General features: G+C 60.1%; 53 protein-coding genes and 1 pseudogene. 28 read left to right on the plus strand and 26 right to left on the minus strand.

Translation table 11 applies throughout. The annotated features are described in order from the left end of the window. The 4 genes and pseudogenes from ABI_RS08470 to carA all read right to left on the minus strand — a co-directional run. Positions 1-505, minus strand: a pseudogene (locus ABI_RS08470) (carbamoyl phosphate synthase preATP-grasp domain-containing protein); the annotation flags it as partial. Positions 506-742: 237 nt separating this feature from the next. Then, positions 743-1,249, minus strand: a complete 507-nt coding sequence (locus tag ABI_RS08475) for a murein hydrolase activator EnvC family protein (RefSeq protein ID WP_006272501.1) — start codon at positions 1,247-1,249, stop codon at positions 743-745. A gap of 226 nt (positions 1,250-1,475) precedes the next feature. Continuing rightward, complete coding sequence (locus tag ABI_RS08480; RefSeq protein WP_006272502.1) at positions 1,476-2,246, minus strand: response regulator; 771 nt, start codon at positions 2,244-2,246, stop codon at positions 1,476-1,478. A gap of 51 nt (positions 2,247-2,297) precedes the next feature. After that, the gene (gene carA / locus ABI_RS08485; RefSeq protein WP_006272503.1) at positions 2,298-3,515 is read right to left on the minus strand and encodes a glutamine-hydrolyzing carbamoyl-phosphate synthase small subunit; all 1,218 of its coding nucleotides are present in this window, start codon (positions 3,513-3,515) and stop codon (positions 2,298-2,300) included. Positions 3,516-3,716: 201 nt separating this feature from the next. Here carA and ABI_RS08490 point away from each other — a divergent pair, with 201 nt between their 5' ends. Further along, positions 3,717-3,986, plus strand: coding sequence for a hypothetical protein (locus ABI_RS08490; RefSeq protein WP_006272505.1), 270 nt, complete (start codon positions 3,717-3,719; stop codon positions 3,984-3,986). Here ABI_RS08490 and ABI_RS08495 read toward each other — a convergent pair. From ABI_RS08495 to ABI_RS08505, 4 genes are all read right to left on the minus strand, one after another. After that, entirely contained in the window at positions 3,983-4,321 is a 339-nt protein-coding gene (locus tag ABI_RS08495; protein WP_006272506.1) for a heavy metal-binding domain-containing protein, read from the minus strand. The genes ABI_RS08490 and ABI_RS08495 overlap by 4 nt on opposite strands. Before the next feature lie 51 nt (positions 4,322-4,372). After that, positions 4,373-5,467: a Gfo/Idh/MocA family protein gene (locus ABI_RS08500; RefSeq protein ID WP_006272507.1), complete on the minus strand. Its 1,095-nt coding sequence runs from the start codon at positions 5,465-5,467 to the stop codon at positions 4,373-4,375. A 472-nt stretch (positions 5,468-5,939) separates the two neighbouring features. Further along, entirely contained in the window at positions 5,940-6,458 is a 519-nt protein-coding gene (locus ABI_RS24365) for a RidA family protein (RefSeq protein WP_083811432.1), read from the minus strand. Positions 6,459-6,703: 245 nt separating this feature from the next. Next, positions 6,704-6,949, minus strand: coding sequence for a hypothetical protein (locus tag ABI_RS08505; protein ID WP_040308723.1), 246 nt, complete (start codon positions 6,947-6,949; stop codon positions 6,704-6,706). 446 nt (positions 6,950-7,395) lie between these two features. Here ABI_RS08505 and dnaG point away from each other — a divergent pair, with 446 nt between their 5' ends. From dnaG to ABI_RS08540, 7 genes are all read left to right on the plus strand, one after another. Further along, positions 7,396-9,258: a DNA primase gene (gene dnaG, locus ABI_RS08510; protein ID WP_006272512.1), complete on the plus strand. Its 1,863-nt coding sequence runs from the start codon at positions 7,396-7,398 to the stop codon at positions 9,256-9,258. 121 nt (positions 9,259-9,379) lie between these two features. Further along, the gene (gene rpoD, locus ABI_RS08515; protein ID WP_006272513.1) at positions 9,380-11,479 is read left to right on the plus strand and encodes an RNA polymerase sigma factor RpoD; all 2,100 of its coding nucleotides are present in this window, start codon (positions 9,380-9,382) and stop codon (positions 11,477-11,479) included. 171 nt (positions 11,480-11,650) lie between these two features. Then, a complete protein-coding gene (locus ABI_RS08520) occupies positions 11,651-12,298 on the plus strand; it encodes a hypothetical protein (RefSeq protein WP_006272514.1) in 648 nt (215 codons plus the stop codon). An 86-nt stretch (positions 12,299-12,384) separates the two neighbouring features. Continuing rightward, complete coding sequence (locus ABI_RS08525) at positions 12,385-12,753, plus strand: GntR family transcriptional regulator (RefSeq protein WP_211211130.1); 369 nt, start codon at positions 12,385-12,387, stop codon at positions 12,751-12,753. Between the two features lie 12 nt (positions 12,754-12,765). Beyond that, on the plus strand, positions 12,766-13,677 hold the full coding sequence (locus ABI_RS08530; RefSeq protein WP_006272516.1) for an ABC transporter ATP-binding protein: 912 nt from the start codon (positions 12,766-12,768) through the stop codon (positions 13,675-13,677). Further along, the gene (locus ABI_RS08535) at positions 13,674-14,363 is read left to right on the plus strand and encodes a hypothetical protein (protein ID WP_006272517.1); all 690 of its coding nucleotides are present in this window, start codon (positions 13,674-13,676) and stop codon (positions 14,361-14,363) included. Before ABI_RS08530 ends, ABI_RS08535 begins: the two co-directional genes overlap by 4 nt. Continuing rightward, positions 14,363-15,397 carry a serine hydrolase domain-containing protein gene (locus ABI_RS08540; protein WP_040308724.1) on the plus strand — a complete coding sequence of 345 codons (1,035 nt, stop codon included), beginning with the start codon at positions 14,363-14,365 and terminating at the stop codon, positions 15,395-15,397. The genes ABI_RS08535 and ABI_RS08540 overlap by 1 nt, the downstream gene beginning before the upstream one ends. On the opposite strand, the gene ABI_RS08545 is transcribed toward ABI_RS08540, so the two are convergent. Continuing rightward, complete coding sequence (locus ABI_RS08545; protein WP_006272519.1) at positions 15,390-16,073, minus strand: hypothetical protein; 684 nt, start codon at positions 16,071-16,073, stop codon at positions 15,390-15,392. The genes ABI_RS08540 and ABI_RS08545 overlap by 8 nt on opposite strands. Before the next feature lie 102 nt (positions 16,074-16,175). Beyond that, positions 16,176-16,862, minus strand: a complete 687-nt coding sequence (locus tag ABI_RS08550; protein WP_006272520.1) for a hypothetical protein — start codon at positions 16,860-16,862, stop codon at positions 16,176-16,178. A 184-nt stretch (positions 16,863-17,046) separates the two neighbouring features. Here ABI_RS08550 and ABI_RS08555 point away from each other — a divergent pair, with 184 nt between their 5' ends. After that, entirely contained in the window at positions 17,047-18,564 is a 1,518-nt protein-coding gene (locus ABI_RS08555) for a hypothetical protein (protein ID WP_006272521.1), read from the plus strand. A 61-nt stretch (positions 18,565-18,625) separates the two neighbouring features. On the opposite strand, the gene ABI_RS08560 is transcribed toward ABI_RS08555, so the two are convergent. The 3 genes from ABI_RS08560 to ABI_RS08570 are packed head-to-tail and all read right to left on the minus strand — an operon-like array spanning position 18,626 to position 22,779. Next, positions 18,626-19,114 carry a hypothetical protein gene (locus tag ABI_RS08560; RefSeq protein ID WP_006272522.1) on the minus strand — a complete coding sequence of 163 codons (489 nt, stop codon included), beginning with the start codon at positions 19,112-19,114 and terminating at the stop codon, positions 18,626-18,628. A 54-nt stretch (positions 19,115-19,168) separates the two neighbouring features. Beyond that, positions 19,169-20,797 carry an alpha-L-fucosidase gene (locus tag ABI_RS08565; protein WP_006272523.1) on the minus strand — a complete coding sequence of 543 codons (1,629 nt, stop codon included), beginning with the start codon at positions 20,795-20,797 and terminating at the stop codon, positions 19,169-19,171. Beyond that, a complete protein-coding gene (locus tag ABI_RS08570; protein WP_006272524.1) occupies positions 20,794-22,779 on the minus strand; it encodes a sialate O-acetylesterase in 1,986 nt (661 codons plus the stop codon). The genes ABI_RS08565 and ABI_RS08570 overlap by 4 nt, the downstream gene beginning before the upstream one ends. 240 nt (positions 22,780-23,019) lie before the next feature. Here ABI_RS08570 and ABI_RS08575 point away from each other — a divergent pair, with 240 nt between their 5' ends. The 7 genes from ABI_RS08575 to ABI_RS08605 all read left to right on the plus strand — a co-directional run bounded on the left by ABI_RS08575 (position 23,020) and on the right by ABI_RS08605 (position 31,686). Next, on the plus strand, positions 23,020-24,072 hold the full coding sequence (locus ABI_RS08575; RefSeq protein WP_006272525.1) for a LacI family DNA-binding transcriptional regulator: 1,053 nt from the start codon (positions 23,020-23,022) through the stop codon (positions 24,070-24,072). A 205-nt stretch (positions 24,073-24,277) separates the two neighbouring features. After that, entirely contained in the window at positions 24,278-25,471 is a 1,194-nt protein-coding gene (locus ABI_RS08580; RefSeq protein ID WP_006272526.1) for a fumarylacetoacetate hydrolase family protein, read from the plus strand. Positions 25,472-25,512: 41 nt separating this feature from the next. After that, entirely contained in the window at positions 25,513-26,241 is a 729-nt protein-coding gene (gene xylB / locus ABI_RS08585; protein WP_006272527.1) for a D-xylose 1-dehydrogenase, read from the plus strand. 149 nt (positions 26,242-26,390) lie between these two features. Further along, on the plus strand, positions 26,391-27,287 hold the full coding sequence (locus ABI_RS08590; protein WP_006272528.1) for an SMP-30/gluconolactonase/LRE family protein: 897 nt from the start codon (positions 26,391-26,393) through the stop codon (positions 27,285-27,287). A 5-nt stretch (positions 27,288-27,292) separates the two neighbouring features. After that, positions 27,293-29,080 (plus strand): IlvD/Edd family dehydratase, encoded by a 1,788-nt coding sequence (locus tag ABI_RS08595; RefSeq protein WP_006272529.1) that lies wholly within the window; start codon positions 27,293-27,295, stop codon positions 29,078-29,080. Positions 29,081-29,331: 251 nt separating this feature from the next. Next, positions 29,332-30,768 (plus strand): D-xylose transporter XylE, encoded by a 1,437-nt coding sequence (gene xylE, locus ABI_RS08600; RefSeq protein ID WP_006272530.1) that lies wholly within the window; start codon positions 29,332-29,334, stop codon positions 30,766-30,768. 66 nt (positions 30,769-30,834) lie between these two features. Then, complete coding sequence (locus ABI_RS08605; RefSeq protein WP_006272531.1) at positions 30,835-31,686, plus strand: aldose 1-epimerase; 852 nt, start codon at positions 30,835-30,837, stop codon at positions 31,684-31,686. A gap of 128 nt (positions 31,687-31,814) precedes the next feature. On the opposite strand, the gene ABI_RS08610 is transcribed toward ABI_RS08605, so the two are convergent. From ABI_RS08610 to ABI_RS25605, 5 genes are all read right to left on the minus strand, one after another. Further along, positions 31,815-33,443, minus strand: coding sequence for an ABC-F family ATP-binding cassette domain-containing protein (locus tag ABI_RS08610; RefSeq protein WP_006272532.1), 1,629 nt, complete (start codon positions 33,441-33,443; stop codon positions 31,815-31,817). Positions 33,444-33,746: 303 nt separating this feature from the next. Beyond that, on the minus strand, positions 33,747-34,814 hold the full coding sequence (locus ABI_RS08615) for an SHOCT domain-containing protein (protein WP_040308725.1): 1,068 nt from the start codon (positions 34,812-34,814) through the stop codon (positions 33,747-33,749). Between the two features lie 332 nt (positions 34,815-35,146). Next, positions 35,147-36,775: an RNA-directed DNA polymerase gene (locus ABI_RS25080; protein ID WP_006272534.1), complete on the minus strand. Its 1,629-nt coding sequence runs from the start codon at positions 36,773-36,775 to the stop codon at positions 35,147-35,149. 185 nt (positions 36,776-36,960) lie between these two features. Further along, positions 36,961-37,911, minus strand: a complete 951-nt coding sequence (locus tag ABI_RS08625) for an alpha/beta hydrolase (protein WP_006272535.1) — start codon at positions 37,909-37,911, stop codon at positions 36,961-36,963. 5 nt (positions 37,912-37,916) lie between these two features. Continuing rightward, positions 37,917-38,060: a hypothetical protein gene (locus ABI_RS25605; protein ID WP_006272536.1), complete on the minus strand. Its 144-nt coding sequence runs from the start codon at positions 38,058-38,060 to the stop codon at positions 37,917-37,919. Positions 38,061-38,335: 275 nt separating this feature from the next. Here ABI_RS25605 and ABI_RS23560 point away from each other — a divergent pair, with 275 nt between their 5' ends. Continuing rightward, complete coding sequence (locus ABI_RS23560; protein WP_157138749.1) at positions 38,336-38,944, plus strand: DUF998 domain-containing protein; 609 nt, start codon at positions 38,336-38,338, stop codon at positions 38,942-38,944. 232 nt (positions 38,945-39,176) lie between these two features. Here the strand turns inward: ABI_RS23560 and ABI_RS08635 are convergent, their stop codons facing one another. The 7 genes from ABI_RS08635 to fucP form a co-directional block, all read right to left on the minus strand. After that, a complete protein-coding gene (locus ABI_RS08635) occupies positions 39,177-39,920 on the minus strand; it encodes an SDR family oxidoreductase (protein WP_006272538.1) in 744 nt (247 codons plus the stop codon). Positions 39,921-40,112: 192 nt separating this feature from the next. Next, complete coding sequence (locus tag ABI_RS08640) at positions 40,113-41,324, minus strand: UxaA family hydrolase (protein ID WP_006272539.1); 1,212 nt, start codon at positions 41,322-41,324, stop codon at positions 40,113-40,115. Continuing rightward, complete coding sequence (locus ABI_RS08645; protein ID WP_006272540.1) at positions 41,317-41,616, minus strand: UxaA family hydrolase; 300 nt, start codon at positions 41,614-41,616, stop codon at positions 41,317-41,319. Before ABI_RS08645 ends, ABI_RS08640 begins: the two co-directional genes overlap by 8 nt. After that, positions 41,613-42,644: an aldo/keto reductase gene (locus tag ABI_RS08650; RefSeq protein ID WP_006272541.1), complete on the minus strand. Its 1,032-nt coding sequence runs from the start codon at positions 42,642-42,644 to the stop codon at positions 41,613-41,615. The genes ABI_RS08645 and ABI_RS08650 overlap by 4 nt, the downstream gene beginning before the upstream one ends. Positions 42,645-42,743: 99 nt before the next feature. Next, positions 42,744-43,523 carry an IclR family transcriptional regulator gene (locus tag ABI_RS08655; protein ID WP_006272543.1) on the minus strand — a complete coding sequence of 260 codons (780 nt, stop codon included), beginning with the start codon at positions 43,521-43,523 and terminating at the stop codon, positions 42,744-42,746. Beyond that, positions 43,516-44,346 (minus strand): amidohydrolase family protein, encoded by an 831-nt coding sequence (locus ABI_RS08660; protein WP_006272544.1) that lies wholly within the window; start codon positions 44,344-44,346, stop codon positions 43,516-43,518. The genes ABI_RS08655 and ABI_RS08660 overlap by 8 nt, the downstream gene beginning before the upstream one ends. Beyond that, a complete protein-coding gene (gene fucP, locus ABI_RS08665) occupies positions 44,346-45,653 on the minus strand; it encodes an L-fucose:H+ symporter permease (RefSeq protein WP_006272545.1) in 1,308 nt (435 codons plus the stop codon). Before fucP ends, ABI_RS08660 begins: the two co-directional genes overlap by 1 nt. A gap of 130 nt (positions 45,654-45,783) precedes the next feature. On the opposite strand from fucP, the gene ABI_RS08670 reads away from it, so the two are divergent. From ABI_RS08670 to ABI_RS08685, 4 genes are all read left to right on the plus strand, one after another. Then, on the plus strand, positions 45,784-46,134 hold the full coding sequence (locus ABI_RS08670; protein ID WP_006272546.1) for an L-rhamnose mutarotase: 351 nt from the start codon (positions 45,784-45,786) through the stop codon (positions 46,132-46,134). Beyond that, positions 46,131-46,646 carry a hypothetical protein gene (locus ABI_RS08675; protein WP_006272547.1) on the plus strand — a complete coding sequence of 172 codons (516 nt, stop codon included), beginning with the start codon at positions 46,131-46,133 and terminating at the stop codon, positions 46,644-46,646. Before ABI_RS08670 ends, ABI_RS08675 begins: the two co-directional genes overlap by 4 nt. A 111-nt stretch (positions 46,647-46,757) precedes the next feature. After that, on the plus strand, positions 46,758-47,705 hold the full coding sequence (locus ABI_RS08680) for a Gfo/Idh/MocA family protein (protein WP_006272548.1): 948 nt from the start codon (positions 46,758-46,760) through the stop codon (positions 47,703-47,705). A gap of 264 nt (positions 47,706-47,969) precedes the next feature. Continuing rightward, positions 47,970-48,362: a cytidine deaminase gene (locus tag ABI_RS08685; RefSeq protein ID WP_006272550.1), complete on the plus strand. Its 393-nt coding sequence runs from the start codon at positions 47,970-47,972 to the stop codon at positions 48,360-48,362. A gap of 17 nt (positions 48,363-48,379) precedes the next feature. Here ABI_RS08685 and pyk read toward each other — a convergent pair whose 3' ends face one another. After that, complete coding sequence (gene pyk / locus ABI_RS08690) at positions 48,380-49,840, minus strand: pyruvate kinase (RefSeq protein ID WP_006272551.1); 1,461 nt, start codon at positions 49,838-49,840, stop codon at positions 48,380-48,382. 361 nt (positions 49,841-50,201) lie between these two features. Here pyk and ABI_RS08695 point away from each other — a divergent pair, with 361 nt between their 5' ends. The 7 genes from ABI_RS08695 to tolA all read left to right on the plus strand — a co-directional run bounded on the left by ABI_RS08695 (position 50,202) and on the right by tolA (position 57,372). Continuing rightward, positions 50,202-51,551, plus strand: a complete 1,350-nt coding sequence (locus ABI_RS08695; protein ID WP_006272552.1) for a sugar MFS transporter — start codon at positions 50,202-50,204, stop codon at positions 51,549-51,551. An 84-nt stretch (positions 51,552-51,635) separates the two neighbouring features. After that, positions 51,636-52,562: an ROK family protein gene (locus tag ABI_RS08700; RefSeq protein ID WP_006272553.1), complete on the plus strand. Its 927-nt coding sequence runs from the start codon at positions 51,636-51,638 to the stop codon at positions 52,560-52,562. Positions 52,563-52,639: 77 nt separating this feature from the next. Then, positions 52,640-54,364 carry a carboxylesterase/lipase family protein gene (locus tag ABI_RS08705; RefSeq protein WP_157138750.1) on the plus strand — a complete coding sequence of 575 codons (1,725 nt, stop codon included), beginning with the start codon at positions 52,640-52,642 and terminating at the stop codon, positions 54,362-54,364. Between the two features lie 350 nt (positions 54,365-54,714). Continuing rightward, positions 54,715-55,179: a YbgC/FadM family acyl-CoA thioesterase gene (locus tag ABI_RS08710; protein ID WP_006272555.1), complete on the plus strand. Its 465-nt coding sequence runs from the start codon at positions 54,715-54,717 to the stop codon at positions 55,177-55,179. 177 nt (positions 55,180-55,356) lie between these two features. Then, positions 55,357-56,061 (plus strand): protein TolQ, encoded by a 705-nt coding sequence (gene tolQ / locus ABI_RS08715; RefSeq protein WP_006272556.1) that lies wholly within the window; start codon positions 55,357-55,359, stop codon positions 56,059-56,061. Between the two features lie 4 nt (positions 56,062-56,065). Then, positions 56,066-56,563, plus strand: a complete 498-nt coding sequence (locus ABI_RS08720; RefSeq protein WP_006272557.1) for an ExbD/TolR family protein — start codon at positions 56,066-56,068, stop codon at positions 56,561-56,563. A gap of 5 nt (positions 56,564-56,568) precedes the next feature. Then, on the plus strand, positions 56,569-57,372 hold the full coding sequence (gene tolA, locus ABI_RS08725) for a cell envelope integrity protein TolA (protein ID WP_040308727.1): 804 nt from the start codon (positions 56,569-56,571) through the stop codon (positions 57,370-57,372). Positions 57,373-57,395 lie beyond the last annotated feature (23 nt).

Consider the following 57,395-nt stretch of genomic DNA (forward strand, 5'->3'; position numbering starts at 1 on the left):
TCACCGCCGGCAGGCCGCCGATATGTTCCAGGGCGGCATAGGCTTCTTCCATGGTATGGGCGACGGCCGACTTGGCCGATTCCAGGCCCAGCTTGTCCATGGCGTTGCGGAACTTCAGGCGGTCTTCGGCCTTATCGATGACCTCGGCCTTGGCGCCGATCATCTCGACATTGTATTTCGCTAGGACGCCGGAGTTTTCGAGCGCCAGGGCGGTGTTGAGCGCGGTCTGGCCGCCCATGGTCGGCAGCAGGGCGTCAGGGCGCTCGCGGGCGATGATCTTTTCGACGAATTCCGGTGTGATCGGCTCGATATAGGTGGCGTCGGCAACGTCCGGATCGGTCATGATGGTGGCCGGATTGGAGTTGACCAGGATGATACGGTAGCCTTCCTGGCGCAGTGCCTTGCAGGCTTGCACGCCGGAATAGTCGAACTCGCAGGCCTGACCGATAACAATAGGCCCCGCGCCGATGATCAGGATGGACTTGATATCTGTACGTTTGGGCATGCTTGGTCTTCCGTAACAAGTAATCGCGCGCGAGCCGCGGCCTGTGCGAGGATGCGCAGGTCGTGGCGTAAGGTGCCGGTTTTGGGCTAAGCGGGTGCTTTAGTGGCTATGAGTGTGCAGCGCAACCCGATTCTTAAATCTTTTAACGTGTTGCGGTGTCAGCGCGAAAAAAAAACGCCGCCTCGGGTGCGAGGCGGCGGGAGGGGTTTGATGTCTGGTGAGGGACTTTCAAACCGACTATTGCATCGCGACGGTCTTAACCGGCGTGGGGTTTACTGGCTCTTCGCCGCAACGCAATTCCATGTACACAAAGGCCGCTTCGCCGTGAGCCGGGGCGGTGGCGCCCAGGCGGCCGCCCTGGGCGATGCGGTCGCCGGTGCGCACGCGCAGGCCCGACAAACCGGTGAGGACGACCCGGCGGTCGCCGCCAATGTTCAGGATGACGACCTGGCCCAGGTTTTCGACGGGGCCGGCGTATTCGACCTGGCCGGCGATCGGGGCTGTGACGAGGGCGTTGGCGCTGGCGCGATAGACGATGCCGCGGCTGCCGACGGCGTCACTGCCGGTGAACAGCGGATTGGCCTCACCGTAGCCCTGCCAGACCTCTCCCTTGACCACCGGCGCCAGTTGGGCAACGCCGCAGACCTGGGCCTCAGCGCGGCCGCCAACCAGGAGAAGGCAAGCGGTGGCGATCAGCATCAGGCCGGTCAGTTGGGGCAGGGTATGCAGTTTGGAGGTCGTCATCTTAGCACCATCATATGTCGTTCGATGGGATGACTATGCCGTGTGAGGTTTAACACCGCGGGAAAACATTCTTACAGCGTTGTCGCAAGTTTTACCGCGGTGTCAGAATTTTGGGCGATAGTTCGGTTGGCACCGCGGCGATCGCACCGACCTGTACCCCTCCGCCGGCTTTGCCGACAGCTCTCCAACTTTGTAGGGAGGAGGAAGCCAGCGACATCTTCAGTGATTAACGCACGGGCCGGAACATGTAGCCGATGCCATAGACCGTCTGGATCAGATCTTCGTCGCCGTCGGCGCCAATGTATTTCAGTTTGCGGCGCAGGCGTGAGATCAGCGTATCCAGGGACCGGTCGGTGGAATCATCGTGCAGGTCCGACATCCGCTCCAGAACCTGTTCGCGGCGCAGGGGGCGGTCGCGCTGGGCCAGGAAGACGTGCAGCACGGCGAACTCGGCGGGCGACAGGATCAGCATCTTGTCGGCCGGAGAGGACAGGCGGCGGGTGCGGTTGTCCAGGCTCCAGCCGAAGAAGCGGACGACATCAACCTCATCGCGCACGGCGGCCGGCGTCCGACGCAGGACGATGCGGATGCGCAGGGCCAGTTCGTCGATATTGAATGGCTTGGCCATATAGTCTTCGGCGCCCAGATTCAGGCCACCGATACGGGCGACATCGTCGCCGCGGGCGCTAAGCATAATCACGGGCGGGCCATTGTTGGCGCGCAGGCGTTCGCATATGGCCAGGCCGTCTTCCCCCGGCATCATCGAGTCCAGGATAATCAGGTCGATCGGCGTATCGGCCAGCACAGCGTCCATTGCCTGGCCGCCGTCAGCCAGAAACACGCGGAAGTCCCGGCGGCTCAGGCCGGCCTTGATCAGCTCACGAATGGACTCGTCGTCGTCGACGGCGAGAATATTCGGCTTATCCGGCGCGGCGTCCGACATCATCCCTCGTCCAGCGAAAACATGGTTGCAGCGCAGATGCAGCGAGTCGCGCATGCGCGACAGCTATCATAGCGGGATTATACTGCTTTTTCGCGTGAAACGCAGTCAGGCGGGGACTTTTTTGTAAGCGCGCATGTTTTGGGCAAAGCGTTCGAACAGATAGAGGCTGTCGACCGGTCCGGGGGAGGCTTCCGGATGGTGCTGAACGCTGAACACAGGTTTGCCGGTCATGGCGATGCCGCAGTTACTGCCGTCGAACAAAGAGACATGGGTTTCGACCACGCCGGCGGGCAGGGTGGCCTGGTCGATGGCGAAGCCATGATTCATCGAGACGATCTCAACCTTGCCTGTGGTCTCGTCCTTGACCGGGTGGTTGGCGCCGTGGTGGCCCTGGGCCATTTTGATGGTGGTGGCGCCCAGCGCCAGGCCCAGCATCTGGTGGCCCAGGCAGATGCCGAAGACCGGTACGCCGGCATCGACAATCTTGCGGATCACGGGAACGGCATATTCGCCGGTGGCGGCCGGGTCGCCCGGACCGTTGGACAGGAGGACACCGTCCGGGGTGAGGGCGAGGATCTCCTCGGCCGAGGTCTTGGCGGGAACGATGCGGATATCGGCGCCGATATTGACCAGGGCGCGCAGAATGTTCTGCTTGACGCCATAGTCGATCACCACGACCTTGAATTCGTGTTTCGTGCCCTGGGTAAAGCGCTTTCCTTCAGTATATCCTTGGGGCCACTGCCAAAGGTCGGTGGTGAAGCCGGCCTGTTGCGCCACGGTGGCGTCAACCGCCAGATCGAGGCCGTCCAGGCCCTTCCAGGCGGCGGCCTTCTGGACCAGGGCCGGGATGTCGAAATGGCCGGCCGGATCGTGGGCGACGATACCGTGCGGCATGCCGTTCTCACGGATGCGACGGGTCAGGGCGCGGGTGTCGATGCCAGAGATGGCGACGATGCCGCGTGCGGTCAGCCAGTCATTGAAGCTGAGGGTCGAACGCCAGTTGGCCGGCGGGGTCGGAGCGTCGCGGAAGATGGCGCCCTTGGCGGCGCGCTTCGGGGCATTTTCAGTTTCTGGACCCAGTTGCTCGACGTCGTCGGCATTGACGCCGACATTGCCGATGTGGGGAAAGGTGAAGGCGATGATCTGTTCCATATAGGACGGATCGGTCAGGATTTCCTGATAGCCGGTCATGGCGGTGTTGAAGCAGACCTCGCCCAGGACTTCGCCGGCGGCGCCGCAACCGATGCCCTGATAGACCGTGCCGTCGGCCAGGACCAGGACTCCCGTGCAACCTTCAAGCAGATTGTTGGTCTCTGGGGTCATTCGGGGAATCTCCTGTTGGGGCCATGTCCAGGTACTGGGCGCGCAAACGGCCGGACACATAGGGACATGAATCCTTCAGGTCAATGCTTTATCTGGGCGTCATCCGGCGATTTCGCGAAATGGCCAGTGTCATAACGTTGTCATGTGAATGGTTAACAGTTGGGGGCTTGTGCTGAATATATAAGAACAGGGGCGTGCATTATGACCAACGAAACACCCGCCATTCTTCTCACCTCGGCGGATATCGACACGATTGAGCAGGAAAAGGCCGGACTGGAAGCCGAAATCTCGGCCATGGAGGTGCGCCGCGCCGAATTGGAGGTTCGCCGCAGCGAACTGAGCGACCGGCTGGCCAAGATCCGGGCGCTTCTGGACGCCTTGGGCCTCGGCGCGGTGAGCCAACTGGCCTCGAACTCGCTGTACGCGGCACGCAACGTCCGTTCCGTGTCGCGCAACGGCGTGATTTCTTAGCGGACCAGGCTGCCGGGCTGAATGGTTACGGCCGTGCCGGAGCAACTGACCATCAGCATGCTGCCACTCTGGCCGACGGTGGAGTAGTCGATATCGATGCCGACAATGGCGTTGGCGCCGCGCTTGGACGCTTCGGCCTCCATTTCGCGCAGAGCCGCGTCACGGCCTTCGCGCAGGACCTCTTCGTAGGCGTTCGACCGGCCGCCGACAATGTCGCGGATGCCGGCGAAAAAGTCGCGGAAGATGTTGGCGCCCAGGATGGCTTCGCCCGTGACGATGCCGTGATACTGGGAGATGTGCGAACCCTCGATCGTGTTGGTGGTGGTAACCTGCATGGCGAATCCTCCGGTTATGCCAGCGCAAGCTTGCCACAGCCGGTCCCAGGATCAAGGCCTGAGCGTCACGGTCTTGCCGGTGCGGGCGCTTTCGCGGGCGGCGTCCAAGATTTCCATCACAATCAGGTTGTTCTCCAGCGAACCCGGATCGTATGGGGCTGGCGTGACCTCGCCGGCGATCACCGCGCTGAACCAGGCAAACGGATCGTCAAACGGTGCGGTGCGGCCAGGCAGTTCGGATGTCTTCATGCTTTCCGGTGTTGCATCCCAGCGGCGCAGGGTGTCGCGGTCGTCGGCGATGATCTGACCGGTGGTGCCGTAGATCTCCATGTCCTTGCGCGACAACGGCCAGTTCCACGACGCTTGGATGATGCCTTGCGAGTCGGCATAGTCGACAATGATGGTCGCCTCGTCATCGACCTTCGGGTAGTTGCCGGGCTGGAAAGTACGCAAAGTCGCTGTCACGGCCACCGGTCGCAGGCCGCCGTTTATATATGTCATCAGGTTGGCGCCGTAGCAGCCAAAGTCGATGACTGCGCCGCCGCCGTTCTGGACCGGGTCGGTCAGCCACGACAGGAACTCCTTCGACACACCGATGGTTTTCGGTCCCTGATGGCCGTCGTGGATGACCATCTTGCGCACCGGGCCGAGAGCGCCGGCCGACACGATGGATTTGGCTTCGGCCACCGACGGATACCAGCTTGTTTCATAGTTGGTCAGGACCTGGACATTGTGCTTCTGCGCCAGACCGGCCATTTCGCGGCCTTCGGCGGCGTTCAGGGCCAGGGGCTTTTCGACCATGACATGGACGCCGCGCGGCGCGGCGGCGCGGACGATCTTGACATGGTCGGAGATGGGACCGAAGCCGGCGACCGCCTGGGGCTTGGCCGCATCCAGCATGGCGCCGATATCGTCATAGACCAGGTCCATGCTGAACCCGTACTGGTCGGCATAGCGCTGAGCCAGGGCGCGGTCTTTTTCGACAATGCCGACGATTTTGACATCGCCGCGCTTCAGGTTGCCGAACAGCCAATGGACATGGTCGTGCGACAGGCCGACCACGCCGATCGGCAGGGGCTCTTTCGCCTGGACCGGTATAGCGATGGCGAACAGCAGCGCGATCAGTAGGCAAAACCGGGTCAGCATGTCGTGTCACTCCCATATTTTCGGCATGTTTTGGGATGGACTATGCGGTGTTTGGCTCTGAATGCAAAGTGCAGGGCTTGGTGAGGGTGACGGTCGTGGCCCTCATGGTGGTCTGATTGTCGACCAGCGTGACGACGACCGGGCTGGCGTCAGGACAGGTTGGTATGAAGGCCGGGCCCTGGGGCATGGCGACCGGCTTGATCATTGCGATGAATAGTCCTACCCAACGCAAAGGACTTTTGTAAGCGGCGCGATTGTCGTTATTTGGGCCGTCCACGTGTCAATTGTCATTTGGATCGGACGAGGGCAAATAAAGAACACTGATGTTATTTTCAGCCTAATGATAAAACTTCAGAAGGTGACGACGCGAAAATTGAAGATCGCGTCGCCTGTTACTTGTATCATTGTTTGTTATTATTTGTTTCTGCCTTAAGCATGGAGAAATTTTCGCCCTCATCATGCCTTTGCGAAATTATTCCGTTCGGACGGCAATTGTATCTATTTCTGCGACCATTTCGGGAAGATATAGGCGATCAATTTGGATCCAGGTCGCTGCCGGGTATTTACCATTTCCATAGAATGATTTGCGCGCAGGAATTTGCTCCTTGAATGCATCTATGTCTTTTGTATATACGGTTTCTTTTACTATATTTTCTGGCTTTAGATTTAACTTATCCAATATTACTTTGAGTTGACTGTAGCAGTCAGGAATCGCCTTGGCATAAGTCTCGCCACTGCAGGCTACGCCAGAAAGATAGACTACGCCATTCACCTCTACCACTTGAGTATAGCCATTAACTTCCTCCCACGGTGGGTTCATTTCGTGGCGGGTAATCGATGCCTTTTCAGGAGGTTTGCAGGCGGTGAGGCCGGACAAGACTATGGTTGCCGCCAAGGTTCCAAAAAGGAATTTTGGATGGGAATTGTGGGATCGAGGGATGCGCATTGCAAACTCCAAGTTTAAAGGTGAAAAAGTATCAAATTCAACCAATGAATTCGCTTCAATGCGCGACTAGCACTCGATTAACAGTAAAATAGATCGGCTTTCCGTTAATGAGCAGACTCATAGTCCCCGCGACAAGCTCTTTTACACTGGAGTTAAACACCCGGCGGCCATTTTTAATGCGACGCGACAAAATGTCGCCTTCGCGGAACTTTGCAGACGCAGGTCTGCGTTCGTTTCTATTATCCGCCAGTTCCCATTTGAGTGTTCGATGACAGTCGGTTAACCGTAAGCTAGCCCGCTGTAGGTGCGTTGTGAAGCCCAACTGCGAGTGAATAGGCTTGTTTTCGGCGGACCAGGGCGCGGTCCTTTTCGACGATGCTCATGATCTTAACGTCACCGCGTTTGAGATTGCCGAACAGCCAGTGGAGATGGTCGTGCGACAGGCCGACCACGCCGATCGGCATCGGATCTTTCGCCTGGGCCGGGGCGGCGAAGGCGAACAGCATCGCGATGAAGAGGCGGAGCCTGGCCAGCATGTCGTTTTCTCTCCCAAGTGTTTTAGCGTATTTTGGTAGGACTATGCGCGCATCAGCAGCTATTACAAGCTCAGGGCTTGATGACCATAGCCAGTCCATCCCTAACGTTTGCAGCCTGTTAAGGGGACCACGGAACGCCGCTGAGCGGCTCCACGGAAACGGCCTGCGGCCGCAAACGGAATTCACGGAATTCGAGAACCGGAGGCTTGGGGGCGTAGCGCCCACGGGCTTTCGTCACAATGGCGCTTCGCGCAGCCGGTTGAATCGCTTGATGTTCCGAGATGCCTGTGACGCCGCGGCGCGGCGTTCCGTGGCCCCATAGCGAGGTTCAATCGGTCTCGATCGGTCACAATTTCTCTAACGCGACGTGAGCCCAAATCGGAGCTTTGTCGAATCGCCCGTATAAGGACCTTTTGGGACGGTGTGCGAAGGCGTATAGGCGTACAGTGCGATTTGACGATCACTTTCTGGATGAGCTGAAAACCCGCCTGCCGGCCTCCGAGGTCATCGGCAAGTCGGTTAAGCTGCGCCGTAATGGCCGAGAATGGGTCGGGCTGTCGCCGTTCAGCAAGGAAAAGACGCCGTCCTTCTACGTCAACGACCAGAAGCGCTTCTTCCACGACTTTTCGTCGGGCAAGAGCGGCGACATCATCACCTTCCTGCAGGAAACCGAACGGCTGTCGTTCAACGAGGCCGTTGAGAAACTGGCCGCCGAAGCCGGCATGGCGCTGCCCGCCGTCACCCCAGAGACCCGCGCCTTCGAACAGAAGCGCCAGTCGCTCAATGACTGGATGGATCTGGCGCAGAAGTGGTTCATGGCGCGGCTGCAGGATCGTAATCCCGGCGCCCAGGCGGCGCGCGACTATCTTACCAAGCGTGGTCTGTCGCCCGAGGATATCCAGACCTACGGCCTGGGTTATTCGCCCAAGGAGCGTACCGCGTTGAAGGATGCCCTGGTGCAAAAGGGCGCCAAGGTGTCGGAACTGGTCGAATGCGGGCTGCTGATCGAGGTTGAGGGCGGCGGGGCGCCGTATGACCGGTTCCGCGACCGGCTGATATTTCCGATCCAGGACCAGCGCGAACATGTGGTCAGTTTTGGCGGCCGGGCGTTAAACCCCGACGAAAAGGCCAAGTATCTCAACGGCCCGGATACGACGCTGTTTCACAAGGGCCAGATGTTGTTCGGCCTGCCCAAGGCGCTGAAGATCCTGGGTGCCGAGCAGCACCATGCCGACCTGGTGGTGGTCGAAGGCTATATGGATGTCATCGCCTGCCAGCGCGCCAAGGTGGCGGCGGTGGCGCCGCTTGGCACGGCGTTGACCGAAGAACAGATCGATATCCTGTGGCGCCGTCACCCGGAGCCTACGCTGTGTTTCGACGGCGACAAGGCCGGGCAGAGGGCAGCCTATCGCGCGCTGGACCGCGCCCTGCCGAAGCTGAAACCCGGGAAGTCGTTTAAGGTCTGCCTGATCGTTGGCGGCAAGGACCCCGACGATGTACTGCGCGAAAAGGGCGCTTTGGCACTGCGCGAGGCGTTGAAGGATACCAAGCCCTTCGTCCACGTGCTGTTTCAGCGCGAGGCCGAGTTGGAGCCGCTGGACACGCCCGAACGCAAGGCGGGCTTCAAGAAGCGGTTGCGCGCCCTGGCGGCGCAGATCGAAGACAAGGACCTGGCCGACAGCTACCGCCATGATCTGCTGGCGCGGTATGACGAAATGTTTGCCGCCAAACCCCAGCCGCAAGGGCAGGGCAGCTTCCAGCCGTATAAGAAGGGCGAGTTCCGCAAGCGCGGTGAGGTCTATCTGGCGCCGGCCCTGCAGGAGTCTCGCACGGCGGCGGTCAAGCTGTCGCGGGCGCTGGATTCGATTTCGGCTTGTCTCGCCCAGGGGCTGCTGGATCATCCCGACTGGATGTCGGATCAGGTCGAGGGGCTGGAGGCGTTCGGCTTCGGTGATGAGACGCTGGACCCGCTGGCGCGCACCCTGGTGGCGATAAGTTTCCGTGGTGACCCCCTTGACAGCGAGGGGTTGAGCCGCCATCTGCACTCCCAAGGACTTGGTGCATTATTAAGCGAGATACAAAAGGCGGCCCTGAAATCAGGCGCGCCCTTCCTGTCACCGGACATCTCTCTCGCCGATGCTCATGCCCGTTGGATACAGGCGTTCAACGCGATGTCGCGTTTGACGGCCTTGGAACGTGCGCTGAATTCTTCCCGTGATCGTGTTGGGACAGAATTTTTTTCACGGCTCAAGCTGGAACGCGATGCCCTGCGGCGCACCCTTCGTAGCGGACAGATCTGGCAGGAATAACGTTGGTAAAACCTTATAGACTCAATTGCTTGGGTTAAGGGTTCATTGACGAAGTTTCTGGAATAAGACCATTTGGCGGGCGCTTGCGCTGACCCGCGGAGACCCATATGAGCGTGACAAAATGAGCACACCGGCAGAAAAACCTGAATCGGAAGCCTCGTCCGACGGCCCGTTGCTCGACCTGACCGATTCCGCGGTCAAGAAGTTCATCAAGGCCGCCAAGGCGCGCGGCTACGTCACGATGGACGAGCTGAACAAGGTCTTGCCGTCGGAGGAATTTACCTCCGAGCAGATCGAAGACACCCTGGCCATGCTCACCGAGATGGGCGTGAACGTCATTGAGTCGGAAGAAGAAGCCGGCGAGACGACTGAAGTCGCGGTGCGCGAGGAGTCGGGGAGCCTGGTCGAGACGGCCAAGACGTCGGCCTATGACCGTACCGATGACCCGGTGCGCATGTACCTGCGCGAAATGGGCTCGGTCGAGCTGCTGTCGCGCGAGGGCGAAATTGCCATCGCCAAGCGGATCGAAGCCGGTCGCGACACCATGATCCGTGGTTTGTGCGAATCCGCTCTGACCTTCGAAGCCATCATGGTGTGGCGCGAAGAACTGGGGTCCGGCCGCATCCTGCTGCGTGAAATCATCGACCTGGAAGGCACCTATGGTGGCGGTCCGTCGGAAGGTCCGCCTCCGGGCGCCTTGGGCGAAGACGGCGAAGAGGAAGAGGTCGATGCCGGCGTGATCGCCATGCGAGCGCCTGCGCCCGTGGTCGTGAAGGCACCTGAGCCGCCGAAGCCGCCTGAGCCTCCCAAGCCTCAGGCTGTGGTCGAGGCCAAGCCGGTTGAAGCCAAGAAGAAGTCGGACGACGATGAGGACGACGACTACGTCCCGATGGACGAGCAGGAAAAGAAGCCTGAGCCGGAAGAAGAGGAAGAAGACGACTTCGACGACGGCGCCGGTCCTTCGGTTTCGGCCATGGAATCGGAGCTGCGCGACGGCGTGATGGCGACCTTGGACGCCATTGCCGGCGAGTTCGAGACCTATCGCCGGACGCAGGAAAAGATGCTGACCGCCAAGCTGGAGGGTTCGCCCTTGGATCCGGCGGACCGCGCGGCCTATGACGAAGTGACGGCGACGATTACCCGCCATCTCAAGACCTTGAAGCTGAACAACCAGCGTATCGAAGCCCTGGTCGAGCAGCTTTACGGCATCAACAAGCGTCTGATGCAATTGGAAGGCCGCTTGCTGCGCCTGGCGGATTCCTACGGCATTTCGCGGACGGAATTCCTCGGCGCCTATTATTCGCGTGAACTGGACCCGCAATGGGAATCCAAGGTGCGCGACATGGGCGTGCGGTGGCAGAAGTTCATCGACAACGAGGGCGGGGCGATTTCGCGCATCCGTACCGACATCATTACGCTGGCGACCGATATGGGCGTGGCAGTCGATGATTATCGCCGCATCGTGCAGACGGTGCAAAAGGGCGAGCGCGAGGCGCGTCAGGCCAAGACTGAAATGGTCGAAGCCAACCTGCGTCTGGTGATCTCGATCGCCAAGAAGTACACCAACCGCGGTTTGCAGTTCCTGGATCTGATCCAGGAGGGCAATATCGGGCTGATGAAGGCGGTGGACAAGTTCGAATACCGCCGCGGTTACAAGTTCTCGACCTATGCGACGTGGTGGATCCGTCAGGCGATCACGCGTTCGATCGCCGACCAGGCGCGGACCATCCGTATCCCGGTCCACATGATCGAGACGATCAACAAGATCGTGCGGACGTCGCGTCAGATGCTGCATGAAATCGGCCGTGAACCGACGCCTGAGGAGTTGGCTGAAAAGCTGGCCATGCCTCTGGAAAAGGTCCGCAAGGTGCTGAAGATCGCCAAGGAGCCGATCTCGCTCGAAACCCCGATCGGGGACGAGGAGGATTCGCACCTGGGTGACTTCATCGAGGACAAGAATGCGGTGTTGCCGATCGATGCGGCGATCCAGTCGAACCTGCGTGAGACGACGACCCGCGTGCTGGCGTCCTTGACGCCGCGCGAAGAGCGGGTGCTGCGGATGCGCTTCGGCATCGGTATGAACACCGACCATACGCTGGAAGAAGTCGGTCAGCAGTTCTCGGTGACCCGGGAACGTATCCGTCAGATCGAAGCCAAGGCGCTACGCAAGCTGAAGCATCCGTCGCGGTCGCGGAAGCTGCGGAGTTTCCTGGACAGCTAATGGGGTCTGGGGCCTGCGGCCCCAGGTCTTTTCCTTCAATGAAAAAGCCTCGTCCTCCTTTAGGACGGGGCTTTTTCATTGACGTGAGGCGCCTTGGCCGTAGACGCCGCAGCCCTTGACTACAGAGGCGATGCTGCCATCCTGTGGCTTCGAATGCGATAGGGACAAGGCATGAAAGTCAAACAAAAGCAGGGAACGCGCGGTAGTCTCAAGTGGTTGCAGCTATGCGTGAACGGGCAACCCGAAGTGCTGCAGCATGTTGAGTTGGGTGACGTCACTTGGCTATCACCTTTGAAGGCGGACGATTATGCGGAATACCGCGATGCTGCTTTTCTTGATTGTGTAAAGCTGGGCCACCACGCCCACGATCTTGCCGCGTTCTGGCCCGCCCGTGGACCGCAATGGGATGCACTCGGAAGGGCAGGCGACAAGGTGGTCCTCGTTGAAGCCAAGGCCTATTTGAAGGAAATGGTGTCGACCTGCGCCGCAGGTGAGGCATCCAAAGCGCGTATCAGCGCGGCGTTTCGCCAAGTGTGCGACGATCTGGGCGTGCTGGACCACACACCGTGGCTGACGGGATATTACCAACTGGCCAACCGTATCGCACACTTGTGGTTCTTGCGTCAGGCGGGAGTCGATGCCCATCTGTTATTGGTCGGCTTCGTCAACGATGCCGACATGAAAGGCCCGACTGTCGCAGCTAAGTGGGAGACGGCTTATCGCGTAGCGGAGGCAGGCCTGGGCATCGCAGCGGGTCACAAGCTCTCACCCTATATTCACCACATCTATCCGGATGTGCGACGGATTGGGGTTTCCTGACCCCGCCTTTCGTCCGACGCCCCGCCGAGTCGAATTATTCCCCGCCACCCCCTTGCCCTCACGTCGTAACTGTATATACTGTGTATATGAAATTCGGCTTCGTGTTCTCCCAGACCGACAGCAGCCCCATGTATCAGCAGATCATGGAGCAGATAAAACAGCGGATTGCCGTGGGGGACTGGCCGGCCAACACAGACCTGCCGTCCATCCGCGAGTTGGCGATCGACATCAAGGTCAGCGTCATCACAGTGAAGCGCGCCTATCTGGAACTGGAACGAGAAGGGGTGATCGTCACCCAGCAGGGCAGGGGCAGCCGGGTCAGTGACGCGCTCAATATGAGGTCGCTTCAACGCGAAGAGATGATCCAGCATCTGGAGCAGGCCGGCAGGCTGGCCAAGTCGCTGGGGCTACCGGACGACAAAGTCATGCAGATACTAAAACAGTATCTGGAATAGGGGATTACATCCATGGACCTGCCTCTGGCAATCCAGTGCGAAGGCGTCAGCAAGCGCTACCCGCATTTTCACTTGCAGAATGTCGACCTGTCGTTCGAGCAAGGTACGGTCATGGGCCTGGTTGGGCCCAATGGCGCCGGCAAATCGACGCTCATGCGGATGGTGATGGGGCTGATCGGTCCCGACAGCGGCTCGATCAGGGTCCTGGGCCATGCCATGCCGCACGACCAGATCGCCGCAAAACGCCACATCGGCTTTGTCGCCGAGGATATGCGGCTCTACGAGAGCGAAACCATCGCCTTCCACATGGACTTTGTCAGGTCGATCTTCGACTCGTGGGATGATGACTACGCCCAGGTCCTGTTGCGCCGGCTGGATCTCAACGAAAAGCAGAAGGTCAAGGGCCTGTCCCATGGCCAGAGAGTCAAGGCGACGCTTGTGCTGGCCCTGGCGCGGCGGCCCAGCCTGCTGGTGTTCGACGAGCCGACGACGGGCCTGGATCCCGCGGTCCGCAAAGAGGTGCTCGACGAAATGATGAACGCGCTGGCCGACGAGACGCGGTCCATTCTGTTCTCGTCGCACAACACCCTGGATGTCGAGCAGATCTCCGACTACATCACCTTCATCTATGGCGGTCGTGTTGTGGAATCCTCGAACAAGGAAGACTTCCTCGACGGATGGCGGAGATTGCGCCTGACCAATCCGCACAACCGGCCTTTGCCCGACCTGCCCAATATCAAGGAGGCGCAGCAAAGCGGCCAGATATGGACGGTTACCGTCAACCAGTATGACGATGCGCTGCCGGCGCAGTTCACCCAGGCCGGCCTGACGGTGACTGCTGTCGAGCGTCTGACCCTGGAAGAGATCTTCCTCAGCATCGTCCTTAGCGCCAAGGCCAACATCCAGATGAAAGTCGCGTCATGAGCACCTCGATCGTTCCGCAACTGGTCGGCAAAGACCTTCGGCTGTTGAGCCGTATCATCCTCACCTTCGTCGTGGTCAGCCTCATCTTTATTGCCATTCTGGCCGCGATCTGGGACCATGTACCGGCCGTGGTACAGGGCAATTTCGGCTTCATCCTGTTGATCGGACCTGCGGGTACATGCGGCATCGTCATGTTGATGAAGACGAACGTCCTGGAGAAGGAAAAGTCGACCCAGGCCTTCATCATGAGCCTGCCCGTCACCGTGAAGGAATTCACCCGAGCCAAGCTGTGGGTCAACCTGCCGGTTTTCGGCCTGTTCTGGGCGGCGATCAGTGCTGTTGCCTTCTATTTCGCCTTTGCGAGGGGCTTGTTCCCGCTGGGCGGCGTGCCGTTTGTGACGATGGTCTTCCTGGGCGGTTTCGTTGCCTATACCTGCATCCTGGCTGTCAGCCTGGTGTCCCAGAATCTGGGCATGACCGTTCTGTGTATTGCGCTCTTCGAGATGGCGACGTCGGGCTATCTGTGGGCGATCGCCTTCCTCAATCCCATCTCGCAGCATATCTGGGGGGCGGTCGCCGTGTGGAACCCGACGGCGGTCGGGATTGTAGCGGCGCAGCTTTTGGTCGCCGTGTCGGTGATCGTTGTGACCTTGCTTGTTCAGAACACAAAGCGGGACTTCATCTGATGAAACGCCACGTGTGGCTGTTCAGGCTTGTTGCCTTCGCCGCGGCCATTGTCTGTGCCGCGGTCTTTGTGCCGTGGGACGTCGGCTATGCCTATTTCGCGCCCCTGCCGCAAACGGTTCAGGCGCAGGTCGACGATGCGCACCGTCACGGCATGGACGGCGTCATCGTCTATGTCGACCAGGCGGGCAAGGCACCAGCCTTTTACGCTGCCGGCTGGAAGGACCGAAACGCCAAAGCACCGGCCGATCCCCACGCCCTGTTCAAGATCGCCAGCATCAGCAAGCTGTATATCGCTGTCGCCGCCGCCAAGCTGGCCGAGGACAAGCGATTGTCGCTGGATGGTACCCTGGCGGAATATCTGCCGGACCTGGCCGGACGCATCGCCAATGCTGATCGCATTACGCTGCGAATGTTGTTGCAACATCGCAGCGGCATTCCCAACTTCACCGATGTGCCCGGTTATTGGGACAGGCCTCGCGACAGTGCCGAGAGCCTCGGCCTCATCCTGGGCAAGCCAGCGGATTTCAAGCCGGGCAGCCGGCACAGCTATTCCAACACCAACTACGTGCTCGTCGGCGCCATCCTCGACAAGGTCCTGGGCTACAGCCACCGTGATTACATCAAGGCCGAAATCCTGACACCTCTGGGCCTGACCCACACCTATGGCCAATTAAGCGACGTCAACCCGGCGGATGTCGTCAGCGGCTATATCATCGGCTATGACGGCGACCTGAAGTCGTTCGACTATGTCAACCCAGGCGGATCCATGGTGGCCACCGCCCAGGATGTCGGAGTCTTCCTAAGGGCGCTAAACAATGGTGCCTTGCTGGATGATAACGAACAGGCCATCTATTCGTCCATCTATGACTACGAGCATACCGGTCTGTTGCCGGGGTATCAGAGCATAGCTCGCTATCACAAGGATATCGACACGGTGGTTGTTCAGTTTGTCAGTACAAGCGGTGGCAATGCCTGGACGAAGTCGGAGGTGATCTACAAGCGCATTATACGCACCGTGCGCAAGGCTACCTGACCTCGACCTTTAGCTGGTTCCAGTCGGCGGTAGGGGCGTCTTCGTAATGCTTGACCTGGTCGTAGCGCTGTAAAGCCAGCGGCGCCAGCTTGCGGGCCTCGTTCAACGAATTGAACTCGCAGTCGCCGGCTTCGGGGGCAGGATCAAGCGGCGTTTCCTTGCGCTCCTTGCCTTCGGCGACGGGGGCGTAGTGCTCGGGCGGATGGCGGGCGACGTCGAGGTCGCCGCAATCGAGGCTCAGGTATTCGAAGGCGTCGCTGGTCAGGCCGGATTTCAGCTCTAGCCCGCGGGGATAGCGGACGATCATGTAGACGGCGCGGTCCGGCGTGCGGGTGAGGTTGAAGCCCATTAGCCAGTAGGTTCGGGCGTCGGCGTTGGTCTCGGCGACGATGGGGGTGAAGGCATGCCAGGTGACGCCGGCATTGAACGGCTTTTCGGTGTTGGAGGTCAGATTGATGACCGTACCGGCATCCTCGCCGGCGCGGGGTTTGATGGTTATGTGCCGGGTTTTGTCGCGGCCATCGATACGAAACGGCTCGGTCATGACGACTTCGGCCGCGCCTTCGAACGGGCCATCGCCGCTAAGGTCGGGGCCGACGACGGACTGGTCGTCGAAAACCTTGTTGCAGCCGGTGAGGGCCAAAGCGGCCACCAGAACGAGAGCCAAGTGTTTCATGATCGCCTCCTGAAGACAGTGTCGATCACGGATCTGTGATCGTCAAGTGACAAAGGTTGTAAGCGTCATAGAATGGGGAACCGCCGGGCTGATCTACGGCGTCTAGGGCACCGTGATGGTAACCGGCTTCCATTCGTAATTGTCTTCCTGGCGGCTGGCCGGGACCTTGGCGTTGATGTCGGCTTCTTCCTGGGCGGCGGCGAGGACCTTGGGGCCGAAGGCATGGACCTCTTCGATCGTGTTGAAGTCGCATCCGCCCATGATGTCGCCTAAGGCGCTGGCCAGCATCTCGGACTGTTCCTCTTCGGTCGCGTTGTCGTCGGCGTTATACTTTGCTTCGATCTCGGCCTCGGACGGCATGCGCATGACGCAGGTCACCATCATGATCGAGCCCTCGGTTTCGCTGCCCGGGGCGAAGGTCGTTCCCTTCGGGTATTTGAGGATGGCATAGACCGAACGGTCGGCCGACTGAAACACATTGGCCGCGATCAGCCAGTTGGTCTCAGCCGCGGTGCCGTCTATCGCGTGATAGGTGACATCGCCTTCGTACGGCTTCTTGCCGAGCATCGGATAGGTGAGGGTGATCCTGTCGCCGTCGGGCGTATGGCGGATTTGAACGTCCATGCCTTCATCTGCGTTGGCGATGTCGACCTGGGCGGCGTTGCCGAACGGCGTCGGCGCCTTGGCCAGGTCCGGACCGACCGGGAACATGTTGCACGCCGACAGAGTGAGCATGGCCGCTGCGGCCGCCACCCGTTTGAAAAAGCCCAATCCCAACCGAACCTGCATGTCATCCTCCCCAAAAAAACTCTCCACAATTTACGTTCCGGTACGGTGGGCGTCAATGCGCGTAATCGGCCACACCCTTGCCCCAGCGCAGACCGGTACCGCCTTTTCGCTTGCCGGGTGTTCGTTTGCCGCTACAGTAGGTTAACGATTTATGGTGGGTGCTGATTTGAGTTCGGGGGACGGTATGAAGACCGGTCGCAAAGTGCGTTGGTACAAAGGTCTGGGGATAGGCGGCATGGCCGTGGCTATGGCCCTAGGCGCGGCTGCGCCCGCCTTTTCGGCCGCCGACGCGCCGGAAACCAGCCCCGGTACCGCGATCGCCATCATGCAGGCGGCTGCGGCCCTGCAGGGCGAAGACTGTGTGTCGGCGCGCGCGCCGCTGAACCTGCTGTGGAACGACCCCTATCTCGACCAGGCCGATCCGAACATGGCCGCGCAGATGCGCGCCGCCCTGATCGTCTGTACCGCCCAGACCGATGGCATGAAGGCCGCCATCGCCCTGTCGGCCAGCAATATCAAGCGCACCAACGCCACGGTTGCCGCCTATGATCTGCACGTCTTCCTTTTGATGGTCGATGGTCAGGTCCTGGCCGCCGGCACCTCGCTTAACGAAGGCCTGGAGCGTTTCCCGACAACAGCGCCCGCTCTGACCGACATGACTGTCCTGGGGCTGCTGGTGCAACTGAGCGCGGTTGACGGGGAGGCAAGCTTTGGCCTGCTGAACCGCCTGCAGGACGTGCGCTGGCAGGCTCATAATCCTGCCATGCGTCCGCTGATCGGGTTCCTGCGGGTCGAAGGCCTGCGCAAGGCCATCGCTGTCGGCGACGACGCCCGGGCCCGGCTGTACCGCCAGGATATCGCCCAGGACAGCCTGGTCTATGTGATCGCTCAGGGTGACGGTGAACTGAGCGATCCCAGTGTCCCGCCGATCGATGTCCGCCCGGTCATCGTGCGCGAGATCGAGGCCAATGCCTCCCGTGTCGCCGGAAACCCGGCCGAACTGATGGGGCTGCGCTACCTGATCATGCTGGAACGCGCCAATGACCAGAGTGCCCTGGCCCTGACCCAACTGGACGGCATCCTGAATCTGGTGGATCAGTATGGTCTGCAGAACTTCCAGAGCGTGGAATCCTATCCCGGTCTTCTGACCGACAAAGGGTCGCTGTTGGCCGATCTGGGCCGTTATGTCGATGCCGACAAGGCGTTCAAGGACGGTGCCGCCAAGCTGACGCCGGAATATGCCATCGATCACAATCTGATCTTCATGAACTACCTGACCGACAGTGGCCGCGAAAAGGACGCTCTGAACCTGGCCGCAACGCTGGTGCCGGAAGCGATGGAACAGGACGACCGCTATCAACTGGTGGCGACACGGGCCTGCGCCTATGCCTATGCCGGTGATGAACCGGCCTATGCCCAGGCGGTTGAGGCGCTGGCGACACAGCCGTTGCTGCGGGTCAAGCCGGCCCTGTGCGCCGGCGACAGCGAAGGCGCGGCCAAGGCCCTGATCGCGGCTATCAACGATCCCGACAGCCGTTTATCAGTGATCATGTTCATGCAGAACGGCCTGCCGGCCTTGCCGTTCGGCGAACGCGACAAGGGGTTCATTGCGGCGATGCAAGCCGTGAAGACACGGTCGGACGTCGTAGCGGCGGCTCAGGCGGCGAGGATCAATATCCGGACCTGGCCGCTGCGGTTCTGATAGCTGCCAGATTGTCTTTTCGTTTCCTCGCTACGACGTGGGGAGGAGACGTAAGGCCGATTTACTGCTGGTTGAGGTCGCAGCGGATGGTGTAAACCTGTTTCTGCAGAACTTCGACATAGTCCTGGGTGTCGTTGCACAGCATCGTCTCGACGCGTTTGCCGTCCTTCGCTGCGTAGGTCTCCAGACGGACGATCGGCTTGCCCTGGGAAATCTGCCCCAGTTTCGCCCGGTCAATCGCCTTGGCTGTCAGATGGACGGTCTGGCCGTCCTTTACTTTCGGGTCGTACATGTCAGTACCGAGATGGATAGTGCCGTCGTTCGGATCAGCCAGAGACACTGTCTCCTGGGTCACGATACCGAAGTAAAATGCCTTCAGCACCACCTTTTCACCCTTTTCACCGAGCTTCGCCACAGTTGCCGGGGTCAGCTTGACCTCGACCGTGGAGCGGAAGTCGGTCGGCTTGGCCTCCTCTTCGCCGGATTGCGGGGAACACTGGACCAGACCAAGGCTCAGGACAGCGAACAGGGGAAGGGCAAACGCGCGCATGGGCAACCTTTCAAGAGTCAGGCCGTCCCATAGCTGTGAAATGCGACAGTTTTGTTAAACCAGCCCCGTTCCCATGATCTTCAGCGCCGGCGAGAAGGCCGGGCGGGCGTCCGGCAGCTTTACCGTCAGACCGTCCATGCCCAGTTCGAACGTCAGCGGCTGGCCGTGGCCCAGCAGTTCGACCCGCTCGACCGAACCCTTGCGCAGGGGTGAACCCTCGGCGAGGCTGATCAAGGTGACATAGCCGCTGGTCGGCCATTCCAGCGGCAGGGCATACAAAGCCCCTGCCTTGGTGGTGTAGCGGATGTCTTCGTGCGTAAACGGCTTGGCTTCCGCCTCGTTCATATGGCCTTCGACCACCTTGAACGGGCCTTCGCCGAAAACGGTGTAGGGGCGGGTGGCGAAGATGGCCTCGCCATTGACGTCCAGCCAGGCCTTCATTTCACCCAGGATGGCGACTTCCTTTTCGTCGATTTCGCCGTTGCCGCGCACCGGGATCGACAGAAGCATGTTGCCGTTTTTCGACACAATATCGACCAGACGCTGGATGACGTTTTTGGCGCTCTTGTAACCGTTGCGCTCATACAGCCCGCGGTCGTAGTGCCAGTTGCCGATGCAGGTGCAGGTCTGCCAGACATTGTCGCGCAAGCGGTCGGAATAGCCGCGCTCGATGTCTTCGGTGATCGCCTTGCGCTGGGTGTCATCCAGCTTCTTGCCCGTGGCGATGACGTTGGCCGTGCCGTGCCACTTGACCGCCTGGTTGTAGTAGTAGGCCGTGGCGTCGAGGCCATATTGTTCCAACGGCAGGCCATAGTTATCGAAATAGACCAAATCCGGCCGGTACTTGTCGATCATGTCGTTCTGGCGCAGCAGCCACTTTTTGGCATAGTAGGCGCCGTTGGGCGGTACGGTCTCCAGCCACTGACCCGAGGTGGTGTTGATGTGGTCCTGCATGGCCTTGATCGAGTTGATGCCGTCGGGTGGCGGCATGTCGCCGAAGCGGCCGGTGTACAATTCCTGCGGATCGTAGCCGTCCCACCACTTGCCCTTGCCGTCGGCCTTGGTCAGGCGGGCGGCGTCGTAGCGCAAGCCCTTGACCGGACCTTCGGCGTCATAGCCATAGGCCGTTTGCCACCAGTGCCAGGCGTGGGCGGCGTGGTTGGATAGGCCGAACTTCAGGCCGTGTTTGCGCGCGGCGGCGGCGAAGTCGCCGCAGATGTCGCGCTTGGGGCCTATATTGACCGAGTTCCAGTTCTGGTATTTCGAGTCATAGAGATCGAAATTGTCATGGTGGTTGGCCATGGCGACGAAGTATTTGGCACCGACCGATTTATAGAGGCCGATAAGGCCATCGGGATCGAACTTCTCGGCCTTCCAGTCCTTGAGGAACTCCATGAAGCCGAACTGAGCCGGGTGGCCGTAGGTTTTGGTATGGTGTTCGTAATAGAAGTTGCCCTGGATATACATCTGGCGGCCGTACCAGTCGCCGCATTCCGGGATACACTGCGGCCCCCAATGCGCCCACAGGCCCAGCTTGGCGTCGCGGAACCAGTCCGGGGTCTGGTAGGCTGAGCCCAGTGACTCCCAGGTCGCTTTGTAGGGGGCGGCGGCAGCATGAGTTACGGTGGGGAGCGCGGCGACTGCGGGCGCCGCGGTCAACAGATTACGACGGGACAGTTTCACGGGTTGTTCTCCATTTCACCAATTCTTAACTCAAAAGGACCCGCGGGCAGGTCGTCCTTGCTGTACAGGTTGACATAGGGGCTGTCGGCCCAAGCGTAGCGCACCTTGACCACGCCGACGCGATTGGCGCCCTGCAGAATGACGCGGTCGCCGTCGGGTGTGGCTGAGACGAAGGTGCAGTCGGTTTCGGTACAGGCTTCGAAACCCAGGGCGGTGGCGCCGGAATAGGTGACCAGACCGCCGTTGGTGTTCTTGAAGGTGACGATCAGGTCGTCGACCATGGGGGTAACGCTGACCGGCTCAGGGCCTGATGGGGTGGCGGATTTGCCGTAGACGACGCTCTGGGCGACGCGGGCCAGACGGTCGCCGACCACGGTCTTCTGGGTCGGGTGGATGTCGAAGCGGTCGCCGACGTCGAGGCTGATGGCCAGGCCGGCGTGAGGATCCGCCTTGACGGCCCGGCGTTGCGAGTCCCGCAGCCGCGCCCAGCCGGAATTGACCGGCTGGGACGCGACCGGGCCATAGTCGGCCAGTTGCACGATCAGGAAGGGCAGGGTGGGGTTGTCGAACTTCTGGCGCCAGTCGGCCATCCAGGCCGTCATCAGGGTCTGGTATTCAACCGGTGAATCGACATTGGCCTCGCCCTGATACCAGGCCACGCCCTTGAGGGTATAGGGCGCGACCGGCGCGATCATGGCGTTGTAAAGGGTGGTCAGGCCGTTGGGCACCGCCCAGGGTTCACCCTCGACCTTGGCGCCGGGGCGAATGGGGCCGGAAATCTTGTAACGCCAGACATTGGGCAGGGCGACCGTGCTGCCGTCGGCGAAACGGATCTTCTTATCAGCGGTCTTGCCGTACAGGCCGCCGCCGCCGCCGGTATCGGTAACGCGCACGACGATGGTGTTTCGCCCGGCCTTCAGGGTGCCGGCCTGCAGGTCATATTCGCGCGGCGCGTTCCAGCCATAGGTGGTGCCGGCCTTCACGCCATTGACCCAGGTAATGTCGACATCGTCGATGGGCCCCAGGCTCAGGCGCGCCGCCTGTGCCGCCTGGGCCTTTGTGACGTTGACGGTCGTCCGGTACCAGACGATGCCGTCGAAGCTCGCCAGATCCGGATCTGGCGAGCTCTCCCAGATGACGTCAGGGACGATGGTCTTCCAGTCGTTGTCACGGAACTTGGGGTCGATCCATTGCAGCTTGGTGGCCAGGTCGTCCTCGGTCGCCTTCCAGGCGTCCTGGGTGGCGGCGGCCCATTGGGTCTGGGCGGCGGCGCGGTCGCTGGCATAGAGGTTCAGAGCGTCGAGGCCCGGGCGATAGCTGGAGACCGTGCTCAGGCCCTCCTGGCTCATCCAGGCCTGGATAAAGGTGCCGCCCCACGAGGCATGGATCATGCCGACGGGGACATTCTCCGTCTTCGCCAGCGACTTGCTCATGAAATAACAGACGGCCGAGGCGTCGCCGACGGTTTGCGGCGAGACCACCTGCCACGGTGTCGCTTTGCTGAGCTCAGATTGCGGCGTGACGGCCGCGACGCGGTCGAGGGTAATAAAGCGCAGTTTATCGTTGCTGGTGTTCAGCTCGGCGCCGGCATTGGTGGTATAGCGGACGGTGAACTCCATGTTCGACTGGCCGGAACACAGATAGACGTCGCCGACCAGGATGTCATTCAGCGTCGTGGTCGCAATGCCGTCCGAGACGGCCAGGCTATAGGGGCCGCCCGCCTTTGTCGGCGGAAGTTGGGACGCCCATTTTCCGGCAGCGTTGGCGGTAGCGGTGGCTTTGGCGCCGTTGAAGGTGACAGTGACGGCCGAACCTGGCACGGCGGTGCCCCAAACCTTGACCGCCGCGTCGCGCTGCAGGACGGCATGGTCGCCAAAGACGCCGGCGAACCGCGGTGGCTCCGCCGCATGAACGGTCCCGGGCAAGACGGTGAAAGTCAGAACGGCCAGGACGGCTGCGGAGGCGCGGAACGGTAACGGCATGACAGCACCCTTTACTTAAATCCTGGCGGCGATAACGGCAAACAATGACCTATAATTCAAGTGCTTTTTGTATGACAACTGCCCCTTTGGCGTTTTGCCCGCCAAACGGATTTTATCAGCGAACGGAGTGTGACCGCTATCAACCCATTTGCCAAGCCAGGGTTTGCGTCCTATAGATGTTCGGAACCATAAGGCGCGGCATGATGAATCGCGCCCAGTTGAACAAGGGATGTAAACAGGTTGGCGCGCAAGGTCAGTCGCCGGGGCGGCAATATCGTCACCATTCACGATGTGGCGCGCCACGTCGGCGTGTCACCGATGACGGTGTCGCGCGTGATCAATGGCGAAAAGAACGTCCGCGAGGAAACCCGCGCCAAGGTCCTGGCCTCGGTCGAAGCGCTGAACTATTCCCCCAACCTGGCGGCACGATCTCTGGCGACCCAGGATTCGGCGCGTATCGGCCTGCTGTACTCCAACCCGTCCGTCGCCTTTCTGAGCGAATTCCTGGTGGGTATCCTGTCGGAAAGCTCTCAGAGTGGCGCGCAGCTGCTGATTGAGTCCTGCGAAGGGCCCGAAGGCGCCACCGCGGCGCTGGAGAAGATGAAGGCCAATGGCTGCGACGGGGTTATCCTGTCGCCGCCGCTCAGCGACTCGTCTCGGGTGGCGAAGGTGTTACGCGACATGGATCTGCCGTTCGTTGGCGTCGCCATGGCCCGGCCGGATCCGCAGGTCTGCTGTGTTACGATCGACGACTTCAAGGCGGCGTTTTCGATGACGAAGCGACTCATCGAACTGGGGCATCAGCGCATCGGCTTCATCAAGGGGCATCCCAATGCCTATGCCAGTCAGACGCGCTTTGAAGGCTTCGAAGCGGCGATGCAGAAGGCCGGCATCACCGTCGACCCAGCCCTGGTAGCGCAGGGTTACTTCACCTACCGCTCGGGCTTCGACGCCGCCGAGCGCATGCTGAACTGCAAGGACCGTCCGACGGCCATCTTTGCCAGCAACGATGACATGGCCGCCGGCGCGGTTGCCACTGTCCACCGTATGGGCCTCGACGTTCCCGACCACGTCACCATTGTGGGCTTCGACGATACCGCCATGGCCTCCTCTGTATGGCCCGAGCTGACCACGGTGCGTCAGCCGATCGCCGACATGGCGGCGCTGAGCGTGCGGCTGATGAACGACCAGATTCGGGCCAAACGGCTGGGGAAACCGTTCGAACCCGTGCGTGAAATTCGCGATTTCGCTCTGATCGAACGACAGTCCTCGGCGCCGGTTGGGACGGCCTGATCATTGGAAGCGCTTTCTGATTTCATTTTTACAAAAACGTCGCCAAATCCTAACTTTGACTTGACAGGGCGTGGATCGTGTCTGATATGTTAGCGCTAACAAAGCGGTCCCGCCACGACGCGTTTGCGTCGGGGCAGAGGGCTGTCTATAAAACGGGTTGAGGAAGACCGCGGTTTTGTCCGCAAAGACTTTTAGGGACTTGCACATGCCTGACACTCTGAACCCGGCTTTTTTGCCCGAGGACTGGAAGAACGCGACCCTCGTCGGTCGCCTGGATACCCCTGATGGCCCGACCCCGATCCTGATCAAGGGCGGCGAGGTTTTCGATATGTGCGCGGTCGCGCCGACCGTGTCGCAACTGTTCAAGGTATGGCCGCAGACCGGCGCGCCTGAAGGCGGTCTGTCGCTGGGTAAGCTGGAAGACTTCACCTTCGCAAAAAGCTGGGCCGGCGAACGCAAGGGCAACCAGCTTCTGTCGCCGATCGATCTGCAGGTCGTGAAGGCAGCCGGTGTGACCTTCGCAGTCTCGGCCGTTGAGCGTGTGATCGAAGAGCGCGCGCGTGGCGATTCCGACAAGGCCCAGGGCATCCGCGACGCCCTGGCTGAGCGTGTCGGTTCCGACATTCGTTCGGTCAAGCCGGGCTCTGAAGAGTCCGCCAAGCTGAAGGCCGCCCTGATCACCGACGGCCTGTGGTCACAATATCTCGAAGTCGCCATCGGCCCTGACGCCGAAGTGTTCACCAAGTCGGCGGTGCTGTCGAGCGTTGGATGGGGCGATGAGGTTGGCGTGCGCTCCGACTCGACGTGGAACAACCCTGAGCCCGAAGTTGTCATGGTCGTCGATCCGAACGGTCGCGCCATCGGCGCCACCCTGGGCAACGACGTCAATCTGCGCTGCTTCGAAGGCCGTTCGGCCCTGCTGCTGGGCAAGGCTAAGGACAATAACGCGTCGTGCGCGCTCGGGCCCTTCATCCGCGTGTTTGACGACGGTTTTACCATCGATGACGTCCGTTCGGCGGTGCTGGATCTGAAGATCGACGGGCCGGAAGGCTATGAGCTGGTCGGTCGTTCGACCATGAGTGAGATCAGCCGCGATCCGCTGGATCTGATTGCCCAGGCGATGAGCGAGCACCACTATCCCGACGGCTTCGTCCTGATGCTCGGCACGCTTTTTGCACCGACCCAAGACCGCGATGTCCCCGGCCGTGGCTTTACGCACAAGGTCGGTGATGTGGTCAAGGTATCCTCGCCCAAGCTGGGTTGCCTCGAAAACCGTGTTACCTTCTCCAAGGATGCGCGCCACTGGACCTTCGGTATCGCCGACCTGATGCAAAACCTGGCCGACCGTGGCCTGTTGAAACCCCGTAATACCGCCCGGCCGCAAGCCCTGGCTTCTTAAGCGAAACTTGCGTCGTACTCGTACAGAAAGAACCCGTGACCATGTCCTCAGCCATCTATCCCAGTCTCAAGGGCCGCACGGTATTGATCACCGGCGGAGGCTCCGGTATCGGCGCAGGCCTGGTCACCGGCTTCGTCCGTCAGGGCGCCATCGTCCACTTCATCGATCTGGCCGACAGTGTCTCGGCAACTTTGGAACCTGGTTCGGCCACGTTTCACAAGTGCGACCTGACCGATATCCCGGCGGTCGAGAAGGTGATCGCCGGCATTGGTCCGGTCGATATCCTGCTCAACAACGCCGCCAATGACGATCGTCACCGTCTGGAAGACGTCACCGAGGCCTATTTCGACAACCGTATCGCGGTCAACCTGAAGCACCTGCTGTTCTGCGCCAAGGCAGTTGTGCCGGGCATGAAGGCCAAGGGCGGCGGCGCCATCATCAACTTCGGTTCGATCTCGTGGCACCTGGGTCTGCCGGATCTGGTCCTGTACGAAACGGCCAAGGCCGGTATCGAAGGCATGACCCGCGCACTGGCGCGTGAACTGGGCCCTGACAATATCCGCGTCACCACCATCCTTCCCGGCAATGTGAAGACGCCGCGCCAGATGAAGTGGTACACGCCGGAAGGCGAGCAGCAGATCGTTGATGCCCAGTGCTTGAAAGGCCGTATCGAACCTGCCAACGTCGCCGCTCTGGCGCTGTTCCTGGCTTCGGACGACGCGTCGCTGTGCACCGGCCATGGTTACTGGATCGACGCCGGCTGGCGGTAGGCCTGAGTTAAGAGTACCCCTCCACCGCTTCGCGGTCCCCCTCCCCACAGGTGGGGAGGAGAGGGGAAGTCACTCCCTTCTTCTCCTCCCCACCTGTGGGGAGGGGGACGGCGAAGCGGTGGAGGGGTATCTTTCTTTCGGAGGTTCCGTTGGCCGAACTCTTTCAGCCCATCTGTGTCTGGGACCGCAAATGTACCCTGGGCGAAGGCCCGGTATGGAGCGCCAGAGACCACGCCCTGTGGTTCGTCGACATCAAACGCTCCGAGGTTCTGCGTTACGACGTCAATATCGGCTCGCACCAGGTCTTTCATGCCCCGTCGCCGTGCGGCTTTATCGCGCCGAAAAGGTCCGGCGGTTTCATCGTCGGCTGCAAGACCGGGCTGTATGACCTGGACCCGAAGACCGGGCATTTTGAATTCCGTTTGCAGGTCGAACCGGGGCTGCCGACCAATCGGCTCAATGATGGATTTGTCGATCACCATGGCCGGCTGTGGTTCGGCTCGATGGACGACGACGAGGTCAACCCGACCGGCAAGCTTTATCGCTACGATGCCCGCGGCCTGGTCGCCATGGACCACGACTATGTCATCACCAATGGCCCGGCGGTCAGCCCGGACGGCAAGACCCTCTATCACAACGACACCCTGAAGAAGATCATCTATGCCTTCGACCTGGACGGGGAGGGGCATATTTCCAATAAACGGGAATTCGCCCGCCTGGACGCTATGGGCAGGACGGGTGAACATGGCGAGGGCTATATGGATGGCCCGCTGGTCGATGCGCAGGGCAATGTCTGGGTCGGGCTGTTCTTCGGCTGGGGCGTCAACGGCTATGCCCCGGACGGCCGTCTGATCCGCCAGGTCAAATTCCCGGTGTCCAATGTGACCAAGATTGCCTTTGGCGGTCATGACCTGAAAACGGTCTACGCCACGACGGCCGCCAAGGGCCTTAGCGCCGACGATCTCAAACATCAGCCCCAGGCCGGCGGGCTGTTCCGCTTCGACGTCGATATTCCCGGCCAACCCCAGAACCTCTTCCAGGATTGAAAACCATGACCACGAGAAAACCCGCCACCTCCAACGGCCGTTTCCGCTCGCAGGAATGGTTCGAAGCGCCCGGACATATCGACATGGCGGCGCTCTATCTCGAACGCTTCATGAATTACGGAATTACCCCGCAGGAGCTGCGCTCAGGCCGCCCGATTATCGGCTTTGCCCAGTCGGGCAGCGACATCGCCCCGTGTAACCGAATTCACCTGGAACTGGCCAAGCGCACCCGTGACGGCATCCGCGACGCCGGCGGCATCTGCATGGAGTTTCCGGTCCATCCGATCTTCGAAAACTGCCGCCGTCCAACCGCGGCCATCGACCGCAACCTGTCGATGATGACCCTGATCGAGATCCTGCACGCCTACCCGCTGGACGCGGTGGTCCTGACCACGGGCTGTGACAAGACCACCCCTGCCGGCATCATGGCCGCCACCGCCGTCGACATCCCGGCCATCGTCTTGTCGGGCGGCCCGATGCTGGACGGCTGGCATGACGGTGACCTGGTCGGTTCCGGCACGGTCATCTGGCGCGCCCGTCGCAAGCTGGGCGCCGGCGAAATCACCGAAGACGAATTCCTCGACATGGCCTGCGCCTCGGCGCCGTCGGCCGGTCACTGCAACACCATGGGCACGGCTTCGACCATGAACGCGGTCGCCGAGACCATGGGCCTGTCGCTGCCGGGCTGCTCGGCTATTCCAGCGCCCTATCGTGAACGCGGCCAGATGGCCTATGAGACCGGCGTGCGCATCGTCGAGATGGCCTATGAGGACCTGAAGCCCTCCAAGATCCTGACCAAGGCGTCGTTCATGAACGCCATCGCCGCCGTCGCCGCCATCGGCGGGTCGACCAATGCTCAGCCGCATATCACCGCCATGGCCCGCCATGCCGGGGTCGACATCACCGATGCCGACTGGCGTGCGGCCTACGACATCCCCTTGCTCCTCAACATGCAGCCGGCCGGAAAGTATCTGGGTGAGCGCTTCCACCGCGCCGGCGGGGTTCCCGCCATCCTGCACGAACTGGCCGTCGCCAATCTGATCGACACCACGGCCGCCACCGTCACCGGCAAGACCCTGGGCGAAAACATCGAGGGCAAGGCGTCGAAAGACCGCGAGATGATCAAGACGGTCGCCGAACCGATGATGGAACGCGCCGGTTTCCTGGTGTTGAAGGGCAACCTGTTCGATTTCGCCATCATGAAGACCTCGGTGATCTCCAAGGAGTTCCGCGCGCGTTACCTGTCGCGTCCGGGTCATGAGAACATCTTTGAGTGCAAGGCCGTGGTGTTCGACGGTTCGACCGATTACCACGACCGTATCAACGATCCGGCACTGAACATCGATGAGGACACCATTCTGGTCATCCGCGGCTCGGGCACGATCGGCTGGCCGGGTTCTGCCGAGGTCGTCAACATGACCCCGCCGGACGCCCTGCTGAAGAAGGGCATTACCTCGCTGCCGACGCTGGGTGACGGCCGTCAATCGGGTACGTCGGACTCGCCGTCCATCCTGAATGCTTCGCCGGAAAGCGCGGCCGGTGGCGGCCTGTCGTGGCTGCGGACCGGCGATATGATCCGCATCGACCTCAATACGGGTGCCTGCGATGCCCTGGTCGAGGCCGATGTCATCGCCGAGCGCAAGACAGAGGGCCTGCCGCCGGTGCCGGAGAGCATGACCCCGTGGCAGGAGATCTACCGTAGTACGGTTTCGCAACTGCACACCGGCGGCGTCATGGAGCCCGCCCTTAAGTTTACCCGCATCGCCGAAAAGATGCCGCGACACAATCATTGATTTGACGCTGCACGTGTTGCACCGCGTCACTGGTAGCGGTAACAAAATTAACGATAAATGCGCGCCAAATTTGGGGGATTTGGCGCGCAAATCCTTTTAAAATATAGCGTTCTGCGTATCCGACGCTTGCGTAAATTTGCGCAAAAAGTTAAGGTCCGCCCAAGTACCGCCCCAACGATAAGGCCACACAAAAAAGGTGCTTGAACAAGGTTAGGGAACGGGCAGCACGCCCGACTTCAAGGGAGTAGAGGATGTCCTCGACAACAAAGACCGTGAACATGGGTCTGGTCATGGGGCTCGCCATCGGCGCGGCTCTGGGCGGGCTTCTGTTCGGCTACGATACGGCCGTCATTTCCGGCGCGGAAGCGTCGATCAAGTACAATTTTGTCACGCCCAACACCGCGTGGGACGAAACCAAGCAGAACTTTTTCCACGGTCTGGCCGTCGGTATCGCGCTTCTGGGCTGCGTTATCGGCTCTGCCATTGCCGGGCCGCTTGCCACCAAGTTTGGCCGTCGCTTCGGCATGATGGTCGCCGCAGCGCTCTTCTTCGTCTCGTCGGTGATGTCGGCCTTCCCGGAAACTTTCCTAGCGCCGATCGGGGGAATGGGCGTCGACGCGCTTTGGCCCTTCATGATCTATCGCATGTTCGGTGGCGTCGCCATCGGGATGGCATCGCTCATTTCTCCGATGTATATCGCTGAAATTGCCCCGGCCAAGCATCGGGGACTGTTGGTGTCGCTGCAACAGATCGCTATCGTCGTCGGCATCACCCTGGTCTATTTCGTCAATATGAAGATCGCCCAGGCTGGCGGCGGCGACGATACCTGGATCCACGCCTCGGGCTGGCGCTATATGCTGGCTTCGTGCGCCATTCCGGCCACCATGTTCCTTGTCGCCGCCTTCTTCATGCCCGACACCCCGCGCTGGTATGTCATGAAGGGCCATGACGCCAAGGCGGAAAAGCTGTTGCATGAGCTCAACGATCCCGACACGGCCAAGGCGACCATGGCGGAAATCAAGGACAGCCTGGTCGATCATTCGGGTAAGCTTTTGTCTTTCGGCGGCGGTGTCGTCGTTGTCGGCATACTTCTGTCGGTCTTCCAGCAGGTTGTTGGCATCAACGCCGTTCTGTATTACGCGCCCAGCATGTTCAAGAATATCGGGATGGCGACGGATGCGGCCATGCTGCAAACTGTCATCATGGGCATTGCCATGGTGGTGTTTACGGTCATTGCTCTGTTCACTGTCGACAACTGGGGCCGCAAGCCTTTGCTGATCCTCGGCGCCGTGGTTATGGCGGCATCGTTGTTCTTCCTGGGCTACCTCTATCAGACCCACCAGCAGGGCATGATCTTCCTTGTCACGGCCATCGTCTACATCGCCGGTTTCTCGCTGTCGTGGGGCCCGATCGTGTGGGTTCTGCTGTCGGAAATGTTCCCGAACTCGATCAAGGGCGCAGCCATGTCGATCGCCGTCGCCGCGCAGTGGATCGCCAACTACATCGTGTCGCAGACCTTCCCGATGATGGACGGAAATTCGCAACTGATCGCGCTGTTCAACCATGGATTCTCCTTCTACGTCTATGGCGCGTGCTCGGTCCTGGCGGCTCTGTTCGTGTGGAAGTACGTACCGGAAACCAAGGGCAAGACTTTGGAGGCCATCGAAGGCCTCTGGAAGAAGCACTAAGTCGCGTATCCGGGCGGCCTGTGACAGGCCGCCCGGCATTCCCTTAAGCGATATAAAGAGAATACTATGCTGCGCTTAAGCTCCAACGAAACCACGCTGGATATCTGCCCCGACGTCGCGGGTAGTCTCTGGCGTTTTGTCCATCAGGGCCGCGATATCCTGCGGCCGACGGCGGACGGGACGACCGACGCCCTGATGACCTCCAGCTTCCCGCTGGTCCCCTATTGCAACCGCATCCGCAACGGCGAGTTTGCCTTTGAGGGCAAGAAGGTCAAGCTGACGCCGAATTTAGGCAATGGCCATCCGCATCCGTTGCATGGCCAGGGCTGGCGCCAACCGTGGCGCGTGATCGAGGCGTCGCCGACGCGGGCTGTGCTGTCCTATGTGCATGACGCCGATGAGTGGCCGTGGGCCTATGAGGCGGTGGTGGTCTACGAATTGCGGCCTGCGGGCCTGCGGGCCTATCTCAGCGTGAAGAACCTGTCGCGCAACACCATGCCGGCGGGTCTGGGCTTCCATCCCTATTTCCCGCGCACGCGCCAGACGCGTTTGAGGGCGGTGACGACGGGGATCTGGCGGGCCGATGACGACTGTCTGCCGGTGTCGTGGCATGCCGGCGTGCTGCGCAAGGACTGGTCGAAGGGCGATATCGTCGATCACGAGGTGACGATCGATCACTGCTATACGGGCTTTGGCGGCCGGGCCGAGATTTTGGAAGGCGATACGACCGTGCTGAGCTTGCGGGCGTCACCGGACTGCAAGTGGTTGCACGTCTTTGCGCCGCTGGACCATCCTGACTTCTTCTGCGTCGAGCCGGTGAACCATATGCCGGATCCGTTCAACCAGCCGAATTCGGGACTGAAGTGCCTGAAGGCCGGGGAAACCTCGATGGTGTGGATGGACATCGCTGTCAACTAACGGGGTTTGGGGCCGCATGGCTCTGGGCGTTCGGCGCGGAGATCGACCCACCGGGTCGATCTCATAAGCTTTGCCATGCGGCAAACCTTCGCTTCTCACCCCCAAACCCCATTCGTATTCAGCGCTCCCTACCCGTTCGGATGCAGCCCCGGCGCTTCCTGGCCGGTGCGGGCGACATATTCGGTATAACCGCCACCATAGCTGTGGACGCCCTCCGGTGTCAGTTCCAGCACCCGGTTCGACAGCGCCCCCAGGAAATGGCGATCGTGCGACACGAACAGCATCGTGCCTTCGAAATCAGCCAGCGCCGCGACCAGCATCTCCTTGGTCGCCATGTCCAGGTGGTTGGTCGGCTCGTCCAGCACCAGCAGGTTCGGCGGATCGAACAGCATCTTGGCCATCACCAGACGCGCCCTCTCGCCGCCGGACAAGACCCGGCACGGCTTTTCGACATCGTCGCCGGAGAACCCGAAGCACCCGGCCAGGGTCCGCAAGGCGCCCTGACCGGCCTGGGGGAAGGATCCGTCTAGCGACTCGAAAATCGTCTCTTCGCCGTCCAGCAGATCCATGGAATGCTGGGCGAAATAGCCCATCCGGACGCTGGCGCCGACCGTCACCGTCCCCTTGTCAGGTTCGGTCGTCCCGGCGGCCAGCTTCAGCAGGGTCGACTTGCCGGCGCCATTGGCCCCCAGCACACACCAGCGCTCCTTGCGGCGCACCTGGAAATCCAGGCCAGCATAGATTGACTGGTTGCCATAGCTCTTATGGACATTGCGCAGGTTCAACACGTCGTCGCCCGACCGCGGCGGGGTGCGGAACTCGAACTGCACCGACTGGCGCCGGCGCGGCGCCTCGACGCGTTCGATCTTGTCGAGCTTCTTCACCCGGCTCTGCACCTGGGCGGCGTGCGAGGCGCGTGCCTTGAAGCGCTCGATGAACTTGATTTCCTTGGCCAGCATGGCCTGCTGACGTTCGAACTGCGCCTGGCGCTGCTTCTCACTGAGCGCCCGCTGCTGCTCGTAAAAATCGAGATCGCCCGAATAGGTGATCAACGACCCGCCGTCGATCTCCACCACCTTGCCGATGATGCGGTTCATGAAGGCGCGGTCGTGGGATGTCATCAACAAGGCGCCGTCATAGTCCTTGAGAAACGCCTCCAGCCAGATCAGACTTTCCAGATCCAGGTGGTTGCTGGGTTCGTCCAGCAACATCCCGTCGGGCCGCATCAACAGGATACGGGCCAAGGCCACGCGCATCTTCCACCCGCCGGACAATAGCCCGACATCGCCGTCCATGCGTTCCTGGCTGAAGCTCAAGCCCGCCAGCACCTCGCGCGCCCGCGCCTCCAGGGCATAGCCGTCCAGCTCCTCGAACCGCTCCTGGACCTCGCCATAGCGCTCGATGATGGCGTCCATCTCGTCGGCCTGGTCCGGATCGACCATGGCGGCCTCCAGCTTCGCCATCTCGGCGGCCAAAGCGCTGACCGGTCCGACGCCATCCATGACCGCGGCGACCGCGCTCTGGCCGGACATTTCGCCGACATCCTGGCTGAAATAGCCGATGGTCATGCCGGCATCGATGGCGACCTGGCCGTCGTCGGGCAGCTCCTGGCCGGTGATCATGCGGAAGAGCGTGGTCTTGCCGGCGCCATTGGGGCCAACCAGGCCCACCTTCTCGCCTTTCAGAACGCCCATCGAAGCGTCGATAAACAGGATCTGGTGGCCGTTCTGCTTGCTGATATTGTCGAGGCGGATCATTAGGGACTTAACTGACTGAAAATGGGAGGATCGTCGACCTAACGGCCATGACGCGGCTTCGCGCAGGCCTGTACAGGAGCACAGCCAGTTAGGGAAGGGCAAGCCTTGCAGTCATTTCGCCAGACGGAGCGGAAGGCAAATGAGCCTCAGCTTATCCAAGATCGCCATTCCGTCGGTAGGCCGTCATTATACGCGCGTCACTTTCGGCCCGAGGTCAGATCAATGCTGTGAAACGACCACGCATTTCAACACCTGTTCATGAAGTATGCGCGGCGGACGATGAGTTGAGTTCCTTTTGATGTTCTATTCATCGTCACGGCCATCACAAAAAACCTTGTAGTCCACGACAACTGGATCATCTGATTCCCCCTGCGTAATAATAGAAAGTTTCGCCACCCCTCCTTTAGCCTGGAGAGTAAAGAAACAGTACGCGTAACCCGTTCCGGAGCAACTGTCCAGTTCTGGAAATCGCAGAGGATCTACTTGCGCATCATCACCAACAAATCTTTCCTTCGTGCCTGGTGGTGCTTTCCATCCCGAATTTCCCAGCAATTCCCGGGCTTTCGAAAACGTCTGACCAAATACGACCGGCACATTGTATTCCCCGCCACAGACCACGTCACTTCCTGTGATTTTATCAAATGTAAGACTATGATTTTTGAGACTAATTTGGCCAACAGGAATGACATCATCCGAAACTCGCAGATGGTCACCGACAATTTCTATATTGTTTATTCCGATTGCGTTTTTCCCCTTACCATATAAGACACCAATCAGTTGACCACCGTCGAAAAATGCCAAATTCGCATCTTTAGTGAAGCAATGCCCACTGGTGCCTGGATCGTAACCGCGAATTATAAATACAGAGTCCAGCCGTTGAAACGCCTCCTCTTTTACTACGCGCCACCCTTGTTGCTGTGCTATTTTTCCGCCGGGCGTCTGAGCTTTATATTGATCGGGATCACCGCAATAGTTATCCGCATCGCCGTCATATGACTTAACGGCGGGCAACTGCTGCAGACGTACGAGACTCGCACCGGCAACATTGGAACGAAGGGCATATTCCTTTGGCTGCGGCGATTCCGCACCAGCGACTGAGAAACTCGTTTTCCAGTTCGTATGTGACAAGGATAAGACTAGCCATGAGAGCAATACAAGAAAGCCAGCGGCCCCAGCAATTAAGGCAAACGGTGTTGAGTTCTGGCGCTTTGCGGTGAGGCGGGAAGCCAAATCTGTCACTGTAATCTGCGACTTTTCGTCGGGACTATCCGTTTCAAGAATTCGTCGTTTTTGCGCCGCAAATTCTTCGTCTGAGAGAAGCCCTTCGGCGTGAAGTTTGCCCACACGTTCTAGCTCATCCCAGCGCTTCATTGACAATTCCCCTATCAGAGCCCGGTCGCTCTCCGCTTAAGGGAAGATAGACCGAGATCCAGTCTTAGGGAAGACTTAGGAATTGCAGGAATTTCGGGGAATGGCTTAGTCGATTTATTCTTTCAATTATCTGTTGCGGCCAGCTGGGTGGTCGAACAAGAGGGAGGAATCAAGTCTGTAGTCTACGCTGATTTGGATATCACCGTTGGACCTCCTCGCCGCCGACCAACTGAAGGCAAAAGAAATCTGCAGTGTACTCAAAATCTCCAGCAGTGCATTGCCGAATTATCTACTCGTTAGCCATTGCCCAGCATCCGTCGAAATCCAGACAACTAGAACGGCTCGCGATCTTCAAAGTGATCATGACCTAGAGCGTCGTAGCTCTGCCTGTCATCTTCGTCTTCGTTGTTGTCATATCCATATCTAGTACGACTGATCGCGCGTCGATTTTCTTCTTTTACATGTACAATATGCTCACCAAAGTCTAACAACTTGATATGGCGACCAGCCAGATGTGAGAATTCTTCAGCATAGAGGCCAGAAAATGACGCTCCGGAAAAGCCCTGTGATCGCGCTACAAGGTTCACAAGCCAACCGGAATCCACGGTCGATAAGCCAGAGCCCAGAGATAACTTTGGCCGCCGCTTGATTTTTCCGTCTACATGCGCCTGAACAAGAAGTGCACGAACATGTGCGTTACGATATTTGGATAATTCTTCTATCATCGCGGGTGGTATGTCTATTTCGCATATTATTAATAGCCAAAGCATCCACAAAAGTTCATGGTCGTGATTAAGTGCAAGGCACTTTCGGATAATAATCTCGGCGACGGCCTGCCAACCCTCTAAGTCGATAGGTTCACCTAACGCCTTCCGTTTGGCAACAAGAAGGCAAGCATAATCAATTGCGTGAGGATGTTTTTGAATTATTCTTTGAATGTTTTGTTCGACAAAACCCCAATGAAACGAACGATAAACGCGCCCTTCGTCAAATGCCCTGAAAAGAATTTTCACGGGGCTATCTGAACCAATCTCCCTCGCGTATGTGACGGCTTCAGTAATTGCCCGTTCAATTTTTTCAGGGCGTATGGCAAATCCGAAAAAACCCATATGGTCTCTAAGTCTTTGAGCCCATAGGTCGTTGATAGGTTCCAAACTGGAAAGAATTTTTGTTTTTTGATCATTAAGATTTAGCTCATATGTGGCTAATACATCCCTCAGATAAGACAGAACCGATTGTGCTTCATGCTCCGTTCGGAGTCCTATGTAATAGTCATCCACATGGCGAACGGCCCCTACGATCAAATGCCCGACCGCCTGCTTAAGCTCTGTGTCGAGTTTTGCTAGTACAAATTCAGCGATTAATCTATAAGCATCTGGCCCCACCAGAACACCTCTAGTGTTGCCGCGTTGACCATTCCGCACAAAAAAATCTAATGCATTAAAGAAATTTGCCTCAGAACTTCTATCTGTATCTGATTTCGAAGATTCAATACCATGCATCGACCAAGCAATAGAATGAGTGTAAAGACTTGGAAAACACTGAGCTATGTCCGCTTTAAGGACAAATGGAGCAAATCTTAGATTTTTTGAAGCGCGTTTCGACAGTTCGGAGAGCGATGGAACCTTAACTGCTCTCTCGTCGCTTTCGCCCATGAGCATCGGCGCACCGATTGAGTATTCAGAACGGGCATAATTCGATTCAAAGTGCTTCCAGTTCTTCCAGACGAAGCTCGATATGTAGAAATATGAAATTATGTTTGGCGTGCCGAAGAAGCGCCGACTCCCGTCATGCTTTGTACCGCTGTATCGAACATATTCGGTTTTTCTTTCATGAAACTGATTGTCGTCTAACTTTCCAACAATGCCATGAAATGCGCGCTTAGCATCCTTAGACACAAAGCATGGGGGAAGCGTTTCGGGATATAGGCCTAAGTTGATAAGCGTAAATCGAGTCTTCATGGTTAGAGCATAACGGGAAATTTGATATTTTCACAACCCTAAAAGGTCAATCGTGGAGCTGGCAATCATTAGCTTGAGCCCATTGTTTACCCATAGCAAAGGCACCGGTGTCACTTTGGTTTTCGTCAATGCGCCATTCCCGAACCTGTCAGATATGGGTCCAGACAACCGCTACACGCCAGCCCCTATTTCCCACGCGGACTGAGCCACCCCTCCGACGTCATCCAGTCGATGATGGCGCCTTGCCAGTCGTCACGCGGCAGCAGCGGAAAGCCATGCTCTCCCTTGGCAAACAACCGCGCCTCGGCCGGCACGCCGGCATGACGTAGCGCCTGGAAATAGACGATGGCGTTGTCGACATCGACCAGGGTGTCGTCGGCAGCGTGCAGGATCAGGGCCGGCGGCGTCTGGGCCGTGACCTGCTTTTCGTTGGAAAATTCAGCGACCTTGTCTGGTGAAGGTGACATCCCCAGAAGCCCTTCGCGCGATCCCATGTGCGTGATCTTGGCGTCCATGCTGATCACCGGATAGACCAGAACCTGGAAGTCGGGACGCAGACTCAGCGAATCCGGATTGGCAACATAGGCCGTGTCGAAATGCGTGGCCAAGGTAGCCGCGAGATGTCCGCCCGCCGAAAAACCGACCACACCGACGCGGGCCGGATCGAGGTTCCATTCGGCAGCATGTTGCCGAACGAAGCGCAGCCCGGCTTGCGCATCCTGAATCGGCCCGATCGACGGGGCCTGCATGGTCGCAGCACTCGGCAGCCGGTACTTCAGCACGATGGCAGCAATGCCGTGATCGACGAAGTACCTGGCCTGCTCGACGCCCTCATATTCAAAGGTGAGGCCGGCATAGCCTCCGCCCGGAATGATCAGAACGCTGGCGCCTGTGGCCTTCGCCCTGGCCGGCAGATAGACTTGCAACATCGGCCGCGACACCTGCTGTACCCATCCCGTGCCCGTGCCCTTTTCGGTGTCCGGACCCGGCTTGGAATTGGGAATGGCGCCGTCGCCATACAGGGCAAAGCTTTGCATCTTGGCCGGGAACATGGCGTCGCGATCCGGCTCGGCCGCCATCGCCGGCAGGGCGAACAACGCCGCCGCAACCATCAGACACACAGACCTCAATCCCATTAGCTTCATCCTTTGAAAATCCTCACCGGTGTCGCCTTGAACGCCGGCGTCTTGCCACGCGGATCCACCATCGCCCGAACCCGCACACTGGCCTGCGGATAATAGGCCATCACCGTGCCCTTGGCGATGTCGAAGGCCCGCACCGTCACGAGAAATTAATCGGTTATCACTGGGTCATCGTTTATCCTGCATTATTTAGAATGCGGACTTAATATGACCGGGTTCGCGGAAGACTCTGCAACCCATTATATGCCACCCAATTTCTGCAAGTTGGCTTGACGAAAGGCCTTTGCGTCTTCCTAGTTACAAGGCAAGCGCGGAGCCCGTTTGACAACGCGGTATTCAGCGAGAAGGGGCAAACATGTCTGTAAGAACTGCCGAAGGGCCTTCTCGAAGCCACAAGGGCTGGGCCGTGGGGGCAGCGTTGACGGGCATTACGGGAGCCTTGCTGGCAATCGAGTTTCCCATTATCGGCGATCTGGCCACGCCGGACTATGATGCTTTGCGTCAATTTATCAGCGAGCTCGGTGCCGGTGGTGCCACAAACGCCCAATGGATCAACCACTTCGGTTTCCTTCCCGCCGGTGTCTTGCTGACGTCTTTTTCCGTCCTGGCCTGGATGGCTTTGCCGCGAAAGGGAGCGACCACGGCTGGCTTTTTGGGCACTGCCCTCTATGCCATCGGCTATATCGCCGCGGTCTTTTTTCCGTGCGGTGCCGGTTGCGCCGTAGACAGTGAGGACCCCGTGCAGTTACTGCACAATTTTTTCGGCATCGCTGGCTATCTGACGGCGCCGGGCGCTCTGATCTGTTTCGCGATCGGCGCGAGGGCCTGGCCGGACGCGAACCTCCTGAGCCGACTTGGATGGGTGTATGCGGCTGTCGCGGCATTGGGTTTGGCGGGACTAATGACGGATTTGCCATACCGCGGACTTTGGCAGCGCATTCTGGAGGCAGGCGTTCTGATATGGTGTCTGACCGGCGCGCTGTACCTGGCGCGACAGCCTTTCAAGTCGCGGAGTATCGGTACTTGATACCAATCGCACTATAGTTTCTGCTTCCGTCTCCAGCGTCTGGCGCTCGTTCAGTTTTCGTCGATTTCGTGTCAGGACGACTATTTTGACCGACCTGCCGGCCCCCAAGACCTGGTCTGCCAGATATACGACCGGCCGGCCTGCGCTAGTTCCGGTACTGACGCGCGACTCGAAAATCCTGGACTATGCGCTGAGCGGGAATGTGACCGCGATCGCCTGTAAAATCCAGCTCTCAGTTTATCCAGCCGCCATCGATGATATGGATCTGGCCGGTGGTGAAGCTCGACTCGTCCGACGCCAGATACAGGGCGAGGTTGGCCAGTTCTTCGACTCGGCCGAAGCGGCCCATGGCCTGGCGGGCGGTGAATTCACTGTAGGCCTTGTCGAAGTCGCCGGTGTCGCGCAGGCGCTGCAGCAGGGACGGGGTCTCGACCGTGCCCGGGCAGATGGCGTTGCAGCGGATGCCCTTGGTCACGAAGTCGGCCGCCACCGCCTTGGTCAGGCCGATCACGGCGGCCTTGGTGGCGCCGTAGGCGAAGCGGTTGGGGATGCCCTTTACCGATGAGGCGATCGACGACATGTTGATGATCGATCCGCCGCCCCCAGACTTTTCATAGTTGGCCAGCATGCCGGGCAGGAAGGCGCGGACCGTGCGGTACTGCGCCGTCACGTTGAGGTCGAGCGAGAACTGCCAGGCATCTTCGTCGCAATCCAGAATCGTGCCGGCGTGAACGTAGCCGGCGCAATTGTAGAGTACGTTCACTTCCGGAAATTCGGAAGCGATGGTCTTAACCGCTTCGGCATTGGTGACATCGAGCACGCGCGGGATGGCGCCTTCGATCGTGCCGATCAGGTCTGCCTTGATATCGGTGGCGATGACCGTGGCGCCTTCGGCGATGAAGCGTTCGGCGGTGGCGCGGCCAATGCCCTGGCCGGCAGCGGTGATGAGGGCGGTTTTCCCGGCAAGACGTGGCATAGGTGGTCTCTTCTTAAGCCGCGGCGCGGCGTCAACGATGGAAAAGGTTGTCCACAGATAAGCCAGATAAGCCAGATAAGACAGATTTCAGGTTTTTCCGGAAAGGGCTGAGTGCGTAGCGCCGCTCGAACCATCTGACTTATCTGGCTTATCTGTGGACATCCCTTGGGGAGGTAAGGCCGCTGCGCGGCCTCAGAACTGTTTCAACGGCAGGCAGGCGGGGCCTACGGGGTCGAACGCCTTGTAGGTCAGGATGAACTCCTGGTGCCCCATGGCTTCGCTCAGGGTCTTGCGGCCGGCGGCGACGTCCAGAACCAGGCTGGTGATTTCCTCGCCGACCTCGTCCAGAGTGCCGCGACCTTCCATGATGCGGCCCGCGTCGATATCCATATCGGCCGCCAGCTTGCGGTAGGTTTCCGGGTTGGCGCAGACCTTGATCACCGGCGAAATGGCCGAGCCGACGACGCTGCCGCGGCCGGTGGTGAACAGGGTCACGTGCGCACCGCAGGCGATCAGTTCGACAATTTCCGCATTGTCGGAAATGTTAGGGAAGCCGAAGCGCGGCTCCCCGTCCGGTACCACGTCCAGCAGATAGAGCCCGCCGGTCGGTGGCTGGTCGCCCGGCTTGAGAATTCCGCAGATCGGTGCCGCCCCCGACTTGGAATAGGCGCCCATCGACTTTTCTTCCTGGGTGGTCAGGCCGCCCTCGGCATTACCGGGTGCGAACGAGCCGAAGCCCATGATGGTGTAATAGGCCTCGGCCTTCTGGACGCAGGCTTCGAGTTCGGCGCCCAGTTCTGGCGTGATGGCGCGCGAGGCCATGATCTTCTCGCAGCCGACCAGTTCGCCGGTTTCCTCAAAGATGCAGGCGGCGCCCAGGGCGCCCAGGGTGTCAAAAGCCCGGCCGACGGCCGGATTGGCGGTAATGCCCGAGGTGCCGTCGGAGCCGCCGCAGATGGTGGCGACGATCAGCTCCGACACGTCCATCTGGCCACGCGGGGTCTGGTTGGCGACGGTCTGGATGCGGCGGACGGCCTCCAGGCCCTTGCGAATGGTTTCGGCGGTGCCGCCCTCGTTCTGGATGACGAAGGTCTCGACGGGACGACCCGAGGCCTCGATGGCGCGGGTCAGCGAACTGCGGTTGAAGCTCTCGCAGCCCAGCGATACCAGCACGACACCGCCGACATTGGGATGGGTGCACAGCTTTTCCATCATGTCGTAGGCGTATTGGTTCGGATAACAGCCCGGAAAGCCGATCAGGTGGACCTCGGCGTCGTCGGCCTTGTCGACGATGCGGCGGGCGACGTGGTGGGCGCATTCGACCAGATAGGCGACGGCGATGACATTGCGGATGCCCTTGCGGCCATCGGGGCGCAGCCAGGCTTGAAACTGCTTTTCAGCCATGACCGGTCGCCTCACGCGTATGGGAACTGATGTAGTCGCTTTTCATATTGTGCATGTGGACATGGTTGCCGCGTTTGGCATCGGCGGTCATCGAACCGATCGGGGCGCCGTATTTCAGCACCTTGTCACCGATGGTGACGTCGTAGCGGGCGATCTTGTGGCCAACGTCGATATCGGCCGACAGGATTGCATCGGCGCCGTCGAAGCTGACCACCTGGCCGACCGCGGCATGTTCGCGGCAGACCAGGACGTTGTCGTCCGGATGCAGCAGGATGAAGGGGCCGAAGTTCATGACACCACCGGCTTTTTCGTATCCTGGGGCGTAGGGGCGTCTTCGTGCAGCAGGCCTTCGTGTTTCAGGGCGTTCCACAACTCGGCCGGGATGTCGGTGTGGAACAGTTCGAGATTGGTCTCGACCTGGCCGGCCGAAACCATGCCCGGAATGACGCAGGCGACGGCCGGGTGGGCGAGGGGGAATTGCAGCGCGGCGGCGGGCAGGGGCACGCCGTGGTCAGCGCATAACCGGCCCAGGGCCTTGGCCTTCTTGACGACGTCTTCGGGGGCGGCGCCGTAGTTGTAGTGGTTGTCGCCGACCAGGATACCGGAGTTGAACGGCCCGCCCAGGATGATCGACACCTTGCGGCGCAGACATTCCGGCAGCAACTCATCCAGAGCGCCCTGTTCCAGCAAGGTATAGCGGCCGGCCAGCAGGATGGTGTCCAGGTCGGTATAGGGCAGGACCTCCAGGCAGATGCCCGTCTCATTGACCCCTAAGCCGATGGCGCCGACATTGCGCGCCGCCTTCAGCTCGTCCATGGCGCGGTAGCCGCTATTGAGGAAGATCTTGGTGTGGTGGGCCGCATTGTCGCCATGCGGCATCTCGCCGATATCGTGGCACAGCAGGATGTCGATATAGTCGCGCTTCAGCCGGGCGGTGCTGGCCTCGAACGAGCGCATGATGCCGTCGTAGGAATAGTCGAAGCGCGGCTCAAACGGGTCGCCGTCGACAAAGCCGTGGCGCTCGGTGCCCGGCGGTGGCGGCGAAATCGAGTCGAGTACGCGGCCGACCTTGGTCGACAGACTTGCACGCGTCGGCAGGTTGGCGCCGACTCTGCGCTCTGACAGGCCCTGGCCATAATGCGGGGCGGTGTCGACATAGGCGATGCCGTGGCGAAAGGCGTAGTCCAGGGCTTTTTCGGCGTCTTCGTCGGCGACCGTGCGATACAGGTTGCCGATACCCGCGGCGCCGAAGCCAAGCGCGGTGACGCTCACGGCGGTGGTGCCGATGGTGTTTCGGGGCAGGGAAGAGGTGAGGCTCACGGGGTACGCGTTTCGTCGCTGAGATTTACGTTTAAAACTGTTCTTATAGATGAAATTAATAACAACCCATCATGTCATAGGCAAGGGAATTATCGGGTATTATCCCGGCCCACCCAAGGATTTGCTGAGGGTTTTTGCGGCGTTTTTCAGCCGTTGCAGGGCTTCGTCGTGGGTGACGCCGTCATGGATGTGGATATAGGGCATGGTCAGGGCCGCAACGGTCGTGACGTCGTTCATCACCGGCGCCGACAGGTCGGTAATGCCGTCGATATATTCCGACAAAGAGGTGAAATGTCCCAGGGACAGGGCCTTTTCGGCGTGGGTTTCGAAGGCTTTCCACTCATCGCCGGTAGCGCCGGACTTGAGCAGGGTGCGCCATTGCTCGCGAATCTTGGGCTTTTGGAAGGCGTAGAGCACGACGCCCGAGGTCGAATGGATCAGCGGGCGCTGGTAGCCGACGCGGACTGAGAAACCGAGATCGCCGGGTGCTTCGATACGGGCGATGACCACCATGCGGTCGTCAGAGGCGATGGTCAGGTGGCAGGCTTGACGGGTGGCGTCGCTCAGGGACTGCATCATCGGCAGGGCGCTGGCCAGCAGGTTCTGGCTGGGGCCGCGCGAAATGCCCAGCGAAAACAGCTTGTTGGTCAGTTCAAAGCCATCGCCGCGCGGCGAGGCGCCGACATAGCCGCGCGATTCGAGCACCTGGACCATGCGAAAGAGTTCGCTGACTGAGCGATCGAGGCGCTGGGATATCTGCGACAGGGTCATAGGCTGTTTGGCACCGGCCAGCAGTTCCAGGACGTCGAGGCCTTTTTCCAGCGCAGGAGCGCGGTATTTGGTGGCGGCAGAGTCTTTACTTATCGTGTCTTTAGGCATTTTGCAGGGCCTCATCAAAGGCGTAGAGACGGCGGGCATTGCCGCCCAGAATAGCGTCACGTGTGGCCGGGTCCTTATCGGCTAACCAGGTTGTCGTCCAGTCGAACCAGGCGCGGTAGCTGTCCTTGAGCAGAACCACCGGCCAGTCGGAGCCCCACAACAGCCGGTCGGGGCCAAAGGTGTCGAACAGATGGTCGGCATAGGCGGTGACGGGTTGGCCGTCCGCTTCGGTCAGAAGGCCCGACAGCTTGCAGGCGACGTTGGGGTTTTCGGCGACTTTTGCGATTTTGTCGGCCCAGGGCTGCATCTGTCCGGCGCCGATCGGTGGCTTGCCGCCGTGGTCAATGATGATGCGCAAGGTGGGATAGTCTTTGGCGATGCGGTCAATGGCGCTGAGGTGACGGGTAAACACCAGGGCGTCAAAGGTCAGGCCGCGAGCGGTCATTTCCTCCAGCGCCGGGCGGCAGGCGTCTTGGAGGATCCAGTCGTCATCCAGCCCTTGCAGCGTGGGGCGCAGGCCTTTCAGCTTTGGCTGGTGCGACAGGTAGGCAATGCGGTCAGTCGATTTCGGCGCGGCGAAATCGGTCCAGCCGACCACGGCCTTGATCAACGGTTCGGCCTTGGCCAGGGACAGCAGCCACATGGTGTCGGTTTCGGACGGCTGCGACTGAACCAGGACGGTGCCAGTGACGCCGCAGTCCGCCGTCACCTCACGCAGGTCGGCAGCGACGAAATCGCGGCAAATCTCCGGCAAGTCCGGTGTCGGCCACGACTGGTCGTTGCGGCCGATGTGCCAGAGATGCTGATGGGCGTCGATGATCATCAATGCGACGACGCGGGAAGGCTGTCGACCTTTACGCCCTTGGGGGCGGTGAAGGCGTACAGAGCAATGACGCCGAAACAGGCGGCAACGACCGCGAAGGACGTACGGATGTCACTCTGGTCGGAGACGAAGCCCATGATCGCGGTCAGAACCGCACCGCCGATGATGCTCATGACCAGCAAGGACGAGCCGGTCTTGGTCAGGTTGCCCAGGCCGGCGATCGAGGTGGCGAAGATGGTCGGGAACATGATCGACATGAAGAAGGACGAGGCGACCAGAGCCCACATGCCGGTTTCTCCGCCCAGGACCACGGCAGCGATCATCAAACCGATGTTGATGACAGCGAAGACGCCCAGGATCAGGTTGGGTGACAGCTTGCTCATCAGGGCTGTACCGAAGAAGCGGCCGGCGGCGAAAGCGGCCAGAGCGTAGTAGAGATAGGTGGCCGCGTCCTTATCGACCAGGCCGATTTCCTTTTGGCCATAGCGGATCATGTAGCTCCAGATGCCGACCTGTGCGCCGACATAGAAGAATTGCGCGACCACACCCATAAGGAAGCGCGGCTTGCTGAACAGGCGGCCAATCGAGGCGAAGAAGCCGACCTGTTCGCCGGTGTCTTCCTCGGCGTTCTTCGTCGCGGCGTCGGGGAACTTGCTGAACAGGACCAGGGCGGCCCAGGCGAGGACGACAACGCCGATGATCAAATACGGCGTCTGCACGGCCTTGACCTCGGAAATGTAGAAGGCCTGGCGGGCGCCTTCGGTCATGGCGGCGAGCGCCGTTTCATCGTGCTCGATGCCTGACAGGATGAAGCTCTGGCCGATCCAGATGCCGGCCAGCGAGCCCAGCGGATTGAAGGCCTGGGCCAGGTTGAGGCGGAAGGCTGCTTTATCCGGCGAACCCAGCACGGTGATCAGCGGATTGGCCGACGTTTCGAGGAAGGCCAGGCCCGAGGCGATGACGAACAGGGCGCCGAGGAATGACGTATATTGGTGGTTCTCGGCGGCCGGCCAGAACAGGAAGGCGCCTAGGGCGTACAGGACCAGCCCGACGATGACCGCCGCCTTGTATCCCAGTTTGCGCATCAGGAAGGCTGCAGGCAGGGCGAGGATAAAATAGCCCATATAGAAGGCCGACTGCACCAGGCCCGATTGCAGGTCGGTGAGGATAAAGGCCTTCTTGAATTGCGGGATCAGAATGTCGTTGAGATTATTGGCCATGCCCCAGAAGAAAAACAGAGCAGTGATCAGCAGCACGGGCCAGAGCGCGTTACGCGCCGGCGTGCCGGAAGCAGGCGAAGTCGACATGAAAAATTTCCCTGTTGTGTGGGCTTGCAAAAACCCTTGTTCTTGTGCGGTATTTAACATCACATATGAACGCGATGGTCAAATATGAAATTCGACAAGCGCGCTTTAACCTGCACCAGACGAGGATGCCATGCCGGAGCCACTGTATTTCGCCCTGGACCTGAAGGACGATCCGGAGCTTATTGAACGCTATAAAGCCTGGCATGCACCCGGAGCGGTGCCGGCGGCCATCAACGCCTCGATTCGCGATGCCGGTATCGACGGGCTTGAGATCTTCCTGGCCGGCAACCGGCTGTTTATGATCCTGACGCCAGGCGAGGGCTTCGATGCCGAGGCCAAGGCGCGCGCCGACGCCGCCAGCCCGCATGTTCAGGCCTGGGAAAAGCTGATGTGGGAGTTCCAGCAGCCCTTGCCATTTGCCGCTGCGGGTGAAAAATGGCGGCAACTGGAAAAAATCTACGACCTGGCCCTTCAAACATGAGCCTGCCCCTTATCCCTGAACGTTCGTGCAGCGGCTGCACCCTGTGCTGCAAGCTGCTGGGCATTCAGGTTCTGCAAAAGCTGCCGGGGATCCTGTGTTCGCATTGCCTGCCGAACAAGGGCTGCGGCATCTATGCGCAGCGGCCAAGCGACTGCGCCACCTTCCACTGCAGTTGGCGGACGTGGCGTAACCTCGGCGACCACTGGTTCCCGGCGCACAGCCACCTGATGGTGATCTTGGCCCCCGATGACAGCCGTCTGCTGATCAAGGTCGATGCTGCCTGGCCGGAGGCCTGGAAGGTGCAACCGTTCTACGACGAGATCAAGGCCATGGCGAAGAAGATGGTGCCCGGTGGTTACCAGGTGGCGGTCCAGGTAGGGGACAGCTTTACGTTCGTTCTGCCCGATCGCGAGGTCGAGATGGGGGCAATCGCCGCTGATGAACGGGTGGTTTTCTCGCGGCGGGCGACTCCCGCCGGACCGCAGTTCGACATCCGCAAGATCAAGGCCTGAAGCGCCACGGTCACGCCGCTGAAAAAATTTGTCTTACAATTTGCCAGACGCCTTTTCATACAGTAAGGCAGGCCGATAAACGTGTCAGGTCAGACCCGAAAGAGGAAACAGATGGGACAATTTTCTGCCAGCAAGCCGCTCAAAATCGGTCTGATTGGTCTGGGTAAGATCGCGGTGGATCAGCATATCCCGTCGATCCGGAGCAACCCGTCTTTGCGCCTGGTGGCCGGCTGCAGCCCCAGTTCACGCGTAGACGGACTGGCGTGCTACAATTCCATGGAAGAGATGCTGGCAGCTCATCCGGACATCGACGCCCTCTCCATCTGTACCCCGCCGCAGATCCGTCATTCTATCGCCAAGAAGGTCATTGCCGCCGGCAAGCATACCTTCCTGGAAAAGCCCCCCGCGGCCACCCTGGGTGAGGCCGAAGCCATCGCCGCCCTGGCCAAGGCCAAGGGCGTGAGCCTGCTGGCATCGTGGCATTCGCGGTTTGCCCCGGCGGTGGAAGCCGTGCGTCTGTGGATTGCCGAGCGTAATATTTCGTCACTCAAGATCGTGTGGAAGGAAAACGTCCGTCAGTGGCACCCGGGCCAGAAGTGGATTTTCGAGGCCGGCGGCATGGGCGTGTTCGATCCCGGCATCAACTCCCTGTCGATCCTGACGGCGATCCTGGCCGAGGCGGTGATCGTGAAAAAGGCCGACCTGCATATTCCGGTCAACTGTGATGCGCCGATCCAGGTCGAGATGGACATGACGACCGAGAGTGGCCTGCCGATCCGGGCGGAATACGACTTTCTGCAGACCGGGATTCAGACCTGGAGCATCTACATCGAGAGCGCCAAGGGCGAGAAGCTGGCCCTGCACCTGGGTGGGACGGAACTGGAGATCAACGGCCACGTCAAGATCAAGGAAAAGGAAGCCGAGTATTCGGGCCTGTATGCCCATTTCCTGAGCCTGGTGAATGCCGGGGCTTCGGATGCCGACTTCGCGCCGCTGCGTATCGTGGCTGACGCCATGCTGCTGGGCAAGCGTATCGCCGCGCCGGAATATATCGAGTAGATTATTCTGAACCATCCGCGAAGCGGCCTTTACAGAAAGTGGGTCCACAGATTACACAGATTAGATGGATTAAGTAAGAAAGAACGCGTATCTAATCTTTCTAATCTGTGAAATCTGTGGATCCCCTTGCTTACGAATATTCCGCTTCGCGGGCGTTCAGGATGAACCGAAAAACCGGGGTTCCCAAACCGATTAAACGTTTCACTTGGCAAAGCACCGTCAAGGTGACAGTCTGACCTGCCCTCTGTATCGGAAGGCAAAAGTTTGTCCCAGGATTTGTTCGAGGCGGCCCGCGCCGCCATGCGGCACAGCCACTCTCCCTATTCGAACTTTAAAGTTGGCGCGGCTCTGCGCGACGAAGACGGCCGTATCCATGCGGGCTGCAATATCGAAAACGTTGCCTTTCCGGAAGGCATCTGCGCCGAAGGTACCGCCATCGCCCATCTGATCATGGCCGGTGCCAGACAGATCTTGGAAGTCGCCGTCATAGCCGAACGTCGGGACCTGGTGGCGCCGTGCGGGGGCTGCCGGCAAAAGCTGGCCGAGTTCGCTTCACCGGAAACGCGGGTCTGGCTGTGCGATGCGAACGGGCCGCAAAAATCTTTCACACTGTCGGAGCTTCTGCCGGCGGCCTTTGCGACTGACAGCCTCGGCTGAGCCTCCCAAACACTCACTCACGCGTCGTCGACGAACTCGGCTTCTTCGGTGTTGGTGCGGGTGACGCGGGCGACGCGCAGGGCGTTGGTTGAGCCCGACTTGCCGAACGGCATGCCGGCCACGATCACGATATCCTGGCCCGGTTCGGAAATGCCTTCCGTGCGGGCCAGCTTGGTGGCGACGGCCACCGTCTCGGTCATCGAGTGGGTAATCGGCGTCAGGACCGGGTGCACGCCCCAGGTCAGGGCCAGGCGGCGGGCCGTCTGCATATTTGGGGTCAGCCCCATGATCGGCGCGGTCGGGCGTTCGCGGGCGACGCGCATCACGGTGCTCGACGAATTGGTCATGGCGGCGATGGCCGAGGCGTCGATAGTCTGGGCGACCTGACGGGCAGCGGCAGCAATGGCGCCCGAGGTGCTCTTTTCCGGTTCCGGGCGGCGGCGATCGGTCATGGTGCGCCAGCCGTCGTCCTGTTCGACGCGGGCAATGATGCGGTCCATGATGGTCACGGCTTCGATCGGGTACTGGCCGGCGGCGGTTTCGGCCGACAGCATGACAGCGTCGGCGCCGTCGAACACGGCGGTCGCCACGTCGGAAGCTTCGGCGCGGGTCGGGGTCGGGGCGGTGATCATCGATTCCAGCATCTGGGTGGCGACGATGACGGGCTTACCATGGGCGCGGGCAGCCTGGACGATACGCTTCTGGGCCAGGGGAACTTCTTCGGGCGGCAGTTCGACGCCCAGATCGCCGCGGGCGACCATGACGGCGTCGGACAGGCGGATGATCTCTTCAAGATTGTCCAGAGCCTGCGGCTTTTCGAGCTTGGACAGCACCCAGGCGCGGCCCTTGATGATTTCGCGCGCTTCAAGGACGTCTTCAGGACGCTGGACGAAGCTCAGGCCGACATATTCGATGCCGCGCTCCAGAGCGAACTCCATGTCGGAGCGGTCTTTTTCGGTCAGGGCCGGGATCGGCAGGACGACGTCCGGGACATTGACGCCCTTGCGGTCACTGAGCCGTCCGCCGATGACCACGATGGTTTCCAGATGATCTTCGCGCACATGGGTGACACGCAGCTTAAGCTTGCCGTCGTCCAGCAGCAGGTGCGAGCCGATCTGGGCGGCGGCGATGATTTCGGGGTGGGGCAGGGTGGCGCGGCGGGAATCGCCCGGCGTCGGGTTCAGGTCGAGGCGGAACGGCTGGCCGGGAGTCAGCACCACGGCACCGCCCATGAAGCGACCGACGCGCAGTTTCGGGCCCTGGACGTCAGCCAGGATGCCGATCGGATGTTTGGTTTTTGCTTCGAGGTCGCGGATCAGGTCGATGTTGCGACCGTGGTCCTCATGACTGCCGTGCGAAAAATTCAGCCGGAAAACGTCGGCGCCCGCCTGGTGCAATTGCGCCAGCATGTCAGCGTTTGAGCTGGCAGGGCCTAAGGTGGCGACGATCTTGGTTTTGCGGCGGCGGAGGATTTTCAATGCACGACTCGTTGAAAAGGTTCGTTTTTTCTCACGTTGCCCTGACGTGCAATAAGGCCCGGCGGGCAATCGGCGCCACAAAGCCCTTGTTCTGCCTCAGGGTCAAGTCAAATTTAGGTGGTGGGATGACAGCGTTGTCTTTAGGCGATATAGTTAAATATCGCCTAAGACGCATTCGCACTTGTCGGACAAAAGGTCGCAGGCTAACGTAGAAGTAAGCAAATCGTAAAAATCTTCGCTCGAACGATGTTTTTCATTTGCCAACCATGCAAAAGCGCGCTTTTTGCAATTTGATTTAATTAATCGGTGAGGTCAGGGTCGCGCCGCGTCACTCATCGCATAACGTGTACAGGCAGGTAAAATGTCAGAATCTCAAACCGCAACCAAACCAGTTGGCGGTCTCGCCCTGGCGGTTGTTTATGTGACAGCGCTCTTCTTTATATGGGCGCTGGTTACCAATCTTCTCGATCCGCTGTTGAAGACGATGAAGACCGTCTTCACCCTGACCCCAGTCCAGGCCAACCTTACCGGTTTCGCCTTCTTTATCGCGTACGGTGTGATGTCGCTGCCGTCGGCGGCTTTCCTCTCCAAGATTGGCTATGCCAATTCGGTGATGGTCGGTCTGGCCGGCATCGTTATCGGTTGCTTTATGGCGATCGCCGCCGCGCACATGCACGTCTACACCATCTTCCTGATCGCCCTGTTCGTCATGGCCTCGGGCGTGACCTTGCTTCAGGTTGCCGCCAACCCGCTGATCGCCTCGATGGGCAAGCCTGAAGGCTCGGCCTTCCGCCTAAACCTGTCGCAGTCGTTCAATTCACTGGGTGCGGCCTGTGGCCTGTTCTTCGGCGCCAAGTTCCTGCTGAACGGCGAAATCTTCGAAAAAGACGTGGTCATCACCGATGTCATGCGTGAAGAAGCCCTGGGCTTCGTCTCGAACGTCTATCTCGGTATCGGCTGTGCGCTTCTGGCCTTCATCATCGCTATCTTCCTGGTCCGTCACAAGATCACGGCTGCGGCTCCGAAGACCGGCAAGCTGGTTCTGCCGTTCGTTGCCCTGACCTCGAAATGGGCCAATCTCGGCTCGCTCGGCATCTTCCTGTATGTCGGCGCCGAAGTGGCTATCTCCCTCAACCTGCTCCTGTTCCTCGAGCAGAAGAACATCCTGAACATCGAAGCCCAATCGGCGGGTCAGTTGACCACCTTCTACATGCTGTTCGCCATGATCGGCCGTTTCACCGGTTCGGCCCTGCTGCGGGTGGTCAAGGACTACTATCTGCTGGCCTTCGTGGCTGTCGGCGCCATCGCGCTGAGCCTGGTGGTTATCTTCACCAAGGACCTGATTCCTTCGGCGCATGAGGGCATGATCAATGTCATCCTGACGGAAGTTCCGGTGACCACCGGCCTGATCCCGGCCTTTGCGGCACTGCTGATCGGCCTGTTCAACTCGATCATGTTCCCGACCATCTTTACGCTGACCCTGCAACGTTCCTCGGCGCCGACCTCGGCGACCTCGGGTCTGCTCTGCATGGCCATCGTCGGCGGCGCTTTCCTGCCGCTGGCCTTTGCCAAGATCCAGGAAATGACCGGCAGCATGTCGATGGGCTTCATCGCTCCGCTGATCTGCTACGTCTACGTCCTGTGGTTTGCTTTTGCGGCCAAGAAGGCCCCGACTCACGCCATCGAAGAAGGCGTCAGCTCGGGTCACTAAATCGCGTTTGGTAACGGCCCCCGGGTGTCAAAACCCGGGGGTTTTTTCTGCTTTCGAATTCTTAAAACAAAGACTGAAAATTTAATGCTGTATGTCGGTGTAGACTTTGGGGGAACCAAGATCGAAGCGGCAGCCCTGTCGCAGAATGGTACCTTCCTGTCGCGTCAGCGTGAACCCAACCCGGGCAATTACAAGGACGCGCTTGAGACGGTCTGCCAGTTGATCGCCCGGGTCGAAGCCGAAGCCAAGCAGGCCGATCCCAGCCTGGCCACCCGCGTCGCCACCATCGGGGTCGGCGCGCCCGGTTCGGTCAGTCCGCGTACCGGTGTGATGCGCAACGCCAATTCGACCTGGCTGAACGGCATGACCTTTCGTGAGGACCTGGAGGCCGCTATCAAGCGCCCGGTCCGCCTGGCCAACGACGCCAACTGCCTGGCGCTCAGTGAAGCGATCGATGGCGCCGCCAAGGGACTGAAATCCGTTTTTGCGATCATCGTTGGTACCGGCTGTGGTGGCGGCCTGGTGATCGATGGTCATCTGATCGAAGGCGCCAACGGGCTGACCGGCGAATGGGGCCATATTCCCCTACCGTGGCAAAAACCTGAAGAATTTCCCGGACCGACCTGCTGGTGCGGCCATAAGGGGTGTTTGGAGACCTGGGTGTCGGGCACCGGTTTCGCCCGAGATTTCCACGCCGTGACCGGCAAGGCGCTGCGCAGCGAGGAGATCATCAATGGCATGCGGTCCGGTGATGCAGAATGCGAAGCCGCTTTCGATCGCCTGATGGACCGGCTGGGCCGGGCCATGGCGGTGACCGTCAATATGCTGGACCCCGATGCGTTTGTATTCGGCGGCGGGCTGTCCAACGTGCATGAAATTTATGACCGTCTGCCGGCTAAGATCCTGCCGCACGTGTTCAGTGACGGCTGGCAGGCGGAGCTGAAGCCGGCCCAGTGGGGCGATAGTTCCGGCGTGCGGGGCGCCGCCTATTTGTGGGCTCAGGGGCACTAGCCCAAAACGTCGGTGTGAGTCTGCGCTTGTCGCTGCGGCGGATTTTTGCCAAGCTCAAGAAAAACAGGGGCGGAATCATGATCCGGAACAGTCTGATCGGTCTCACCGTAGCGGTGCTGGCAACAACAGCCGCTGCCCAGACCCCGCCGCCCAAAAGTCCCAACGGTCGTTTCAACCTGGTCATTCCGCCTGGAAGGCCGAAGGTGGCGCCACCGACCGTCATGACGGCGCCGCCTGTTCAGGTCCAGTCCGTGCAACTCGCGCCTGTTCAGGTGCCGCCCGCTCACGGCGAACCGATCGCGCAGCAGACTGTTGAAGCACCGCCTCCGGCCCCACCCGCGCCAGCAGGTGCTCGGCCGGATATTGTGGTCGCGACCACTGCCGGTCAGTTGGGCGGCGAGGCGCTGTGGGACGGCAGCCACGTCTTCCGCGCTGTGCCGTTTGCCCGACCGCCGGTGGGTGATTTGCGCTGGCGGGCGCCACAGGACCCTACGCCGTGGCAAGGTGTGCGCTACGCCACGGAGTCCGCGGCGGCCTGTTTGCAGGTCGATCTCGGCTGGCAGTCGGCGATGTCCAGGTCCAGTTCCGAGGACTGTCTCTATCTCGAGGTTCGTACGCCCGACACGGCAAGAAAGCTGCCGGTCATGGTCTTTATCCATGGCGGGGCCAATCGCGCCGGTGGTGCCACCGGCACGGTCATGGCCGGCTTTGCGCCCAAGGGTGTGGTCATCGTTTCGATCCCCTATCGTCTGGGCGCGCTGGGGTTTCTGTCGCATCCGGCCCTGACGCAGGAGCAGGGCGGGGCGTCCGGCAACTATGCCCTGATGGACCAGGTCAAGGCGCTGGAATGGGTGCGCGACAATATTGCGGCCTTTGGCGGTGACCCGGGCAATGTCACGATCTTTGGTCACAGCGCCGGCGCCCAGGATGTCGGCCTGTTGCTGACCTCGCCGCTGGCCAAGGGGCTGTTCCATAAGGCGATCTCGCAGTCGGGTCCGCCGCAGTTCGGTTTGCCGGCGCGCACCTTGGCGCAAAACGAGGCCATCGGGGTTGAACTGGCCAGCGAGATCAGCATGAGTCCGCCCGACAGCGCCCAGGCCCTGGCCGATCTGCGCCGCCAGCCGGCCATCTCGATCCAGGAACTGACCGACAAGATCCCGCCACCGGTCGAGGACGCTTCCTTCATCTGGTTGCAGGCCATCGTCGACGGCAAGGCCTTGCCGCGGGCGCCGCAGGACGTATTCCGCGCCGGTGAGGCGGCCAGAGTGCCGCTGATCATCGGTGTTTCGGCGCAGGAACTGGGCCTGCACGGCGGGGAGGCCAATATCTACAAGGCGGTGTTCAACGCCTTTGGGCTGGGGCGGTTCAGGGCGATGAGCTTTTACCGGATCGACAAGGGTAAGCCGCCCAAGGCTGATCCTCTGCTGGGCGATACAGCAATGCAGATTTCGACCGATATCATGATGCGCTGCCCGGCGGACTGGACTGCGGCGCAGATGACGCAGGCGGGGAATGAGGCGTACCTCTATCATCTGGGTGTCGATAAGGACGGCAAGATCCACCACGGCTCGGAACTGAATTTTGTGATGAACCCGCGGCCGGACGGGCAGGGGGATGCGGTGTGGCCGCCGTTGCTGGATCATTGGGTGGCCTTTGCGACGACGGGCAATCCCAACGGTCCCGGGTTGCCGCAGTGGCCGGCCTATGGCGGGGACAAGGCCTATATCGACTTTACCACCAGCGGTCCGTATGCGCGGACACAACTGCGCGGTCCGGTGTGCGCCCTACGGGATACGCCGTGACCCTTTGTGCAGTGACACCCTCCGAATTTGGAACCACGGATGGACACAGATAAATAGGGATTTCAGGTCATTCTGATGCGCAGCGCTTAAGCGGTGCCATCGAATATTGTAACCGCGAATGAACGCGAATAAGCGCGAATATCAGGTCGTATTGTTTTGGCGCGTAGGCCAGGCCTTATCGGATGCGCCTTCGGCGTGCTCTCATTCGCGCTTATTCGCGTTCATTCGCGGTTACATACCTTGAGACGTTGCCGCTTGACGGCGCAACGTCTCAAGGTTGGCTCAAGATCCGTGTTTATCTGTGTCCATCCGTGGTTCCCAATCTGCCTTTGGCGGGCTACAAACAGCCCATGAGCGATATTCCCGAACAGTCCCTGGCCGGCCGCCTGGTCGGCGATGAGCATCATCTGCTGGTGCGTGTGTATTATGAAGATACCGACTTTTCCGGTGTCGTCTATTACGCCAACTATATGAAGTTTTTCGAGCGCGGGCGGTCCGACTATCTGCGCCTGATCGGTGTGCATCATTACGAACTGGCCCAGATGGACCCGCCACTGGCCTTCGCCGTCACCCATATCGACATCACCTACAAGGCGCCCGCCAAGATCGACGATATCGTCCTGGTCCGGTCGCGCTCTACCGGTGTCAAAGGCGCGCAGTTCTTCCTGCATCAGCGAATCGAACGCGACGGCGTGCTGTTGTGCGAAGCGCACTTCGATGCGGTCTGTATCGGCTTCGATGGGCGCCCCCGGCGGCTGCCGCGTTTGCTTGTTAACGCTATAAATCACACGGTTACCGATAAAAAACCCGAATAGGGGGTCATGTCTCTCTTTCTCTTTGGTGCAGTTTTACGAAAAAGATGCTGACACTTTTTCTAAACGTGCTTGCACGCCATAGAATTGTCGTGAAACTTGGGGCAAAGTGCTTCACATATGGCCTAGCCACGTATCGTGGACCTATTTTTGGGCATTAACTGTTTTTGGGGGTGCATTATGAGCGCCGGAACTGCCTCTCCTGTCTCGCTGGATTTTATCGACCTGTTCATGAACGCCGACCTGGTGGTCAAGGTGGTGATGATCGTTCTGGTCTTCTCGTCGCTGTGGTCGTGGGCGATCATCGTGCAGAAGTCGCTGTCCCTGGGTAAGATCAACAAGGAGGCTGATACCTTCGAATCGGCGCTTGGCTCCGGGCGCGCGCTCGATGATATCGCCGCCGCGCTGGGGCCTCATCCCAAGGAACCGTTCCAGAAGCTGCTGGTGACCGTGACCTCGGCGTGGCGCGACTATAAGGGCAAGCCGATGAACCCGACCCAGGGTGAACTGCTGATGGCTCAGGTCGATCGCGAAATGTCGCATATCGTCACCTCTGAAGCCGACAGCGTTGAAGACGGCCTGTCGATCCTGGCCGTCATCGCCACCGCAACGCCTTTCCTGGGGCTGTTCGGCACGGTGTGGGGCATTATGAATGCGTTCTCGGCCATCGCCGCCCAGGGTGACACCAACCTGGCAACCGTCGCCCCGGCGATTTCCGAAGCGCTGTTCGCCACGGCCATGGGTCTGTTCGCCGCTATTCCGGCCTATGTCGCCTTCAACCTGTTCAATGCCAAGGTGTCGCGCTTCGCCAGCCGCATGGAAAGCTTTGCCGATGAATTGATGGTGTCGCTGACGCGTCGTCTTGGCGAAAAGCTGGGGGGCTGATCCGATGGCCATGGGTTCTGCCGGATCGGGAGGCAGCCGCCGCGGCAATCGCCGTGTCCGCCGCCGTTCAGCCCTCTCCGAAATCAACGTCACCCCGATGGTCGACGTCATGCTGGTCCTGCTGATCATCTTCATGATCTCGGCGCCGCTGCTCAATTCGGGCATCGATATCAACCTGCCCAAGACCGAAGCCGCCGCGCTCAAGGAAGAGAGCGATCCGATCACCGTGTCGGTCGACCGTGCCGGCCGCCTCTATGTCAACGACAATCCGGTAAGCTATGACACCCTGGCTCCGCGCCTGGTGGCCATGACGCAAGGTGAAACAGATCGGCCGATCTATGTCCGCGGCGATGGCGATTCCTCGTGGAAAATGGTCGCTCAGGTAATGGGCAAGTTGTCGAGTTCCGGCTTCACCAAGATCAGCATCGTCACCGATCCGATGGGTAAGACCTCCGGCGGGGCCGCGTCTTCCGCAGCGGCCGGTACGGGGGCATCGTCTTAAGTCCTATGCAGCGTCACCTTCCGTCATGGCTGGTTTCGATTCTCCTGCACGCGGGCTTGCTGGCGATCGCCTATATCGGCTGGGCGACGTCCGCCAAACCCGTTCGTGTGACAGCGGTGGCGGTTGAAATCATTTCGGATGTGACCAGCCGGGAGATGGTGGCGACGCCTGTCGACGAACTGGCGGTCAATAAGCCGGAGCCTGTCCCTTCGGAAGCGGATGTCGCTGTGCCGGAACCGGACGCGCAACCTGCGCCGGAGCCGCAGAAGCCTGCTGCCCCGGCGAAGCCCGACAAGAAGCCTGAGCCAATAAAGAAGGATAAGGCGCCGCCCGACCCCAAGGGCAAGAAGGCGCCGGTGCCTGACAAGAAAGCACCGCAGCCTAAGACCCTGGACCTCGACAATCTTAGCAATCCGCCGCCGGCCCCGAAAAACAAGGGCCGCGCCAATCCCAATACCCAGCAAAGGAATGGCGGGTCGTTGAACGGCTCCGGGCCACAGGATGCCGGGGAGAAGGCGGAAATGGCGGCCCTGACCAAGCGATTGGGGCGCTTGTGGCGACTGAATTGCGATATTCCCGGCACGCGCCAGGTCAAGATTGTGGTCGGGTTCCAACTTTCGCGGAGCGGACGCCTGATTAAGGGGCCGACATGGGTCAATCGCCGTTCCGACGCCGTATGGGTTTCAAACTCGCAACTCGCCATTGCGGCTGTCAATCGCGGGGCGCCCTTCACAGACCTTTCGGATGGGCTGTATGAACGCGACCTTGAAGTCGAGTTCGATGCGGAAAAGGTCTGCCGTGGCTATTAGAGCGGGAGGCATTCTGGGGCTTG

Source organism: Asticcacaulis biprosthecium C19 (assembly GCF_000204015.1).
GTDB classification, from domain to species: domain Bacteria; phylum Pseudomonadota; class Alphaproteobacteria; order Caulobacterales; family Caulobacteraceae; genus Asticcacaulis; species Asticcacaulis biprosthecius.

Bases quoted from the DNA above. Each gene is read 5' to 3' on its own strand.
- ABI_RS08500 (WP_006272507.1), bottom strand. From the start codon at position 5,467: ATGCTGACCCGGTTTTGCCTACTGATCGCGCTGCTGTTCGCCATCGCT.
- ABI_RS08680 (WP_006272548.1), top strand. From the start codon at position 46,758: ATGGGACAATTTTCTGCCAGCAAGCCGCTCAAAATCGGTCTGATTGGT.
- ABI_RS08695 (WP_006272552.1), top strand. From the start codon at position 50,202: ATGTCAGAATCTCAAACCGCAACCAAACCAGTTGGCGGTCTCGCCCTG.
- ABI_RS08675 (WP_006272547.1), top strand. From the start codon at position 46,131: ATGAGCCTGCCCCTTATCCCTGAACGTTCGTGCAGCGGCTGCACCCTG.
- ABI_RS08520 (WP_006272514.1), top strand. From the start codon at position 11,651: ATGAAAGTCAAACAAAAGCAGGGAACGCGCGGTAGTCTCAAGTGGTTG.
- xylE (WP_006272530.1), top strand. From the start codon at position 29,332: ATGTCCTCGACAACAAAGACCGTGAACATGGGTCTGGTCATGGGGCTC.
- ABI_RS08490 (WP_006272505.1), top strand. From the start codon at position 3,717: ATGACCAACGAAACACCCGCCATTCTTCTCACCTCGGCGGATATCGAC.
- ABI_RS08640 (WP_006272539.1), bottom strand. From the start codon at position 41,324: ATGGCTGAAAAGCAGTTTCAAGCCTGGCTGCGCCCCGATGGCCGCAAG.
- ABI_RS08645 (WP_006272540.1), bottom strand. From the start codon at position 41,616: ATGAACTTCGGCCCCTTCATCCTGCTGCATCCGGACGACAACGTCCTG.
- ABI_RS08705 (WP_157138750.1), top strand. From the start codon at position 52,640: ATGATCCGGAACAGTCTGATCGGTCTCACCGTAGCGGTGCTGGCAACA.
- ABI_RS08720 (WP_006272557.1), top strand. From the start codon at position 56,066: ATGGCCATGGGTTCTGCCGGATCGGGAGGCAGCCGCCGCGGCAATCGC.
- ABI_RS08670 (WP_006272546.1), top strand. From the start codon at position 45,784: ATGCCGGAGCCACTGTATTTCGCCCTGGACCTGAAGGACGATCCGGAG.
- ABI_RS08625 (WP_006272535.1), bottom strand. From the start codon at position 37,911: ATGGGATTGAGGTCTGTGTGTCTGATGGTTGCGGCGGCGTTGTTCGCC.
- fucP (WP_006272545.1), bottom strand. From the start codon at position 45,653: ATGTCGACTTCGCCTGCTTCCGGCACGCCGGCGCGTAACGCGCTCTGG.
- carA (WP_006272503.1), bottom strand. From the start codon at position 3,515: ATGACCCCAGAGACCAACAATCTGCTTGAAGGTTGCACGGGAGTCCTG.
- ABI_RS08495 (WP_006272506.1), bottom strand. From the start codon at position 4,321: ATGCAGGTTACCACCACCAACACGATCGAGGGTTCGCACATCTCCCAG.
- ABI_RS08660 (WP_006272544.1), bottom strand. From the start codon at position 44,346: ATGATCATCGACGCCCATCAGCATCTCTGGCACATCGGCCGCAACGAC.
- ABI_RS08535 (WP_006272517.1), top strand. From the start codon at position 13,674: ATGAGCACCTCGATCGTTCCGCAACTGGTCGGCAAAGACCTTCGGCTG.
- tolQ (WP_006272556.1), top strand. From the start codon at position 55,357: ATGAGCGCCGGAACTGCCTCTCCTGTCTCGCTGGATTTTATCGACCTG.
- ABI_RS25080 (WP_006272534.1), bottom strand. From the start codon at position 36,775: ATGAAGACTCGATTTACGCTTATCAACTTAGGCCTATATCCCGAAACG.
- rpoD (WP_006272513.1), top strand. From the start codon at position 9,380: ATGAGCACACCGGCAGAAAAACCTGAATCGGAAGCCTCGTCCGACGGC.
- ABI_RS08550 (WP_006272520.1), bottom strand. From the start codon at position 16,862: ATGCAGGTTCGGTTGGGATTGGGCTTTTTCAAACGGGTGGCGGCCGCA.
- ABI_RS08655 (WP_006272543.1), bottom strand. From the start codon at position 43,523: ATGCCTAAAGACACGATAAGTAAAGACTCTGCCGCCACCAAATACCGC.
- ABI_RS08505 (WP_040308723.1), bottom strand. From the start codon at position 6,949: ATGCTGGCCAGGCTCCGCCTCTTCATCGCGATGCTGTTCGCCTTCGCC.
- ABI_RS08560 (WP_006272522.1), bottom strand. From the start codon at position 19,114: ATGCGCGCGTTTGCCCTTCCCCTGTTCGCTGTCCTGAGCCTTGGTCTG.
- ABI_RS08570 (WP_006272524.1), bottom strand. From the start codon at position 22,779: ATGCCGTTACCGTTCCGCGCCTCCGCAGCCGTCCTGGCCGTTCTGACT.
- ABI_RS08530 (WP_006272516.1), top strand. From the start codon at position 12,766: ATGGACCTGCCTCTGGCAATCCAGTGCGAAGGCGTCAGCAAGCGCTAC.
- ABI_RS08580 (WP_006272526.1), top strand. From the start codon at position 24,278: ATGCCTGACACTCTGAACCCGGCTTTTTTGCCCGAGGACTGGAAGAAC.
- ABI_RS08480 (WP_006272502.1), bottom strand. From the start codon at position 2,246: ATGCGCGACTCGCTGCATCTGCGCTGCAACCATGTTTTCGCTGGACGA.
- ABI_RS08615 (WP_040308725.1), bottom strand. From the start codon at position 34,814: ATGAAGCGCTGGGATGAGCTAGAACGTGTGGGCAAACTTCACGCCGAA.
- ABI_RS08475 (WP_006272501.1), bottom strand. From the start codon at position 1,249: ATGACGACCTCCAAACTGCATACCCTGCCCCAACTGACCGGCCTGATG.
- ABI_RS08610 (WP_006272532.1), bottom strand. From the start codon at position 33,443: ATGATCCGCCTCGACAATATCAGCAAGCAGAACGGCCACCAGATCCTG.
- ABI_RS08635 (WP_006272538.1), bottom strand. From the start codon at position 39,920: ATGCCACGTCTTGCCGGGAAAACCGCCCTCATCACCGCTGCCGGCCAG.
- xylB (WP_006272527.1), top strand. From the start codon at position 25,513: ATGTCCTCAGCCATCTATCCCAGTCTCAAGGGCCGCACGGTATTGATC.
- ABI_RS08700 (WP_006272553.1), top strand. From the start codon at position 51,636: ATGCTGTATGTCGGTGTAGACTTTGGGGGAACCAAGATCGAAGCGGCA.
- ABI_RS08710 (WP_006272555.1), top strand. From the start codon at position 54,715: ATGAGCGATATTCCCGAACAGTCCCTGGCCGGCCGCCTGGTCGGCGAT.
- ABI_RS08555 (WP_006272521.1), top strand. From the start codon at position 17,047: ATGAAGACCGGTCGCAAAGTGCGTTGGTACAAAGGTCTGGGGATAGGC.
- tolA (WP_040308727.1), top strand. From the start codon at position 56,569: ATGCAGCGTCACCTTCCGTCATGGCTGGTTTCGATTCTCCTGCACGCG.
- ABI_RS08545 (WP_006272519.1), bottom strand. From the start codon at position 16,073: ATGAAACACTTGGCTCTCGTTCTGGTGGCCGCTTTGGCCCTCACCGGC.
- ABI_RS08540 (WP_040308724.1), top strand. From the start codon at position 14,363: ATGAAACGCCACGTGTGGCTGTTCAGGCTTGTTGCCTTCGCCGCGGCC.
- ABI_RS08595 (WP_006272529.1), top strand. From the start codon at position 27,293: ATGACCACGAGAAAACCCGCCACCTCCAACGGCCGTTTCCGCTCGCAG.
- ABI_RS08605 (WP_006272531.1), top strand. From the start codon at position 30,835: ATGCTGCGCTTAAGCTCCAACGAAACCACGCTGGATATCTGCCCCGAC.
- ABI_RS08525 (WP_211211130.1), top strand. From the start codon at position 12,385: ATGAAATTCGGCTTCGTGTTCTCCCAGACCGACAGCAGCCCCATGTAT.